The organism is Herbidospora yilanensis, assembly GCF_001570565.1.
GTDB lineage: Bacteria > Actinomycetota > Actinomycetes > Streptosporangiales > Streptosporangiaceae > Herbidospora > Herbidospora yilanensis.
In genome coordinates this window covers 56,337-103,817 of the sequence record NZ_BBXE01000040.1, presented here as the reverse complement: position 1 = coordinate 103,817, position 47,481 = coordinate 56,337, and the positions used below count along the sequence as shown (strand labels likewise).

Sequence of the window (47,481 nt, the reverse complement as noted above, 5' to 3'; positions counted from 1 at the left end):
CCCTCAGCCGGACCGCTCAACCGACCACACGGAGATCACGAAAGATCGAGGCTGGGCCACGTAGTTCAGCGTTGAACGCGACAAATCGACCGCGGCGCGATAGAACAGCATCCGAAGCTCCTGGTGGTGCGGATGGATTGTGGTGATCAACCCGTCTACCAGGGGCTTCGCTACGTCATGGGGCAAACTTCGGCATCGCGATCATGCTGTGACCAGCCCACCCGCCACAGAGGACGAAAAAGGCTCACTGCAGAGTCATTTATTGGTCTCGTTTTTACGAAGTTTTTTGAGGTGAATAGAAGTCCCCATCCACACAACACTCCCCCATTCGGCCGCAACTCATGCGGATCAACAGCATTCAACACACCACAAACGTAGCCCAGATCGCCTTCCATACAAATCTCTCGGCATCGACCACGAGCAGAGCACCAGCCCGAGGCCACCCGAAGCACCTCCACTTCCGATCGCCAGCACACGGCAGAGGGTCAGTCCAACGGAATATATCCCACACGACAAAACATTCTCATATTCAAACCGCCAGAAATTTGGAAGCAGGGCCAGCCCAATTCAAATCACGAAATAATCGTCGACCGAAGGCGGCAAGGAAACATCGAGCCGCTGATTCAGAAATATCTACCCCCACCGAGATCGACGATCGAGGAGACCAAGTCAGTGAGCGACAGGGCGTACGACCTCACCAACCCTCATGAGGACAGGCCCGCCTTTCCCTACACAGAGAGGCACCACGGCTTCGCAAACACACTCACACGGGTCGCAGTCGCTATGCGATCACCCCTCACAACCTGCAGGTTTGACACTTGTAAGCGTTGTCAAATCAGAGTGAACAGCATGACTCCCGATGAGTCCGTATGTCTCCATACTCTGAGCCACACGAGACAGTCAGATCGCGGGGTGAGCCGCGACGACTGTCAAGAGGTGGCCGCCGAGGCCTCGGTCGACGACCGCCGCTCAGCCCACTTGAGTCGGAGTATCTTTTCGCACACATATTGACTCGGCAAGCATTCACTCCGTCCAGCCAAGCCCTGTACCCCTCCCGCCCGCCCGAACTTACAAATAGCCGAGAAGGCTTGCTAATCGCGCATACGTGTGGCTATCGTCTTATCTGCTACACGAGCCGGAGCCCGACCTGCGGGTTCGCCCCGGTCTCGCTCTCCCATCACGCAGAGGCAACACGCCTCTTTGTCATGCACATTTTCGGCTCAACGCATCGGAAAGGCAAACCTCACAACAGGCAATCGGACTAGAATAGGATTTACCCTTATGCACTGCAGACATTCCAGAGGCCTCGCCAAGCGTCGTACCCGTCATTCCCTCAGGAGGTTTCGCAATGGAAAGAAATATCGTTCACGAAATGACCGCGTACCTTGACCACGCGGGAAGGCACATCACCGGCGAGTTCAAATACGACACCCTTAGCCCGCTCTTCGTGACGGTCCGGTTCGGGTACAACGAGTTCGCGGTCCCCCGGGATTATCTCGCCGACGCCCTCATGGAGGGGGCGTGCCCGCTCGACGACTGCCGGTGCGACCGCATCCTCTGCCTGGGAGCCACGGGCGGGATCTGGCTCGACGGCAACCTGAAGCTGTACACCGACGGCCCGCTGCCGATCTCGATGGAGCGTCTGGCGATGTGGAAGTTTCTCAAGGAGACCTTCGCCCGCATTCCTCGCGGCCGGGAGTTCGAAGACTACGACTGGGACTCCGCGCACCAGAGGATGCTGCGGGACGGGGGCGAGCCCGAGGGCGTCTAAAAACCCAACCCCACGAAGACGAGGCAGTTGCTCGAACCTCAGACGACCCTGCAGGCCAGCAGGTACTTGTATGTCTCCGCAGCGATCGCCTTCGCCATTCCCACAGGTACGGCGTTTCCGATCTGTCGCGCGATGTCCACCTTGGAGCCACACCAGAGGAAGTCCTCAGGAAACCCCTGAAGCAGAGCCGCCTCCAGGTGGGTGATGGGGCGATCCTCCACAGGGTGGAGGTATCTTCCCTTCTCCGGTTTGAAAAACTCCGTGCGTATCGTCACGGACGGCTGGTTCCAGCGAAGTCGTCCCATAACGTCCCCCGACCCCGTGTTGTGGGTCATCCAACTCTCCGTCGAGAGATCAGGGGGAAGGTCATGTCGGTTGCCACCGGGAGGAATGGCCGCGTAACGAGCCAATGAGAGCTCGGTCGGGGCGCGGCCAACGTGCAGTTCGGTGGTGCGGAACGTGCCGGACACCGTCGTACCCAGAAGATCGATTTTGCGTCCTTCGGGTAGCTGCGTGCTCTCCGTCTTCGCCGGTGTGCGGGTGAAGACGGAGCCGGCGGGCACCCATTCGTCCATCACCTCGAAGAGTCTGAGATCGGCGGTGCCGTCGCCGGCGGCCTCGTAGCGATGAGTGGGAGCAGGGTGGCCCAGTCGGCGCCCCTCGGGGTGGGCGACGACAAGGTCTCGGTGAGTGGCGATCACGATCACCCGACGCCGCGTCTGTGGAACGCCGTAGTCGGCCGCGTTGAGGATCGTCGTCTCGATGACGTATTCGCTCAGGTCGCCACCGGGGGCAGTGGATTCGAGCAGTAGCTCGTACTCTACGGATCGAAGAAAGCGATCCACGTTCTCCACGATGAACAGGCCCGGTCGAAGGGCCCTGACCACTCGAACGTATTCGCGCCACAATCTGTTGCGAGGGTCGTTCGGATCACCTTTGCCCAGACCGGAGAATCCCTGGCAGGGAGGTCCACCGAGAATCACGTCGACGTCGACCGACACCATGTCGGGAGTCCAGCCCACGATGTCGCCGGGATAGACGATCCCCGCATCGCCCATTGACGCGGCGAAGTTGGCCGCGAAGGTGGAGGCTGCGGCGAGGTTGAACTCGACCGCGCCGACTGTTCGATAGGGGGACGTAACGCAGCCGTCGGGGACGAACTCGTGGAAGCCCTGGGTGAAACCGCCACAGCCGGCGAACAGGTCCACCACGTTGATCCGTCGCGACGGGCCGCGCGTCATCCGCCACCATCCACATGCTGACGCCGGACGGCAGGAGATAGGCGATATGCCATCATGTGCACCCTCCCCGTCCATCGAAACCACCACAATAGATGATCTATTGACTACGGGTTCGGCTTCTCAGACATCCGCTTGCACCGCCAGGGCCATAGCCAGTTGTTCTCCCACGGCTGTCGCCACCGGCGGAGGCACGGCCTGCGCGACCTGGCGATATGAGGCCGTCTTTCCTCCACTCACAGCCCATTCCTCGGGAAGGCCCTGCAGCAGCTTGACCTGGCCGACGGTCAACTTGGGCATCTCCTGTCGCGAGTCTCCCAATGTGTCGTCGGGCCCGGGCACCTCATTGCCCAGACTGCTCGCGTTCACCCCGAGCTCCAGCCAGGCCTTCTTGGTGCGGGTCGGCCCGAGGTCGGGTCCCCCGTGCTTACGCGAGCCTCCGACGATCGTGGGAGCGGGTCGGTCGGCCTTGACCGCCCACTCGTCGACCCAGGCCCACCCCCGACCGCCCATGGACTCGCGCAACACCTGCCCCACGGTGAGGGCCTCGCCCTCTCCCACCGGCCAGGCAAAGACCGCCGACACATCCTGCCTGAACGCCACGACAAACGCGCTGCGTCGATTCTGGGGAACGCCGAAGTCACGCGCGTCCAGAATAGCGTGATCCCACCTGTAGCCCATACGTTCGAATTCCACTGCCAGCCACTTTTGGGTTTCAGCGAATTTGACGCTGGTGAACAGATTCGGCGTGGTCTCGATGAGGATCGCGCGGGGGGTCATTCGTTCAGTCAGCGCCACCACCGTGCCGAGGAGGTCTCGGTCGTCGGCCGTGCCGTACTGCCTGCCGGCGGCGGCGAACGGCGCGGCCGGAATCCCAGACGCCATGAGGTCAACGCCGACGACCTCCGGGTGTTCGGTCACGTCGAAGGCCCTAAGGTCGGCCTGCACCACCCGCCATGCCGGTCGGTTGGTCCGCAACGTCGCGCACGAGTGGGGATCGTTGTCCACCAGGAGCAGCGGGTCGAAACCCGCTCGTTCCAACCCCAAGGCCAGGCCGCCCACGCCGGCACACAGTTCCACACTCGCCAACCGCCGCACGATGAAGTCCTCTCCACAACCGGAATTCCCGACCCCATAAAAGTGGAAGGTCGCGAACAGCGCCATTCAAACGAGATTTCGAATACCAGCTCATATTCCGACGAGCAGGTACGGGACGCCCAACTCGATATGATCGGGACGCGAAACGATCGCGCAATAAAGGGTTCCGCGAGACGGAGGCCGGCGTGCAAAGTGGCACGGTACTTGCCGACAGATATCGGCTGGAGGAGAAGCTCGGCATCGGGGGCATGGGAGAGGTATGGCGGGCTGTCGACGGCAAGCTGGATCGTCAGGTCGCCATCAAAATCCTCTTTGGAGGCGGTTCGGACGACCCGGCGATGATGACGAGATTCAACGCCGAGGTTCGCATCGCCGCCCGAGTGCGGCACGACCGCATTGTCGTTCTGTTCGACGCCGGCGAGCACGAGGGCAGGATGTTCCTCGTCATGGAGTATCTCGACGGCGATGACCTGGCCCGGGTGCTGTTGAACCGGCGCGGCGGTCTGCCCATCGAAGAGGCCGTTCTGATCACCGAACGGGTGGCCGACGCCCTGGACGCGGCGCACCGGCACAACGTCGTGCATCGTGACGTCAAGCCCGGCAACATCGTTCTCCTCCGGGACGGCTTCGGCGTTCCTAAGCTGTGTGACTTCGGAATCGCGCGAATCATCGAAAGATCGGGCCTCGTGGTGACCCGTGGGGTCGGGACCGCCTACTACATGGCGCCCGAACAGTTTTCGGGTCGCGTCGACGCACGCTCGGATCTCTACTCCCTCGGCTGCGTGCTCTACGAGATGGTCACCGGCCAGCGTCCGTTCCTCGGCGACGCGGCTTTCCTGATGGCCCAGCACCTGAACGCGACCCCCGAGCGTCCGAGTGAGATCCGGCCCGACATACCTCTCGCCGTCGAGGAATTGATCCTGCACCTGATGGCCAAGGATCCTGGGGATCGCCCACAGACCGCCGAGCAGGTCGCCGAGCGGCTCAGGAACTTCCGCCGCGGCGTCCGCGCCGAGGAAAGACGGCCGACCACGACCGATTCCAATACTTGGCAACAGGAAACCGAGCCGCCGCCGGCCTCCCCCGTCGAGTCCAAGTTCATCGACATCCTGGGCCTTCACGACGCCCTGGACGAGTCGGGCGACCGACGGCTTCCGCTAGGGGTCGACGACGGCGGAGTGCCGGTCTTCCTCGACCTGACCCGCTCGACCCACTTGCTCATTGGGGGATCCCATGGGGATCCAAGGACCGACCCCGTTCGAGGCATCGTGACCGGCGCCCTTCTGTACACCAGACCGTCGCGGCTGCGACTCGCCTTCGTCGATTCTCGAGCCGGTCGGCTGGCGGATTTCGCCGAGGCGCCCCACGTCCTGCCGATGCGCGACAACGATGTACTGCCATGGGTCGTCGAAGAGGTGGGGCGGCGTTTCGCCGAGCTGAGGGCGACCAAGTGCCGTACCATCGACGACTTCAATGAACGGGCTGTGACCGGGCAGATTTCGTGGTCAGGGAAGAATTCCCTGAGCGACGAACTCCCATATCCTGACGTGCTGACAGTGATCGACGAGTTCGCCGAGCCCATGAGCGCATCCGGTGGTGAGATCGGATCTCGGATCGCGAAGATCGCGCAAGTTAGCCGGGCAGTAGGGGTTCATCTGGTGGTCAGAACCACCCGTCCGTCCGCGAAGGTCCTCACGTCGTCGGTCTCCGCCTACTTTCCCGGACGCCTCTGCCTCCCCGTCTCGTCGGTTGAACGCAGTCGCTGTGTCTTGGACGAGGACGGCGCCGAGACGCTCATGGCGGGTCGGGCTCTGTTCCGCCCCACGGGTGGGGCGGCGATGATTCCGCTCCGGCCGATGTCCGTCTCCGACGACCTCGTCCAGGACTTGGTGCACGACTGGCCTCGGTAGCGCCGGTCACTTCAGGAACACACTGGGGCCACCGTGCCAGGAAACCGCCAATCGTTCACGCGCCCGCGTGGTGGCGACGAAAAGCAGGCAGCGCTCTCGCCGCAGATCGTTCCGGTGCGTCGCTGCGTCGTCCTCCAGTGGCGTAACGGCGCTGGAGAGCGGCAGGGAATCCGCACCCACCCCGACCACGGCGACGCAGCGAAACTCCAAGCCCTTCATCCGGTGCATGGTCATCGTCTGCACACACTCCCCGTCAGCCGGTTGATCTCTGGTGACCTGCTCCGCGGCCACGCCAGCGGCGGTCAACGCCTCGGCGGCCTGCCTCGCGTACGTACCGGAACGTGCCGCGACGCCGATCGCTCCTGGGGACACCCCGAGGTCGAGCCATTCCTCGACCTTGTTCACCAGCTCCGCCAGTTCGGATTCCCGGGTCGGTGCGCCGAACACGTCCGGCTCCTGACCGTGCATCTCGGAGCGGCAGCCGGTCAGCGTCGCCTCCTCGCCGGACAGGCCGTCGACGGACTCGCCCGAGAGCATCGCGCAGCTCCACTTAAGGATCTCCGCCGTTGTCCGGTAGTTGACCGTCAACCGGCTGGACCGACCCGCCACCCGTATCCCGAGAGAGGACAGGGAGACCGAGCCCTCGTAAATGCGCTGATGAGTGTCTCCCGCGATGAACAGATCGTCCGGGCCCTCTGCCACAGCGCCTCGGAGAACCCGCCACCGTACAGGATGCAGATCCTGCGCCTCGTCAACGACGACGTGGTCATAGGGCTTGTCGGTCTCGGCGCAGAGCAGTTCCGCCGCCTTGACGCACACCGTCTCGTGTGTGTGCCGTCCCCTGCGCACCATCTCGTCCTGGAACTCGCTGATCGCCCGCCAGATCTGGGCCCGCTGGACGGAGCCCAGGCTGCGCCCGCGGCCGGAGCGGCGGGCCGCGAGATACTCATCGGCTGAGGTCAGGTTCTGCGCCAGCACGACTTGGCGCCATTCCTCGGCCAGAAACCTGTCGGGCCACGCCGAGTTCCGGCGTCGGGCAATGCGTTGCCAGAGGTCGGTCTCCTCGTCTCTGGGCAGGAGGACGATCCGGCCGACCCGCCCCTCGACGACCCTTCGGGCCACCTGGTCGACAGTGCGGACGTGGATTCGGGCCCGCACGTCGTCGTCAGGTTCCAGAAGACGTAACGAATCCTCCAGAGATCGGGCGAGCGTGGAGGTGAAGGTCGTCAGCAGCACACGGCCGCCACGCGCGGCCAGATATCGGGCGCGGTGCAGCGCGACCACGGTCTTTCCCGTTCCGGGCCCCCCGACGACCTGTGCCGATCCACTGTACGAACGAAATGCGATCTCGCGCTGCAAGGGATGCAGGTAGACGCGCCAGCGCGCGAAGGGGCGGTCGAGGAGGTCCATGAGTTCGTCTGGACCGTCGACGAGGGCGATCCGATCGGTGGACCGACGCACCGCCGCCGACAGATCGTCGGGATCGAACGAATCAACGCCGGTTACCTGTCCGACGACCTCGTCCCATACCTCCTCCACGGACAGCCCGGAGGCAAGTCCGATCAACACGTCGTACTGCACCCGGGGCAGGGTCTCCGACAACGACTCGAGGACGGCGACGTCCATCACGATCCGGGCGAATCCCAATATCTGGTCGTCGATCCCGAGCCGTTTGAGGTCGGCGTCCGAGACGTGGCCGAAGAGCGACGAGCGCGGACCGGCGCCGCTGAGAGTGGCAACGGTCGCCTCAATGATCTTGTCGTCACGAATCTCGATGTGGCCTGTCGCCACGTTCACCGAGAGCCGCCGGTTCCTCGCCCACTCGTAGGCCTCGTCGTGGGTGTCCACCCGCAGCAGCGTGTACTCCTCGCCGGTTTCAGGCGCGAGGACAATGCCGCGGTACTTCAGGTCGATCCGGATGCTCTTCAGCCGGGGGTCACGGGCGTTGATTTTCTCCAGATGAGCCCCGGCGACGGCGGTGTGTCCGAATCTCGTGATCGTGTCGACCACCTTCGACTGCACCGAGCGTTCCAAACGGGTGAAGTCCCTGAGGAAGTCCTGGTGGATGCCGAGTTTCGGCACGGGCGCCACCTCCTGGTCGGGTGTCAGCGATCGAATCGGAAGAAGGCCGTGTCGGGATCGTCGGGATGGCCGACGAGCATCGCGCGGTCAAGGAAGACGTTGTTCGTCTCACAGCTGGTTTCCGGGAGCAGGACGCATGCGTAGCAGGCCGCCAGGTTCAGACTGTCGACGCCGCTCGCCTCCGATTCCATGCACGGCGGATCCTGCGAGCACCACGATGCGCGTTCGACCGCCGAGACGAGGGAGTCACGCAACGGCGCGTATTCGCCCTTGGCGACCACTCCGCCGAGGCTGCCGGCCGAATCGCTGGTGGCCGTGTAGATCAAGATTCCCGCCATGTCGTCGGCCGCGTACAGACGCTCTCGCAGGGCCGAGGCGGGGTAGCCGCAGTCCAGGCTCCATTCGTTGATCAGCACGTGCGCCAATGTGTGGAGCAACACGTAACGGGGGGTCACCGGCGAGCGCAGTTCCTCCGTCGGCCGCTTTGGAAACCGGTTGGCGAGAACACTCTCGTGGTGCTCCCTGATGAGAGCGGCTCGGCGGACGGGGCCGGGCCGCCGCTCCCAATTCTGGAGCAGCTTTTCGTTGAGGGTGATGAACACTCCCTCCCCGCTGACCTCGATGGCGGGCAGCCAGTCGACCTCGCCGGTGGACAGGGCCGCCATGCGATCGCTCAGGCCACTGGCCGGATCGGGCATCTCCACGCGGGTGAACGACTGAAGCGCGCGCACCTCACGTAGCCGCTTCACCAGCATGACCTGCTGAAATTCGGCGGGCATGAGGGACTCCGCGCTCCGCCGGGGTGGCACGCACTCGAAGTTGTCGCCTCGGTCGGCGGTGGCCGTGCCCTCGAAAAGCTTCTCGTATTCTTCCCGTCGTAGTCTGTTGGCCGGCTCGAATCCCGCGTCGGCGTCCGAGTCGGGGCGGGCGCTGGCCTCCAGCGCCCGCCGCTCGTTGACCGCGTCAAGGACGTCCTCGGCGGTGTAGCGGCTCTCTCTGAGGATGCCGCTCTTCTTGATCATTTCCAGCAGGACGGCCTCAGGGGTTCCGAGATCCAGAGCCGTCTTCCACTGGGCGTAGTACCCGTTCTCGTTCAGCCGTACGTGGAGCGAGTCCGACCACGGAGGGATGGAGAGCGCGGAGCGGCTGATCGGGAACCATGCGGCCGACGAACCTCGCTGGAGTGTGCGCGGCGTCGCCGGACACCCGCCTTGTTCGGTGCCGAAGCCCAGCCACGGACGCCCCCCGTTACAGGCGATCCCCAGATCCGACAGGGCGTTGCGGCCAAACGACCCCTGGAGCGAGGCCTCCTTGCCGCACGAGCACGAGATCACCACCGAACGGAGCGACGCCGTCCGGCCGGTGCTCTTGAGACGCAGGACGTGCTCGGTCCCGAAGGCCTCCGGAGCGGTCTTCTTGTGCACCCAGGCGAAGTACGGAAAGTCTGCCAAATGTCCCATTTCGCAGGCTATGACGAACCTCGAGGGCGCGATGGGCTTGTCACATGCCGCACAGACGCTTTTGCCGGTGGGCGAACCGAACCTCCGAAACGGCTGGAGGCGTTCGCACTTGGCGCACGAGTACATGTCCGGGAACATCCGGGCTCGGACTCCGTCCCCGGACGACGGCTCGTCGGCGGGTGGCAGCTGAAAGTGGGTGACCCCTAGCCAGTGCTGCAGTCGGGGCTCGTTCACCGAACCCCACTTCGAGTTGTCCTTCCACGTGTCCAGACCGCTGACGACGTAGGACCGGTCGTCAATGGCGATCATCGCGCCAACACCGTAGGTCGTGATCATCTGAGCTCGACGGACCGCCCCGATCGGGCTCCTCTTCGCCTCACGAGGCTCTCGACCGGCGGTTCCCGTGCGCCTGTTCCGTAGGACCATCTCAGCGCTCCTGGTAGAGATCGGATTCGACGTCGACGTCGCGCATACTCCACAAAGTGGGTATCGCATCGCGGAGGTCCTCATCGGCATAAGTGCAGAGCAGGGCCGTGTCGTCGGCCCTCGGTTCGCTCCGCTTGAAGTTCGCCTTCGCCTCGTAGACCAGGTCGGGGTTGTTGTCCGCCATCTTTCGCCATTTGGCGATGATGTCGTCGAGATCGGCCTCCGTACCGGCCGCCTCCTCCGGATCCACGGCACGGACCCGGGCAAGGATGATGTCCTTCAACTCCTCGAACCGTTCGCCGAAGCGGCGAGCGTTTCCCGCAGCGCTGTTCGGCCGCATCTCCGGGAACACAAGCCGGCCGAGACCGACGAACACGGCGTGCAGGGCCCGGTCACGTGCCCGTGAGGAGAACGGGGTGACGCTCGTTGACTCGACCTGCCGGTAGAGCGCGGAGTGATAGGACACGAACCTCTCGTAATGAGACCGGTCGCGGGAGCGGCTCGCGTTGTAGAGCATGACGACAAGGCCCGGATCCCGTCGACCCACTCGGCTGCTGGCCTGAATGTACTCAGCCGTCGTCTGAGGCTGGCCCATGATCGCCATGAGCCCGAGGCGGTCGACGTCCACACCCACCGAGATCATGTTCGTGGCAAGCACAGTGTCGAAAACGTCGTCGCTGGGCCTACCGATCTCCAGATCCTTGAGCCGCTTCGGGATGTCGCTGGACTTCACCCGGCTCGTCAGCTCTGCGAGCCCCTCGACCTCACGCGCGGGCTGCCCCTCACCGGCGAGCAGTTTGAGACGGTCCTGAACGTCGTCGAGAACCTGCAGCTCGGCGGCCGCGAGCAAACGAAGGCTGTTGAAGTACCCGATCAGCGTCCAGTAGGCGTCACGGACCGACTCGTCCGCCTCGATCCTCGACGCGTGGTGGAGCAGCGCCGCGTACGCGCGCACCAACAGACTCGCCTGACTGGTTCCCGGGCTGAGCAGACCGACATAGAGACGAGATGACTTCGACTCCGCAGGTGTCTCCACCGCGAACCAGGAATCCCGGGCGTCCAACCCGGCGGGGGGAAACTGCCGGACCTCCCGATCGAACAGCCGGCGCCCCTGGTCGCGGGCACGACGGATGGTCGCGGTGGACGCGATCACCTTGGGCTCGTCGGCGGCGGCGTCGATGGCCGTTTCGTAGAGACCGGTCAGGGTTCCGAGAGCGCCCGAGATCAGATGCAGCTCGTCTTGCACGATCAATTCCGGAGGCGGTGTCTTAGGGAGGTCGCGGTTGAACAGGGACGCGACCTCGGCGCGCCAGGCGATCTGGGCGAACTTGTCGACGGTCGCGATGAGGAGGGTCGGTCGGACCCGGTAGATCACCTCGTCGACGACGTGTACGGGAAGTCCGTGGTGGAAGTCGCACTGCTCGTTGGGACAGTGAATGTGCATGTGCCCCGTCGAGGCGTCGGCTTCGTAGTGCCAGGCGTCCATGGGTGTGCCGCACCAGGGGCAACCCCGTAGCTGGACCGCGTTCTCGGTCTGAAGCTCCCCGCCGTCCCGCAGCTTCTTGATGCCGATCTGGGCGTCGTGGACCTTGTTCGGCGTCGCCGCCCTACCCACCCACATGCCGATCGAGATCGTCTCGTGCCCGAATGAGTCCGGACGTTCCCGGCGCATCGTCTCCATGGCGCAGATGAGCGTCGCCGCCCGTTCGAACTGCTGGAGAGTGAGTAGGCGAAGCGTGTATCGCATCAGGGCGGTTACCCCGTAGCCGTCGTCGCCGCGCCGCATCCGTCGGCGGAAGACGGTGAAGGCGATGAGCCCGAGGTATGCCTCGGTCTTGCCACCACCGGTCGGGAACCACAGGAGGTCGGCTGTCCGGCGATCCGGATGCTGTTCGTCGACGATGCCGTTGAGGCAGAGAAGCATGAATGCGATCTGGAACGGACGCCACACACCCCCGGCCTTCACCTCCCCGGCTCGACTGGACTTGATCCAGACGGTGTGTCCTCGTTGTAGGGCCATCGCGCGGTTGGCGCTGCGGAAGGCCGCCATCGACAGGGGGTCGTCGCGTAAGGTCTCGATGCCCGCGACGATCCGGTTGCAGGCCTCCTCGCACTGATCCACCTGGAGTTTCGCCGCCTCGGCGTGCGGGGTGTCGGCGAGGAGTAGCGCCTCCTCTGCGCGTTCGGAGATCCACGCCCGGTAACCGGCCGCGAGGCGGCGCAGGGCGGCGAGCACGTCCTGGTCGGTGGCCTCGGCGAGGTAGAGCATGCCCAGATCGGAGTCGTCGATGTCTGGATTGGAGTCGGTGAGCAGCATCTCCCTCTCGGGCACGAAGGTCGTCCAGGCGGTGCGCACCCTCGCGGGCTCCCCCTTGAGCAGCTCCTCCGCACGTGGCGGCGGGGGCACCCAGTCCCAGTCGACGGCGCATCCGTGACCGACCGCGAAGGTCGGTGCATGCCGGTAGAGCAGGCCGTTGGTGCGGACCTCCCCGTCGTCGGCGCCGACGGGCACCGGACGTTCCACGAGAATTCGTCCGTCGTCGACTCCCGAAACCAGGATCTCCGGCTGGAAGAAGCTGACCGGGTCCCTGAGATCGAAGGCCTCCACGCTGTGTGTGTTGACCAGGGTGATCGTCACCGCCGCAGCACCGGTCTCGGGGTGAGGACGCCGCACGGTGACGCGAAGCTGGAGTCCGTCGGCCAAATACTCCCGACGCTCCCCAGGATCCGTCACCGAGACGTCCACAGGATCGGCACCCACCACTCGTCGGCGCCACTGGAGTTTGACGTCGTCGGTGGTCCGCCGAGCGGCCCGTTTGGCGGGCGTCGGGTTTCCGTACTCGTCGATCGGGTCGTAAACGGCCGCCGAGGCGTGGATCCTGAGCGTGTTCGCCGTCCGGGTGTCGACGGCCACGGTCAGGCCCATCGACGAGGGGGTCTGGGTGTTCGCGAGCGACACCCCGGTGTCCGGCAGCTCGTCAACCGTAAGGATCGCCGGCGCCTGGCCCTCGTCGACCTGGGCGTCCCGTTCCTCGTCGACCTCGGTGTCCGTCAGTCTCGGGAACAGAATGCCGGTGGTGTACGCGTCGAGGGGGGCGTCCTTGAGAATCTCCTCGTCTCCGCCGACCGGCCCGAGCAGATCACCGCGGAGCCGGTCGACCAACTCGCTCCGGAACCGATAGTGGTCAGTTCGCTGTGTCATCCGACTCCTCCTTCTCCCAGGTGAACCGTCCCAGGCCCACCAGGCGGGGCGCCAACCACACTCCGTGCGGACCCAGCCCGGCCGCGCTCCCGGCGGCCTCACTTCCAGCGACCGTCTCCAACGTCTCCACCCGGAGGCTGGAGATCGTCTTCGGCCACGCACGCGGGACCCAGTTCTTGGCGGTCTTCAGATGTAGATGGAGACTGCGGCCGAATGCCTCGGATGTCGTTCCGATGGGACGATCTTCGTGAACAACCAGATAAGGGGGGCTTTCCTCCAGCCCGACAGGATCCGTGCCGATCCGCTCCAGGGTCACCTCGGCCCCCGGAGGCACTCCGCCGACCAGATGGCGCTGCAGTTCCACCGGATCGGCCTGAAAGTGCCGCGTCCCCGCCGGCTGGTCGGTCAGGACGTCACCACCGAGCACCTCCAGCCCTCCGCGATACCAGTACTGGAAGTGGGTCCGTCCCCACCGTCCACTGTTCCGATCGACCCGAATGAAACGGGTGTCCACCGCGTTCAGCCAGTAGAGGTCGTCTCTCGCGCGCGTCATCGCCACATAGAGAAGGCGGGCCTCCTCCTCGGGATCGACGGGCTGGCGCGTCGTCTCAAGAGGTCCGGGATCGACCACGACCACACGGTCGAACTCAAGTCCTTTGGCCCGATGGAACGAGGAGACCACAAGGCGTGCGGGCGCCTGCCCGACGAGCTCGTCCGGCAGCCGTTCGGACGCGATGGCCGCGCGGACCCTGGTCAGATCAAGACGCCGATCCGAGCCTTGAGGGGAGCCGGTGCGCCGCAGCAACATCCACCGCTCGTCGGCGTCGGGCAATTCCAGTGCGTCAAAGGCGTCGCGGGTGAGCGTCCACCCGTCTCCGGAGAACAGTCTCGTCAGCCAGGCGGGGACCACACGGTCGCGGGCGGACCGTCGAAGCTGGTGGAAGACCCCGAACTCGTGCAGCGACTCCGAGACGACGAGGGCCTGTCCGTTCGTGCGGCACAACACCGCGGTCGTGCCCTCGTGACCCGTAAGCGCCTCGGCGGCGAACGGGTCGAGATCGCCCAGATTCAGGCTTGACTTCAGCGCGGCCCGAAGATCGCCGTACATCGGTCGGCCGGTGCCGTGCTCGGCCGCGTCCCGCAGTGTCGCGCCGAACCCAAGGGCGGTACGGGCCTCGTCGCTTCGGGCCCGGAAGTTCTGCGTCAGGGACAGCTCGACCAGGTCCTCTCCGAAAGTCACCCGCAGCCACACGAAGAAGCGGTTGGTCTCACCGAGACGCTCGCGAGGATCGCTCACGGTGAAGCCGTAGATCGACTGCGCCGGATCCCCCACGACGGTGAAGCCGCAGTCGAAACGCTCCAACAGGGTCTCGACCAGATCCCTACGTGCCCCCACGAGGTCCTGTACCTCGTCGACGATCACGTGCCTCAGATCCTCAAAAAGCTCGTCGGCCAGTCCGTCCTCGACGGCCTGACGGGCACCCTCGATCCGGGCGTCGAAGGACCGGGTCAACCAGTCTCCGGTCGCGTCGACACGCATGAGAACGTCTAGAGCCCACGAGTCAAACGTCTTGACACGCAGGTAGCGGGCTTCGTCGCCGTGTCGCGCGAGTCGATCACGCAGCTCTCGGGCCGCGGCCCGAGAGAAGGTGAGCACCAGGATCTCTCCAGCGGTCAGTTCCTCTTTGGACACCAGATGATCGAGCCGGCGGACAAGGGTGTGCGTCTTGCCCGCCCCCGCGCCGGCCGTCACGAGGGTGAGGGCGTCGGCCGGCTGGGTGACGACGGCGAGCTGTTCGTCGGTGAGTGGAGGTGGTGCGAGGGTCATTCCCGGTTCCACAGGTAGTCGAATTCGGTGAAGGCGAGCTTCTTGTCGAAGTTGACGATGTTGTCGGCCACGTCGAGGATCAAACAGGTCTCCTTACCGCCGTTCAACGGACCGCGCAGGCCTCGACCGATCATCTGCTGATAGACGTTGGGGCTGTAGGTCGGTCGCGCCACGATCACGACCTCCGTCGCGGGCGCGTCGAAGCCCTGAGCCAACACCCCGTAGTTGGTCAGGACTCGGAGCCGGCGCGTACGGAACTCCTCGATGCGCGCGCGACGCTCCGCGTCAGGGGTGGCGGAGTCGATCGCGGCCGCCCGGATCCCCCTGCCTCGGAGCAGTCCGGCCATCAACTTCGCGTGGTTGACCGACGCCGCGAACAGCAGGACCGGACTGTTCTCGGGCAGCGCCTGGATCTCACGAAGCAGCATGCCGTTGCGGTCGGCGTCCTGGCCGAGTGACGCCTCCACCGAGGAGGGAAGCCAGCGGGGCCCGCCACCGCCCACGCTCTTCAGCTGCTCGTCGCTGAGCTCGATCGTCGCACCCTGCAGTTCGCGGTGCTCCACCTTGGCAAGCACACCGAGTTCCTGCAACTCGGCGTACGGGTCGGACGTGAAGATGCCCTCGTCGAGCCGGGTCCTGCCGTACCGCTGGGCTAGACGAGCGGACTCCTCCTCATTGAAGCCCCGGTAAGGCGTGGCGGTGAGCCCCAGCAGCGGCCGGGCGGCCTCGCGGTGCGTGATGCCCAGCAGTTTGAGGAGCTCGGTGTATCGAGGGGTGATCGAGAAGTGGGCCTCATCGATGATCACAAGCGCGGGATCGCGGAGCCAGGCGTACTCGGGCTTGCTCAGGCACACCTCGAGTTTTGCGTCGGTCGCAACGACCAGGTGCGCGGTCTCCCGGTTGGGGGCCGCCTCCCGGTTGTTCCACAGTCGGTTGACGACGAGCCGGCTCTCCGGTCCCACCTTCGACCAGACGAAGGACCAACTCTGGACCGCCTGCTCACACAGTTCCTCACTCTGCGCGATCCACAGGATGGGACGGCCGCCGAGACCGCGCTCCTTGACCACCCGGATGACGGCCTCCGCGGCAACGCGCGTCTTACCGGCACCGGTCGGAAGGCACAACATCGCGCGAGGGGCATCCCATCGGGTCAGGAGGTCGAACGTCTTCTGAGCCAGGCGCTCCTGGTAGTCGTGGAGTCGCGGGAAGGCCGTCGGACCGTCGACCCGCACAACAGGAGGAAGCGTTTCGCTGCGGGCGCCGGCGTAGTCGTCGGGAAGACCAAGGTCGTTCACCACCCGAACGGAGGCGTTGTCACCTCGGAAACTGGCGGCGGCCTCCGGTAGGACGGCCTCGATGTCCTTGCGAAGCACGCGTAGAACGTCGGATCCGTGGGCGTCGCTGAAGAGCTGGGCGACACGCTTGTCGTCCGCCGGCTTCCCCTTCTCGGCCTCGTCGTATTCGAGAAGGCCCTGAGGCAGTCCCTTCTTCAGCGCCTCGACCTCGACCAGGTGCAACAGTTTGTCGGACACCTCCTTCGCCTCGCGGGCCTTCTTTATCCGCTCGTTGTTGCGCTGCTGCTCACGGCGGTCCAGGATCGCCCTGCAACCGGAGGGGCCCAGTCCAAGGCGCATGGCCTTGTCGACCTCCACGAGCAGCGACAGGTCGTCCTTCGGACGTACGACGAGCACCTTGCGCTCCTCGTTGTGGACGGCGACGGAGATCGGTTGAGTCCTCATGCCCTTGGGGGTACGGATGACCTCCTCGAGTTCATCGCAGCGCACGACCGTCCATCCCTCAACCCGGGTCCTGTGGCCCACCTTGAGATGGGGGAACTCTTCCGTCAGGATCACCGGCTCCGCCTGCTCCACCCAGCGGAGTTCCTTCTGAATCGCAGTCGAGGCCTCAAGCATGTGCCAGTGTTCTCGGAAGAGATCCGTGGCCTCCTGCGAGGGCGCCAGCAGCGCCGGGACCTGCTCGCGCACCAGGGCCTGGTAGGTCGTTACGTCGGCGGTCACCACGATCTCGTCGTCCGGGATGTCGGTATGCCACTCAGAGCCGACGCGGCAACGGGTCAGGCCGTCTTTGGGCCAGGGAACGTTCGCCTCGAAGACCAGGGCGTAAACCCGACCCGGAAAGGCGTCGTCGGTCGACTCCGCCGCCTCCGCGACCAGTTCGCTCCAGATGGCGGACGGCACCTTGCCGAGCTGGTGCGGAAGACCCAGTGCGGTCCCCGTCGCCAGTGGCACCTTCGCCACCGGAAGCAGCGATGAGTAGGACATCAATTCCGGCCCCACGCATCGCGCCACAATGCGAAGACCACGTGAGGTCTCCAGATAGCCGTGTTTGCGCGCCATCCAACGAAGTGGCGAGACCACCGACCTCCGAGTCGCGACACTCTTCCCCACCTGCATCGTCCACGAGGTCACGAGCCCACTGGACGGCATCTCCGCTAGGAATGCCGCGCGCCCCTCCCTCGACAGCACGGTCAGAAAGCCCAGGGGGCCCGCGGGCTTGCTGCCGTCGAAGGCCATCGTGCTGTGCATCGGGCGGTGATCCGACGGGGAGAGCTTGGCGCAGTACTGCTCCCAAAGCGCTCGGGTGTAGTCCTCGAACCACGGCTCTTGGCGGGGATCCACCGTGGGCTGTGGACCGTCGATGGCGCCCAGGTCTCGGAAGATGGCTCGGTCTTCCGCGTGAAAGGCGATGTCGATGGCCACCCGGTTGTCTCTGGAGCCGTCGGCCGGCACGATCCTGCCGGGGAGCAGACATTCGCGGATGGCCTTGAAGGGCCCGGCGATCGTCTTGACCTTCAGTTCCCGCGCGGTCTCCACCTGGTGGTTGCGCAGTGCGGCCAGCGTGCCGGCGGGGCCCGCCAGGCGGGAAAGACGCCAGAAGGCCGCCCAGTCGGAATCCCCGTAGCTGAGGAATCCCTGCTCGACGACGGAGGCGAACCTACCCTCGTAGTCGGCCTCGTAGACGCCTAGGTCCTCAAGGTCCTGTACAAGAGTGGCATCGCCCGCGTAGACCCGTTCGTCAACGTAGACCGTGTTGTCGGCCAGACCGTCACTCGATGAACGGCGGAACACCCGGTTGGACGGGACAACGAACCCCATGGACTCGGTCAGGACGATGCGGGCCCTCATCGCCTCCTCGGTGCGAGGGTGCTTCTCCCGTCGCATCGCGGCGGCGATCTTGACGGCTCGGGCCGACGCTTCCGGACTCCCATCGGAGACCAGCGCCTCCAGCCACTCCTTCGCGTCCGCCGGGCTCACGCCCGCGACGTCCTGGATGTAGCCGACCTTGTCTCGGCGGTATTGGCCGGCGTCAACAGAGTGATGGCACCAGCCTTGAGGCCGGCCCTCGTATCCGGCCCAGAGGGCAAGCCACTCCGGCCTCATCTTGTCGGGGTGCAGCCGGACCGCCGATACAGGTCCGAATTCTCCCGCCTGGTCTGGGAGGATGGGCCGTTTCGCCGCAGCGGCCCAAATGTGGTGGACCAACTCCGTCGCGGCCCACTGCGGCTCCTCGCGACCTCGGGCAGGTAAGGCGTCCAGGTGGACACACGGGTCGGAGTCGAGCGAGAGCGAGGGAGCAGACTCCACTATCAGCTCGGCCATCACTCGGATCAGTTCGTGGTTGAACTTATTGTTGTTGTAGAGGTTCTGCCGGTCTTCACTTGTCTTCCAGGGCGCGTTGACGATGCCGCGAATCGTCGACTCGTAGTTGGTGGGGAAGAACGCCCAGAACCTGCCTCGAACGCGCCCTTTCCCGCCCGGAACCGCCCAGGCGATGTCGACCTCCGGACGGTCGTGAAGCTCTCCCGCCTCCTCCAACGCTTCGGCCGAGGGGGCGTGCCGGCGGCTGAAGACCCGCCATTGCTGGTGTATCGAATCGCCCTTGGGGCCGTCGATCTGCAGCAACCGTTGATCGTCTGCCACGCTGTGGAAGATCTGCCGCACGACCGGCCTGGAGGTCCGACGGTCCTCCAGAGTGATGGTCCCGACGTGCGGGGAGAACAGCGCAAACTCGGCGGGGAACTCTGCGATGTCCCTCGCCATGCGGTTCACCGCCGACGGCTTCAGCGGAAGCCGGACCACGGTCGTCGCCCACTTGAGCAGTTCGGCGAGAACCGGGTCGGCGGCAACGGCGCGGTCGCGGTCGAGCGGCCGGGCCATCCGCAGCACCGGGGTCTCGGCCACGGCCGGCTGCACCCCTCTGATCATCTCGGCGGCCCAGTCGCGGTCGAAGCCGAAGCTCCGGTCGTCGTCCCGACTGAAGAACTCCGGCATATCGGTAACACTCAAAACCGATTTAACGCCGACCCCGAATCTCCCGATCTGCCCTCCACGTTTACGGGACACTCCCATGCGAAGAATGGTGTCGGCGCCTTCGGGCGTCAGCGGCGCACCCTGGTTCGCGCAGTAAAGGTGCGAGGTCGTCAAAACAACCGCGATCTCGCCGCCTGGATCGTTCCGCAGTTCGTCGGCGCCGTTCTGGACCAGCTCGTAGATCTGGCGGTCGCCGTAGCCCCCCTCCTTGATGCGACGCTCACCGTTCGCATGCTCCTGGATGAGGCCGGGATCGATCCGGTAGGTCTCCAGGACACGTTTCGACTGGCCAAGGACGACTTCCAGGACTGTTGGCTCAACGCTGCTCATGGGGGGTGTCATCTCCTCGCGGCGGCACGGTGTCTATGAGTCGAGGCGGACTCGGGGCACACTCCGGCCCGCGCCTCGATCTCATGGAGGCCGAACCTGCGCATGCTTCGCACGGCCCCAAAAAGGCCATCAGGTCATACGAGGACGAAAGTTGACTTTCATCCAAATACCAATCCATAGAGCAGAGGATTCGACTTCTGCCCGTTGCGCCAATCGAGGGAAGCACAGTTCATTTCAGTTCGCAAGGGCCCCAGAAGGGGCCCGCCATTCGCGACCTATCATCACAACCCTCACACGCCATAGTAGGGCATGCCCGAAGCGGATGTTAAGCGCTCTTTGACAGGCTAGGCTGGTCGTCAAATGAGCGGCACTGAGGGGAGCGACTCGATGACGCAGGACCCACACCCGCAGATGGAGGACTTCGGTCCGTGGCTGGGCCGGCAGCTTCGCCGCAAGGGGATGAGCCAGTCCGAGCTCGCGGCCGCACTTGACGTCACCCGGGCGGCGGTGTCGGCGTGGATCACCGGTCGGGCAACCCCCCGCATTGACAAGATCCAGGCGATCGACGAGCTCCTGGGGCTGGCGTCGGGCTCGTCCATGACACGTGAGGAGACCCCCGACTCGGCGGGTTCGATCGACTGGCACCTCCGTCCGGCTCACGAGGACGGCGGTCGAGAGCTCGGAAACGCCGCCGCCTTCGCATTCGACTCCAACCTCGCCGTGCTGGCCAGGGAGGCCACCCAGAACTCCCTCGACGAACGTTTCGACGAAACCCGGGCTGTACGCGTCCGCTTCATCCTGAATGAGTTGACCGGTGAACGGCTACGCGGCTTTCAGGAGGCGATCCGGTGGGACACCATCGCCCCCCACATCAAGGCCGCCGCCGACCCGGCGCAGAAGGTCGGCCGGGTGCTCGCCGACGGTCTGCGGGAACTGCATGAGGGCGGCAGCCTGTTGTTGCTTCGAGTCGACGACTACAACGCGAACGGCCTCACCGACTCCGAATACGACGACGGGCGGTTCGCCGCGGTCATCCGCAGGCAGATGGACAGCCATAAGGGCGACCAGGCGGGTGGATCCTACGGACTGGGCAAGGCCACGCTCTGGGCCACCAGCAGATTCGGCCTGGTCATCGTGAACAGCACACTTTCCGCCCCCTATGAGGGCCGTCGAGACCGACGCGTCATCGGCCGCATCGATCTTCCCTGGCACAAGAGGGACGACAAGGGCTACGCCGGCCCGGCCTGGTTGGGCGAGCGCGATCCGCGACGCAACGGCGCGGCCCGCTCATGGTGGGCCGGGGAACGGACGGTCGAGGAGCTGCGCCTGAGCAGGTCCAACGCCGATCCCGGCACCAGCTTCCTCATCGTCGGGGCATACGACCCCTCAGGCGAGGCGACCACGTTGCAGGAGATGCACGCGGCATTGGTCAAGTCCCTCGCCGATGGTTTCTGGGCCTCCATGGTCAGCGGTCGTGGCAAGGAGCCCGTTCTCGAGGCGTCCGTCGAGGCGCGGCGCAACGACAAGGAGATCGTGGTCCCGGAGGAGCGCGTCGATCCTCATCGTTATCAGCGGGCGCGGTCCCGCGCCGTGCGGGCCTACAAGAACGGGGAAACCGTCGATTCCCTCACCTCTGCCGACGACGTCGTTGCCGCCCGAGTGCCCCTGCTGGTGCCGCCGCGGAAGACCACAGGACAGACTCAACCGGTCGAGCACTCGGCCGTGCTTCTCGTCACCCCGGCCGGAGACGACGAGGAGCGACCCAATCGGGTCGCGGGCATGCGCGGCACCTTGATGACCGTCTCCGACCGGGCGGTGGGCGACCTACCGCTGGGTGCCCCTCGGTTCCAGGCGGTTCTGTTGGCCGGCCACGCCACCGGCATCAACGATCCCGACGGGGAGCCCAAGCTCGACGCGACACTCGCAGAGGAGTTCCTGCGGGCCGCGGAACCTCCGGAACACAATGACTGGAAGCCGACCGAAGACCTGACCGCCACGTTCGCGCGAGGGGCGGTAAGCCGCCTCAAGGAGTTCCGCAGCGCGGTTCTCGCCGCCGTCAGAGACACCGTTCGGCCGGCCGACGGCGGCCCGGCCGACCGAGAGGTCCCGGAGGCGTTGCAGGGTCTGGTCAAGCTCGATCCACCCAAGCCGGTGAAGAGCCCTGGATATCCCACCGTGCGGAGCGCCTCGGGAGAGGTCGACGACGAGGGCGCCTGGCGGATTCGGGTCGAGGTCAGGCTTCCGCAGCGGGAGGACCCCTGGGTGATTCGACCACTGCTCCGTTTCTCCACCAGGTCGGGCCCTCGACCCGAGGTCCCGTGGGCCCGTTTGGAGCCCTTGGAGGAGTGCGAGGTCGTGGACGGGAGCGATCTGCGGTGCCGATCCGGCGCCCGCAGAGTGGTCTTCATCGGGGTGAGCGACATAACCGGCCATCCGGTGAACGCGAGGATGAGCACGGTCGAGGTCGACCTGATGCGGGTTCGGGGTGGCGCGTGAGAAGGATCCTGCCCTATCCGGTGGTCGTCGGTGCCCTGGCGCTGGAAGTCGAGGCCGTTCGGCTGGACGACGTGTCGCTGCCCTACGAGATGATCTCCTCGTCGAACCGAACGGTGGCGCTGCACCATCTTCGGCACGCCGACTGGTGTACGGCACGAATGAACGTGACCGTGCGCGGTCCGGCGGCGGAACTCAACGCCGGGCCGTGGCGGAGCATGTCGTGCGTGGTGTCGCTGACCGAACGGCGCACCAACACCCACACAACCACCCGGTTGCCCATGACCTCCGAGCTCGGCGCGTGGAGCGGACAGATCGAGTTGCACCGCGACGACCACGTTGGTAAGGCGGAACTGACCGCGACCCTGGTGGCGACCGTCGACGGGGTCGCCGGACGGGAGATCGCGGGTACGGACGACCACTGGACGATCGACCTCCATGCACACATTCCGGTCAAGCGGGACGACCTGGTGACCCGCTGGGTTGACTTCAACGACGAGGCCCATCCCTGGCTACGGGTCTATCGAACCGACCCTTGGGTCGTGGACACCTCTGGCGACACACCGACGCTCTACCTGAACAGCGGCTTCGAGGGTCTTCGTCTGCTTCTGGAAAGCCGTGCCCCGGCCGACCGCCCCGCGAAGGAGGCGCTTGCCGGCAGAATCGCCATGGACACCTGGAACGTCCTGTTCGACGCCGCCGCCCAAGGCGTACGCGACTGGCCGGGCGGATGGAGGGAGACCGTGCTCCGGCGCATGCTTCCCGACATGTACACCGACCGGTCCCCCGACGACGCCCTTCGCGAACTCTCCACCACCGACGCCGGTGAACTGCGCAGCCGTGTACTGCACGCGGCGGCCAAGCAGGCCAGGATGTCGGCCGCCCTCGGTGCCTACATCCGCGCGATCCGCGGCAGGCCGCAGGAGGAGAAGTGATCGACGTCCCGGACCGGCTGGCACTGTTGCCCGTCGAGGTCGCGGCCAAGATGCTCACGCCCGCCGTGTTGGAGGGCAGGGAAGGCATGCCGTTCGCGGCGATCGACAAGGTGTCGACTCCAACCGGTCGGAGATCTGCCCCCATCCGGTCGCTGATCGACGAGACGATTCGCCGTTTCGCCGAGAACCGAACCGACTCGGACGCGTGGCTCGCTCCACGTCTTCACGCGACACTGCGACTCACCAGGGCGGAGGCCTCCGACCCGGCCCTGTGGAACCACCTGGCCATGCGGATCGCCCCCGACTACGTCGCCTGGCGCTTCCCAGGCCGCGGACACGGCGAGGGGCGTCTCCAAAAGATCAATCGCAATCGGTTCGTAGGCCCCTTCGACGCGCAGGGCTTCACTCGTCTCTGGTGGGCGGCCGAGTTGTTTCGGGACGGGTGCGACTACACGCCCGTCCTCACCGCATGCGGCCACCAGGACGTGCTGAACACCATTCTCGGCCTGCGGATCACGCTCCACCGCCCGACGGCCCAGGCGCTGCTGCGGATGGTGGCGGGCGGGGTCGCCGTGACGAGCAAGGAGGTCAACGTGCTCGCCCAAGCGGTCAACGCCGCCGCGACGACCCTGGTCTACGAGGCGCTCGCGCCCGACTCACCTCGAGACCACGACGCGAGTCGAGACTGGATGGACGACTCCAACGGCGTGTTCGTGCCATTCGACTCCCTACCCGAGGGACCGGACGACGGCGAAGCGCCCGCGACTTCGGTGCGGGACCTGGTCGAGCTCTTCATGGACATCTACAGGGACGCCCCCACCCGCGTCAGCGCCTCCCGCTGAACGCGACTCGGTGTACGAACCGGGCCAGCGCGGTACCGAGCATTGGCGGCACGGCGTTGCCGATCTGTCGAGCGATCGAGAGTTTGTTTCCCTCGAAGAAGAACGAATCCGGGAAGCTCTGCAACCGTGCCGCCTCCCGGTGGGTGATCGGGCGATGTTCCTCGGGGTGCAGGTAACGCCCCTTCTCCGGCTTGAAGAACTCGGTGCGGATCGTCACGCTCGGCTGGTCCCAGTGGAGTCGACCCATGACGTCGCTGGTTCCCGTGGGCTTTTTGGCCCAACAAGGGGGTTCCAGGTCCGGTCGATTGCGTCGCAGGTCGAACCGGTTGCCACCCGGCGGAATGGCCTCGTACCGATCGAGGGACATCTGCGTGACGTTGCGCCGGAAGTGCAGGTCCTGGCGGTCACCCAGGTAGTCGGGTTCCAGATGTAACGGATTGCGGGGCAGATCACCGATGGCGTCTCTGACCGTCCGGTGGCGTCTGCGACTTTCGGACAGCGGTCCGTGCGTCGGAGGTGGCGGCCAAGGGATTTCTTCGGCCCCCTCGACAGCGATGAAGATGCCCCGTCTGCGGGCCTGGGGTACGCCATAGTCGGCGGCGTTCAACACCCCGTAACGAGATCGGTAGCCGCGAAGAACCGGGTCCTCCTCCATTCGCCGGAGCAGCTCGGCGAACTGGGGGGATCGGTGGAACTGCGGCACGTTCTCGATCACGAACGCCTTCGGGCGGACTGCGATGACAGCGTCGACGTAGTCGCGCCACAGTTCGTTGATCAGCGCCCGGCTCTCATCACTGCGATCACGCCCGAGGGCGCTGAACCCCTGGCAGGGTGGACCACCAATGATCACATCAGCGTCTGGATAGTTGGATACCGTCGAAATGGGCCCCATGTGCACATCGCACTGGAAATGATTCTTGAAGGTCACCGCCGCGTCGCGATCGATTTCGACCGCGAAGACGGTTTCGAACCCCAACCCGGCCGCCTCAAAGCCGAGTGCCAGCCCTCCCGCACCCGCGAACAGGTCGAGTGTGCGGATTGGCCTAACCATGGGGTCCTCCTTGCGATACTTCGACCAGAATGATCAGGTCGATACTGAACACCAACTCCGCAATGAAACTCAAGGCGTGAAGTGAGCGAGAAGAAGGTGGCCGCAACGGCCTCTTGGGCGTCGAGCCCGGGAGTGCGGGCCAGCATGCGCAGCAACAAGGGCCGGGACACCAAGCCCGAGCTGGCCCTCCGGCGCGCGGTCTTCGCCCAGGGCCTGCGATATCGCGTGTCATACCGACCCCTGAAGGCCGTTCGCCGAACCGCGGACATCGTGTTCACCAGAGCCAAGGTAGCGGTCTTCATGGACGGCTGCTTCTGGCACGGCTGCCCCGATCACCACACTGTCGCGGTAACGAACGGGGGGTTCTGGGCCGCCAAGGTCGACGGAACCCGCCGACGGGACAGGGAAACCGACCAACTGCTGAACGAGGCGGGATGGACGGTCATTCGGGTCTGGGAGCACGAGGACCCGTTGGAGGCAGCCAACCGCATCGCCGCGGTCGTGAAACGAGGTTCTCCGCCGACGACCTGACTCAGTGCCGCTAAATAATTGCACGTTCGTATGAAACCCGCCGCCACACGAAGGCGGCGGGCGTTCAATCTACGACTAGCGCGGCATCATTCCGAGCAGCGCCGCGTGCGTCTCCCGGTCCGCCGCCACCAGCAGCCCCTCCCCCGTCTCGAACGGCCCCCCGTTGAGATCGGTCACCACGCACCCGGCCGCCCGGCACACCGCCAGCGCCGCCGCGAAGTGCACGCTGTCCCGCTTGTCGCCGTCGCTCAGATAGGCCGCCCGCCGGCCCGCCGCCACCCAGAAACAGGCCAACGACGTCGACAACACCCGAGGGCTGAACCTCTCGGCGAATCCAGGGGCCTTGATCACCGACAGCAGGTCCCCGTAGGGCGGGTCGAGGTTGAAGTCGACCAGCTTCGAAGCGGGCGACGGGGTCAAAAGCTCGTCGCCCACCTGGGCGCGGACGCCGTCGGTCCAGAAGACCTCCCCGCTGATCGGGTCGGCCGCCGCGGCGGCCACGTCCCGGCCCCCGGCCCGCAGGGCCACGTTGACGGCGATCAAGGGGGTCTGGGCGGCGAAGTTCAGGGTGCCGCACAGAGGGTCGACCATCCACGTCCGGTCGGACGAGCCGGTCAGGCCGGTCTCCTCGCCGAGGAAGGCGTCGCCGGGGCGGTGTTCCCTGATCACGTCCAGGATGGCCTGTTCGGCCTCCAGGTCGGCGGCGGTGGCGAAGTCGACGGACGTCTTGTCGTATCGGGGCACCGGCTTGCCGTAAAGGGAGCGGACCACGGCGGCGCCCGCTTCGGCAGCAGCGATCGCGAGTTCTGTATCAGAAAGACTCATATGTCCATCCTGACCCTGGAATCCGGCAGGCGTACTGTGAAGTTCATGGCCGACTATCGAGACGTGTACCGGCGCAGCCTGGCCGATCCGGAGACGTTCTGACTGGAGGCCGCCCGTGCGGTCGACTGGGTCGTGCCGCCTACCCGGGCGCTCGACGACTCGGCCGCGCCGCTCTACCGCTGGTTTCCGGACGGGGAGCTGAACACCGCGTACAACTGCCTCGACCGGCACGTCGCCGGCGGCCGGGGTGAGCAGACCGCGCTCATCTGGGACAGCGCGATGACCGGGCAGGTCAAACGTCTCACCTACGAGCAGCTCACAGACCAGGTCGCCCGGTTCGCCGGTGGGCTCAGGTCGCTCGGGGTCGGCGTGGGCGACCGGGTCGTGATCTACATGCCGATGGTGCCCGAGGCCGTGATCGCGATGCTGGCCTGCGCGCGGATCGGGGCGATCCACTCGGTCGTGTTCGGCGGGTTCGCGCCGCGTGAGCTGGCCGCCCGCATCGACGACGCCGCCCCCAAGGCCATCGTGGCGGCCTCGTGCGGGCTTGAGCCGAACCGTACCGTCGAATATCGGCCGATCATCGACCAGGCCCTCCAACTGTCCCGGCACCGGCCCGACGTCATCGTCATGCTCCAGCGCGACCAGGGGGTCGCCCGCATGGACGAGCGCGACGTCGACTGGTTCGAGCTGATCTCGACCGCGTCACCGGCCGATCCGGTGCCGATGAAGGCGACCGACCCGCTCTACGTCCTCTACACGTCGGGCACGACCGGCCGCCCGAAGGGCATCGTCCGCGACACCGGCGGCCACGCGGTCGCGCTGGCCTGGTCGATGCTGAACGTCTACGACATCGCGCCGGGCGAGGTCTGGTGGACGGCCTCCGATGTGGGGTGGGTGGTCGGGCACAGCTACATCGTGTACGCCCCTCTCCTGATCGGCGCCACGACCGTCCTGTACGAGGGCAAGCCCGTCGGCACCCCCGACGCCGGGGCGTTCTGGCGGGTCGTCGCCGAACACGGCGTGGTCACCCTGTTCACCGCGCCCACCGCCCTGCGGGCGATCAAACGCGTCGACCCCGACGGCGCCATGATCGGCGACCTGAAGACCTTCCGCGCCCTCTACCTGGCCGGGGAACGCCTCGACCCCGACACCTACCACTGGGCCGGCGAGCGCCTGGGCGTGCCGGTCGTCGACCACTGGTGGCAGACCGAGACGGGCTGGCCCATCGCCGCCAACCCCCGCGGCCTGGAGTCCCTGCCGACCAAGCCGGGTTCGGCGACGGTCCCGCTGCCCGGTTGGGACGTCCGCGTCCAGGACGACGGCGCGATCACCCTCAAACTCCCCCTGCCGCCGGGGTCGCTGCCGACGTTGTGGCACGACGACGAGCGCTACATCCGCGAATACCTGACCCGCTACCCGGGCCACTACCTGACGGGCGACGGCGGTTTCCTCGACGACGACGGCTACCTGTACGTCATGGGCCGCACCGACGACGTGATCAACGTCGCCGGCCACCGGTTGTCGACCGGGACGATGGAGACGGTCCTCGCCGCCCACCCGGCCGTGGCCGAATGCGCGGTCATCGGCGTGGCCGACCGGGTCAAGGGGCAGGTCCCGCTCGGGCTGGTGGTGCTCAAGGCGGGCGCCGACATCTCGCCTGCCCGGCTCGTCGACGACCTCGTTCACGCGGTCCGGCGCGAGATCGGCCCGGTGGCGGCCTTCCGCGACGTGGCGATCGTCCCGGCCCTGCCGAAGACCCGCTCGGGTAAGATCCTGCGCCGCTCCATGCGCGCCATCGCCGACGGCCGCCAGGAACCGGTGCCCTCGACGATCGAGGACCCGTCGGTTCTGGAGAACCTGCGGGCGGTGCTGCGCCCGGACGCCTCCTGAGCTCAGCCGCGCAGCCGCAGCAGGCCGTAGGCCGCCACAGATGACGCGTCGGTAACGTCGCCGCGCAGGATCATCTGCTCGAATTGCGCGCGTGACACCCACTTCTGGCGCATGTCCTGTTCCGTCGCCTCACGCGCGGTCTCGCCAGGGGTGAGACCCGTTGCCACGAAGACATGCATCGACTGGTCGCTCAAGCCGTGGGAGTTGTCGAGTCGCCCGAGGAACCGCATGTCGTCGGCCCGGAGCCCCGTTTCCTCCGCCAACTCGGTCCGCGCCTCGTCCTGGCGGGTCGGTGCCTCCGCCGAGCCCTGCGGGAAGCTCCAAGAGCGTCGCCGGATGGGGTAGCGATATTCCTCGACGAGATGGAAACCGTCGTTCTCTTCAGGGATGACCAGCACGAAGTCGGCCCGCTGGATGTAGCCGTAGACGCCCGGCGTGCCGTCAGGGTGCTCGATCTCGTCTTCACGGACGCTCATCCAGGGGTTCCGGTAGACCTCTCGGGTCGAGATCGTGGTGATCACCGGCCCGGAGAAGCGCTCCGCGAGGACCTCCTCGACCCGCTCAGAGAGGGAGTCATCGCCCGACTCGCCGACGCCGATCATCGACAGACGACGTTGCTGCTGGTCATCCATGGTCGCCCACCCTAATCGTGATGGAAGGTTCCAGGGTCTCGGACGTCCTTTAAACCCATCAGTACGGGCAGTTTCGCCCAGGGAACATATATGACATATCACCGTAACGGGTGATCTATAGCGTCCCCCGCATTACCGGGTTCCTCAAGGAGCACGTGGTGCGCAAAGTCCTGATCTCCCTCACTACTCTCTCCCTCACCCTCGTCACACTCCACGCACAACCGGCAGCCGCCAAGGTCGAGCTCGACCTCGAAACGCTGACCGGCGCCGAGGCCATCTCCCTCATGGCCGCCGGCAAGCTCACCTCGGTCGAGCTGACCAAGGCGTACATCGACCGGATCACCGCGCTCAACAAGCGCGGCCCCGGGCTCAACGCGGTCACCGACCTCAACCCCAACGCCTTGAAGGAAGCGGAGGCGTACGACCGCCTGCGCAAGAAGGGCAAGTCGCTCGGCCCGGCCATGGGGCTGCCGATCCTGCTGAAGGACCTCATCGACGTCGAGGGCATGGCCACGACGGCGAACAACTGGTCGCTCCGGCAGTCGTTCCCGGCCACCGACGCCGGCATCACCAAGAAGCTGAAGGAACACGGTGTCGTGATCCTCGGCAAGGTGGGGCTGTCGGAGTACGCCAACAGCTTCGGCAACCAGCCCTCCGGCTTCGGCAACTACGGCGGCCAGGTCATCAACGGCATCGACGCCGACCAGAACCCCTCCGGGTCGTCGTCGGGCACCGGCGCGGCGATGGCCGCGGCCCTGTCGACGCTGGGCATCGGGACCGAGACCTCCGGCTCGATCATCTCGCCGTCGAACGCGCAGTCGCTCGTGGGCCTGCGGCCGACCGTGGGTCTCGTGCCCGGGTACGGCATCGCGCCCATCTCGGCCTCGCAGGACATCGCCGGGCCGATGGTGCGGACCGTCTCCGACGCCGCGCTCACGCTGGCCTCGATCGCCGGGCCCGACCCGGTGGCCGACGCCGGCTACAAGGCCATGTTCGGCGACGACTACATCGAGAAGGGCATCATCCCGGCGCTGCCCGCCACGCTGCCCGACTACATGAAGGCCCTCGACCTGAACTTCGTGGCCGGCAAGAAGATCGGTTACAACGGCAACCTCACCGAGGGCAGCCCGCTCAAGATCGCGTACGACGCCCTCGTGGCCGCCGGCGCCGTCATGGTGCCCCGCCCGACGGCGACCATCCCATCGCTGCCCGCGCTGCCCACCGGGTACGAGCAGCACAAGAGCATCGACTCCTACTACGAGCGGCTGGGCCCGCAGGCGCCGATCAAGTCGCTCCTCCAGGAGATCCAGGTCAACCAGGCCGAGGCGCACCAGGCGCTGAAGTTCGGCAACAACTCCCACCTGAACGCGTCGCAGTCGGACGTGACCCCGGGCGGGGCCAACGAGCAGCTCTACCGGACGAATCTGGCGATCCGTAAGGCCGCCTGGCACAAGGCCATCGACGACATGATGACCTACACCAACTCGGACCCGGCGCAGCCCGCCGACCCGGTGATCGCCATCCTGGGCAGCACGCCGAGCGCCCCGCAGGCCGGCTACCCGACGATCACGATCCCGATGGGCTACACCGCGACCCAGCGGCGCGCCCAGAACGTGCAGGTCCACGGCGCCGCCTACGACGAGTTCGACCTCCTCGGCGTCGCCTACGTCATCGAGCAGGCCACCAAGTTGCGCCAGCCGGCCAGCCTCGTGAACCCGAGCATGTACCGCTGCGCGAAGACGACCCCGGCCCCGCCGTTCGCCGAGCGCGGTGGCTGCAACCCCGACTACGACGCGGTTCTCAAGGTCACCGGCTACGACTCCCGCCCGCTCGGCTTCTCGCTGGAGACCGAGACGGCCACCAGCCTGCTGGCCAGGCTGAACGCCGACGAGGTGTCGGCCGAGGAGCTCACCCGCGCCTACCTAGACCGGATCGCGCTGACCAACGCCGAGGGCCCGGCGATCCAGGCCGTGCGCGAGATCAACGCCGACGCGATCAAGCAGGCCCGCAAGCTCGACCAGGAGCGGCACAAGTACCGCACCGGCGCGCCCACCAGCGCCTATGACAAGCGCCCGCCGCGGCCCGCCCTCTGGGGCCTGCCGGTGCTGGTCAACGACACGATCGACGCCGCGTCGCTGGCGACCACGGGCGGCTCGATCGCCCTCCAGGGCACCAAGCCGGCCGACGACTCCGCCATCGTGGCGAAGCTGAAGGCCGCGGGCGCGATCGTGCTCGGCAAGACCAACGTCACCGAGCTGAACGGCGTCTTCGACGCCAACCTGCCCAAGGGCTACTCCTCGCTCGGCGGCCAGGTCCTGCTCCCGAACGACACCGACAAGACCCCGGCGGGTTCGTCGGCCGGCGCCGCGGCGGCCACCGCCTCGGGTCTGGCCGCGATCACGATCGGCATGGAGACCTCGCCCGACTCGGCGCAGCTCCTCGCCCCGGCCGACGCGGCCGGCGTGGTGGGCCTCAAGCCGACCGTCGGCCTGGTCAGCACCGACGGCGTGCTGCCGGTGGCCAAGTCGCAGGACGCCCCCGGCCCGATCGCCCGCAGCGTCGGCGACGCCGCGACGATCCTGAACGTGATCGCCGACCCGGCCGCCCCGGTCGACTACACGAAGGACCTGAAGGCAGACGCCCTCGCGGGCAAGAAGATCGCCGTGGTGTCGAGCACGAGCGCCCCCTACCAGGAGGCGATCGCCAAGCTCCAGGGCCTCGGCGCGACCGTCACCCAGGTCTCGATCGCCACCCCGGCCGCGACCGACTCGGTCGTCGCGACGGAGTTCAAGCGGGACCTCAACGCCTACCTGGCCGAGACCAGGCCCGGCACAACGCTGCAGAGCATCATCGACTACAACGTCGCCAACCCGGTCGAGGGCCTGAAGTACCAGCAGGGTCAGCTCCTTGCCGCCCAGGCGGTCGACCTGTCCGACCCCGCGACCAACACCAAGTACACGGCCGACCTGGCGAACGGCAAGGCCGCCAACCAGGCGGTCCTGGACTCGGTCCTGAGCTCGTACGACCTGATTCTGGTCCCGAGCGGCAGCAACGTGATCGGCTACGCCGACCGCGCCGGCTACCCCGCGCTCACCATCCCGGCCGGGTATGGCGTGCAGGCCAGCTCGGCGGGCCGCAACCCCATCGGGGTGACCCTCATCGGCGGCGCCTTCTCCGAGGCGAAGCTGCTGGCGGGCGGCTACGCGCTGGAGCAGGCGATCGACGACCGCCTCGCGCCCAGCTACACCAACCCCAGCATGTGGCGCTGCGTGCCGGAGAGCACCTTCTTCACCGGGGAGTTCTGCTTGCCGGGTGACCGCCAGGCACCCCGCTACAAGGGCTAGCCACAGATAGCCGAAAAGGGCCCGCGTTCCCCGCGCGGGCCCTTTTCCATTGCGGGTGTACGACCTGAGCGGCCCGTCTACTGCCCGGCTCGGCCCGGGGGCGGCCTGGTCTCAGGGTCGGCGGAGCCGTTAAGAACCGGTGTTGACTTATATAAGGAACGCCTGACATAGTCGCCACGTGAACGCCTTCGACGTGTTGGGCGATCCCGTCCGCCGCCGCATCATCGAGTTGCTCAGCGAAGGCGAGCAGACCTCGGGTGCGATCACCGCGACCGTGCGGGCGGAGTTCGGGATCTCGCATTCGGCCGTGGCGCAGCACCTGCGGGTGCTGCGCGAGAGCGGCTTCGCGACCGTGCGCGCCGAGGGCACCCGACGCCTCTACGTCGTCGACTCCACCCCGCTCGGGGAGGTCGACGTGTGGCTCGAACCATTCCGCCGCTTCTGGTCCCAGCGCCTCGACGCCCTGGAGACCGAGCTGGCCCGCACGAGGAGGAAGAAATGATCGACATCGGCTGGACCTCCCGCGAGGTCACCCGCGACGACGAGACCGTGGCCGTCGTGCTGCGCCGCGACTTCCCCTCCCCCGTCGACGACGTGTGGGACGCCCTGACCGACCCCGAACGCCTCAAGCGCTGGTTCTTCCCGGTCAGCGGCGACCTGCGGCCCGGCGGCACGTTCGCCACCGAGGGCGGGGCCGGGGGCACGATCCTGACCTGCGAGAAGCCGTCGCTGAAAGTGACCTACGGCGACGAGACCAGCATCGTGACGGTCACCCTGACCGCGAAGGACGACGCGACCACCCTCGAACTGACCCATTCGGTGCCGGTCGCGATGGCCCAGAGCGGCGCGGGCGCGCTCTGGGTGGGCCCCGGCTGGGACGAGGCGTTCCTGGCGCTGGAGCTCTTCCTCACCGGCAAGGAGGTGCGGGGCCCGGCCACCCCCGAATACGGGCAGGCCACGGTGGCGGCGTGGGTCGCCGCGATCGAGGCGTCGGGAACGGCGACGGCCGAGGAGATCGAGGCGGGCCGTCAGGTGGCGGTGCGGCAGTACGCCTCCTGAACGTCCCGCCGCCTAGAGCTCCTCGGGATCACGCCCGAGCACCGATCGCCCGCCGTCGACCGGGACGACGGCCCCGCTGACGAACGAGGCGGCGTCGGAGAGCAGGTAGGCGACGGCGCCGGCCACCTCCTCCGGACGGCCGACCCGCCCGAGTGGGTGGAGACGGCGCATCTCCTCCTCCGCCCGAGCGTTCTCCCGCGTGTACGCGGCATATCGCTCGGTCCAGATCGATCCCAGCGCGACCGCGTTGACCCTGACGCCGTGCGGCCCGTAGTCGACGGCCAGCGCCTTCGTCAGGCCCTCGACGGCGGCTTTCGCCGTCGAATAGGCCGTGGCCCCCCTGACCGGCCGCTGCGCCTGGTGGGAGGAGACGTTGACGATCGCCCCCCGGTTCCTCGGCAGGAACCTCCTGATCGCCGCCGCGCACCCGACGACGACGGGATTCAGGTTGAGCCCGATGACGTCGAGGACCTCGCGGGGCGGATCGGCGTGGAGCGACACGTCACGGAAGATCGCCGCGTTGTTGACCCAGCCGACGAGATCGCCGTGCTCCTCGGCGAGGTCGGCGGCCCTCTCGGCGACGGCCGGATCGGCCACGTCGCCCCGCACGGGGATGCCGACCGGCCCCGGATCGAGACCGACCACCACCACCCGGCCGTCGCGGGACAGCCGCTCGGCGACGGCCCGGCCGATTCCCCGGCCTCCTCCGGTGACCACATAAGTACGTCGCATGTCTAGCATGATGCGCGTGACGAGGCTGGACGAGCGAGAGTGGCGGGCCCGCCAGGAGGCCCACCACGCACGGGTGGACGCGTGGATCGAGCCCCACCTCGAACGCCGCAGGCGATCCCAGACCCACCCGGTCGAGGACTTCCTGTTCAGCTACTACGGCTACCGCCCCAGCCGGTTGCGGCGCTGGCACCCCGGCGCGTTCACCGTGCTGGCAGGCGCGGCCGACTTCGGCACCGGATACGTCGCCGTCCCCGGCGGCCAGACCCTCGACGTCGCCGACCTGGTCGCCCGCCGCCTCGACTCGATCACCTGGATCGCCGACCTAATGCGGCGCACCGCCTCCCGGGCCGGCCAGTTCGGCTGCTTCGGCATGCACGAATGGGCCATGGTCTACCGGACCGACGAGATCCGGCACTCCTCCCAGCCCCTCCGCCTGTCTCCGCAGCGGGTCGCCGCGGCCGTCGAGGAACGGCCGCTGAAGTGCACCCACTTCGACGCCTACCGCTTCTTCACCGAACCCGCCCGGCCCCTGAACACCCTGCCGCTCTCCCGCGAACTCCAGCCCGCGACGGAACAGCCCGGCTGCCTGCACGCCAACATGGACCTCTACAAGTGGGCGGTCAAACTCTCCCCCCTGGTCCCCGGCGAACTGGTGGCCGACTGCTTCGAGCTGGCGTGGGACATCCGGGCGGTCGACATGCGCGCCAGCCCCTACGACCTGCGGCACCTCGGCTACGAGCCGATCCCGATCGAGACGGCCGAAGGCCGCACGACATACGCGGCGACGCAGCGGGAGTTCGCGGGCCGGGCGGCCCCGCTGCGCGCCGAACTGATCGCCTGGTGCGACCGGCTCAGCTCTGGACGATGACGACGGCGTGCCCCGCCTCGGCGGCCTGGGCGAAGAACACCCGAAGCCGCTCGTAATGATCCCTGACGTAGTCGGCCTCGTGGTCGGGCAGGCCGTGGTCGAGCGACTCCCAGGGAGTGGCGGCCAGGTAGCCGGCCGAGGCCCTGACCTGCTCGGCCGTGAGCCACTCACCGTCGATGACGTCGTGGGGCGCGCCGGCCAGCAGGCGGCGAGGTCGTCACCGGCCTTGTCGATGTCGAACTCCGGCTCCGGAGGTTCGGCGCCGAACCGATCGGCCGGAACGCTGGCATACGCGGTGACGACTCTCACGCCACCGCACCCTAGAAGCTCCCCGGCCCGTACGCCGAGTGGTCCAGAACCACGTCGATCAGGCGGTCAGCCGTTCGACCACCGTCTCCGCCGGGCGGCCCAGCAGCGACTCCAGGTCGCCGGTCTGGCGTTCGAGCGCGCCCGCTCTGACCAGCCCGTTCAGCCAGGCCATCGGTCCTGGCCCCGCGTCGGGCACCTCCTCGTAGGCGACGCCGAGGGCTTCGGCGACCTCCGGGTAGGTCCACAGCGGCCCCGTCAGGTCGTAGGCGCGGCCCAGGTGGCCCTCGCCGGTCAGGGCGTTCGCCGCCGCCTGGGCGAGGTCGTCGCGGAAGGCGGTGTTCAGGCCACGGCCGCCGGTGCTGCTCCGGACGACACCGTCGCTGACCTGCGGCAGGAAGGCCTCGCCGTAGAAGGGGTTGCGCAGGATCGTGTACGCCAGCCCGCTCGCGACGATCGCCTGCTCGGTGGCGTGGTGGGCCTCGGTCATCCCGGTCGCGACGGTGTCGGCGCCGAGGAAACTCGTGTAGACGACGGCGGTCACGCCCGCCGCCACGGCGGCGTCGAGCACGTTGCGGTGCTGGGCGGTCCGGCGGGCGGCGTCGAGTTCCGGGGAGGAGATCAGCAACAGCCGGTCGACCCCGGCGAACGCCGCCCGGAGGCTGTGGGGGTCGTCGTAGTCGCCGTGCCGCGCCTCGACACCCGCTGGGAGACGGGACGCATCCCGCACGACGGCGACCACGTCACCCTTGAGCCGGTCGAGAACCAGGCGGCCGAGCTGGCCGGTGGCGGCGGTGACTGCGTACATGAAACTCCTCGGTGTGCGGAAACCCGCCGCACAGTGAATCGACCGGCCGCGGCGGGGCGCCACTGGTTTTCAACGGGTGGGACTCAGGCGAATCCACAGGTCGCGTCGGGGAGATCGACCCCCGCCGACAGACCTGTTGGGGCAGATGACAATTCACGAGTCATCGTCAACCACAGAACGAGGCGGGCCGTCTCCCTATACGCCTTTGCGGAAACGAGGAGTAGCGGTGCGCATTCGACGGGCCTTATTCGCGTCAGTCGGCTTGATGGGCCTTGTGGCGCTCTGTCCACCCGCCTACGCCGCGACCGACATCGTCGAATACGAGTGCGCCGCCGATGGCGAAACCGCTCAGATCGTGAGAATCCGCGTCGAGCTCACCATGCCCACCGGCGCTCAGCCGGGCGTTTCCTTGGCCTTCCAGCACCGCGCGACCTATGCCGACTCCAGCAGGATCCGTCCCACCACCGCGCTTCCTGCCGGAACGAAGATGTACGCCTATGTCGGCATCAGCCAGTTCCCCCGATTCACCTCGGGCACCGGAGAGGGTGTGGTCGTCGGCCCGGTGACGGCCGGTGGAGAGATCACGCTCCCTGCGGGCACCACCCGCGTGAACTCGACACCGCCGGGCGAGGGAACGGGTGTCGTCCGTCCGGCCGCGATCAACTTCGGCCTCACGGCGTCAGACCCGCTGATCGAGTGCGACGTCCACAACAAGGACGACCTCACCACCTACCGCATCGTCGTCGGCGATGGCGGGTCGACCACCACCCCGAGTCCGACACAGACGCCGACACCCACTCCAACACCGACACCGACACCGACACCGAGTGGCACTCGCACCCCGATTCCGACCATGACCGTCACCCGAACGGTCGACCCTGATCCGGTCGACGTCACCCAGACCGTGACGACCGTGCCGACGATCTATGAGACCTTCGTCGAGGAGATCGAAACCCCCCTGGGCGGTGTCGCGACCGGTGGCGGGGGTTCGGCCGGGCCCGACGGCCGAGTGATCACGCTCATCGGCGTGACGGTGCTCGCCGCCGCTCTGACCGGTTTGGCCCTTCGCCGGAGCCGCCGTTCGATGTAGTGGTGACGCAGGCCGGTCGTGGCGTTGCCGGGTGGGCGGGAGCCGTAAAGAAGACGGCCATGAGCGGGACCCGGGGGCTCCGAACGAGCGGCGGCCATGAGCGGGACCTCGGCGCGCGGAAAGAAGCCGGGCCGGTCGTCAGGACCGGCCCGGCTCTTCGTTCGGCTAGGACAGGTCGGAGCACGCCAGCGCGTCGGGGTCGTCGGCCGCCTGCGGTACCCAGCGCACGTTGGCGAACGACGCCGAGAACGCCCCTTCCGTGTAGACCAGGAAGGGCGTGTTCACGTTCTCGAAGTCGAGGCCGTTCGCGAAGCAGGACACCGGGATCTTCACCGTCGACTTGCCGTCGCCGGCCAGTTCGGTGAACAGGTTCGTCGCGACGACCTCGGCGAAGCACGGGTAGACGCAGTGGGCGCTGATCACCGTCCGGGCCGCGGGCGCCGAGTGGACGATGGTGTCGAACACCAGGGCGGCGTCGGCGTTGAGGTATCCCCGCAGGTCAGAGCCTCCGGCGGGGTTCTGGTAGTAGACCTGCCCGGGGCCGCCGCCGGTCCAGGTCACCTTGAGCGCGTCGCCCTGGACGTTCACGTCGGCGGGCGTCGTGTTGATGTTGGCGTGGGCGGCGGCGCCGTCGGGGCCGATCTCGGTGCCGCCCCAGTTCTCGGGGGAGCCGATGAAGCTCTTGTACGGCGCCACGTCGGTCCGGACGAAGACCTCCAGGTCTTCGGTGGCCGTGCCGCCGCCGCCCGTCGAGGTGCACGAGGGGAACTCGTGGGAGGTCTCGTCGAGTGTGCCGACGTCGCCGGTCTGGCCGTTCGTGAGTCCGTAGCCGGCCGGGAACAGCGGGTCGTAGCCGGGGTCGCCCGGGTTCAGCGGCGACTGGCAGGCGCTCTTGGGCCAGGAGTAGGAGAGTTTGCCGGTGAAGTCGTGCCGCCCGACCAGCACGTCGGCGACGCCGCCGCCCTCGGTGCCGGGGAGCCAGGCGGCCACGAAGGCGTCGGAGCGGTTGAGCTCCTTGTTGACGTAGAGGGGACGGCCGGTGACGTAGACGGTCACGACGGGAGCGCCCTTGCCGGCCACCTTGTCGAGGACGGCCAGGTCGCCGGGGTAGAGCTTGGCCGCTTCGAGGGTCCGCCTGGCCAGGTCGCCGACGCCCTCGGCGTAGGGGGTCTCGCCGAGGACGGCGATCACGGCGTCGAACTGCGACGGGTCGACCCCGTCGGCGCTCTCGCTGAAGGTCACGTTGGACGTGCCGAGGGCCTGGCGGAGGCCCGCGAGGATGGTCGTCCCGTTGGGGAAGTCGGCGTTGGTGTTGCCGGTGCCCTGCCAGGTCAGCGACCAGCCGCCGGTCTGGTTCTGCAGGTTGTCGGCGCTCTTGCCGACGACCAGGACCTTCGTGTCCTTGGCGAGCGGCAGCACGTTGCCGTTGTTCTTCAGCAGCACCTGCGACTTGCGCACGGCCTCGCGGGCCAGCTTCGTGGCCTGGAGGCGCGACTCGTCGCCGGCGAGCACCCGGTCGGAGGGCCTGCGGCCGTCGAAGATGCCGGCGCGGTACTTCACGCGCAGGATGCGGGTGACGGCGTCGTCGATGCGGGACATGGCGATCTCGCCCGACTCGACCTGGGCGATCGTGTTGGCGATGAACGCCTTCCAGTCGTTGGGGACCATCACGATGTCCATGCCGGCGTTGATCGCCTGGGCGCAGCTCGCGTTGGTGCAGCCGGCCACCTGGCCGATGCCGTTCCAGTCGGACACGACCAGGCCGTCGAAGCCCATCTTGCCCTTGAGGATGTCGGTGATGGCCTTCTTGCTGCCGTGCAGTTTGCCCTCGTCGATGCCGAGGTCCTGGTTGGTCCAGCTGTTGAACGACACCATGACCGACTGGGCGCCGGCCGCGAGCGCGCCGTAGTAGCCCTGGCCGTGGACGTTGATCATCTCGGCCTCGGACGCCGGGTTGACGCCCTGGTCGACGCCGTTGCGGGTGCCGCCGTCGCCGATGAAGTGCTTGGCGGTGGCGATGACGCCGCGGTTGCCCATGCGGCGCCAGTTGGAGTCTTGGAGTCCCTGGACGGCCTCGTATCCGTAGGCGCGGGCGAGGTTGGGGTCTTCGGCGTAGCCCTCGTAGGTGCGGCCCCAGCGGTCGTCGCGGACGACGGCGAGGGTGGGCGCGAAGGCCCAGTCCTGGCCGGTCACGCGGAGCTGTTCGGCCGTGGCCTCGCTGATCTTGCGGATCAGGCACGGGTCGGCGGCGGCCCCCAGGCCGATGTTGTGCGGGAAGATCGTCGCGCCGTAGACGTTGTTGTTGCCGTGGACGGCGTCGATGCCCCAGATCACGGGGATCTTCGTCCGGGTCGTCACGGAGGCGTCGTAGTAGGCGTCGGCGAGGCCGAGCCAGCTCCCGACCGCGGCGTGCTTGTTCCCGCCGGGCCACGACCCGCCGCCGTTGAGGACCGACCCGATGAAGTACTGCTTCACCTCGGCCGGGGTGATCGCGCTGATCTCGGGCTGGGTCATCTGGCCGACCTTCTCGGCCAGGGTCATGTCGGCGACGAGGCGGGCGACCTTGCGCTCGATGGCCGGGTCTTTCTCGATCTTGCTCTCGACCTTCGGCCAGTCGCTGTAGGTCGGGAGGGTCTCCTCGATCTTCGCGCACCCGTTCTCCAGGGCGGGCGGACCGGCGACCGGGGGTTCGGCGGCCGTCGCGGGCCCCGGTGAGGCGACGACGGCGCTTAACAGCAGGGACAAACCACTGAGGACGGCGAAGCGTCTCTTTCGCATGGAGGGCTGCACACGCCGAATCCTTACCGTGTTACTGGATCGAGTCAATACGTTCACAAGAGCGCTCTCTCGAAGAGAAGTCGCAGCACATCACCGTGATCGCGGAAATCCCACGGCATGAATTAAGTCATTGGGAGAGCGTTCTCCAGCAGGTCGGGCTGACGGCGGCATAAGCTTCCGCCCGGCGCGGGCGGCGCCGGGCCCTCCTCGCGGTCCCGGATGAGAGACCGCTCATCAGTGGCTCATGGACGGTTCACCGCCGGCCTCGAAGCTCTTTCCCAGGCGGGTGGATCGCCCGCTTCCGATGGGAGGGGTTCCGATGGACAAGAGGGTTCTGCTGGGCGGGGTCGTGCTGGGCGCGGTGCTCGGCGGTGTCGGGCTCGTGGCGCCGGCGGCCGCCGAGGAGCGGTCGTGCCGGAAGACGATGCGAGCCGTCACGGTCGACGACCTGCGGGTGCCCTCGGGGGCCACGTGCACGCTGGTCGGCACCCGGATCAAGGGCACGCTCAAGGTCGAGCGGGGGGCCACGCTGGTCGCCCGGGGCATCAGGGTGGAGGGCGACGTCCAGGGTGAGAACGCCAGGGCCGTCAGTGTGCTCGCGGGGTCTCACGTCAGGGGCAGCGTCCAGGTCAAGCAGGGCGGGGCGGCCACCGTCACCTCGTCGCGGATCGACTCCGACATCCAGCTCGACGCCAACCGGCGCCACCTCAAGGTGAACTCCAACCGGGTGGGCGGGTCGATCCAGGTCGTCGGGAACAGGGGCGGCGCGCAGATCACGGACAACAGGATGAAGGGCAACCTTCAGTGCAAGGAGAACTCGCCCCGGCCGACCGGGGGCGGCAACAAGGTCGGCGGCGACAGGGAAGACCAGTGCCGCCGGTTCTAGCCGGCTTCACAACAGCGTGACCACGACGGCGTCGCCGTTCTTGGCGCAGGTGGAGAAGAACTCCCAGAGCCCGGCGTAGTGGCGGCGGTAGTAGTCCTCGTCGTCGTCGCCCGGGTAGACGCCGGTCATCGCCGTCCCGTCGTAGCGCAACACGCCGGGGAGCGACTCGGCCGCGATCACGACCTGCTCCGGCGACAGGTAGCGCGGCGGGCCGTAGGGGAACTCGTGGCCCGTCTCCAGCGGCGTGCCGCCGAAGACCACGTCGACGGGCATGTCCGTGAGGAGGGCGGCCAGCCCGTCCCAGGCCTTGTCGATGTTCAGGCCGCGCTCGACGTCCTCCATGATCTCGTCGATCCGCTGGGGATGGCGCAGGAGGGGTTCGATCTCCTCCGGACGCACGTTGAGGTACTGGCACGTGATTCCCATGCGGTTCGTGCTCCCGGGCGTAGGGTCGGCGGATGGGACGTATCGAGAACGCCAAGACACTGTACGAGCAGGCCGTCTTCATCGGGACCGAGGGCGCGCTCGACATGGCCGACCTGGCCCTCGACAGTGTGGAGGCCGACCTCATGCTCGCCCGCGGCCGCGTCGCCCACGCCCGCTACCTCTCCGGTGAGGGCGACGGCGACGTCACCGCGTTCGAGCGCGCCGTGGACCTCTACGACTCCCTGGGCGACATCCGGGGCGAGGCCGAGGCGCTGTTCTGGGTCGGCATCTACCACCAGGTCGTCGCCGGAGAGGACGACGTGGCCCGGCCCTTCTTCGAGCGCGCCCGCGACCTGGCGACCGACGCCGGCGACCGGGAGACGCTGGCGTACACGCTGAGGCACCTGGCCTTCGCCTCGAAGGGCACGCCCGAGGCGCGGGAGCTGCTGGAGGAGTCGACCCGGCTGCGGCGCGAGCTGGGTTTCCTCCCCGGGGTGGCGGCGAACCTGGTCGGGCTGGCCTACCTGGCACGGGACGAAGGCCGCCCCGGCGACGCGGCCGACCTGATCGCGGAGGCCCGGGAGACGGCCGAACGGGCGGGCGCCCACCGCGTGCTCCAGTGGGCCGACGAGTTCACCACGCCGTCGGAGCCGTGACCGGCCGCTGTCCTGCCGGAAACGGGCGAGACCGTAACCGTCCCGAAAATGTAGCGCCAGGTGTGCGTCTTTTTTCATGGAACGCCACGCCCGAAAAGGCCGATCATCGGGTGTGCTCCTCAGCAATCGTGCCGTCTTCGCCAGCTCCGACCTCGACGAGGTCCGCGGCGAGGTCGCCAAGGTGTTCTGCCCCCACCGGCTGGACCTTTCCGGGCATGCGAACCTGCTGTCGGCCCGGTTCAACTCCGTCCAGCTCGGCTCGGTCCGCGTCAGCTACCTCGACTACGGGGGCGACGTGCACATCGAACCGGGTGACCTCGACACCTTCTTCCTCGTCATGATCCCGCTCGCCGGGCGGAGCCTCATCCGCGCCGGCGACCGGGAGATCGTCTCCACCCCGGCGCTGGCCGCGCTGCCGTCGCCGACCCGCCACCTCGACATGCGCTGGGCGGCCGGCTGCCCCCAGCTCGTCATCAAGTTCGAGCGCGCCTCCATCGAGCGGTCGCTGGAGCAGATGCTCGGCGAACCCATCGGCGATCCGATCGTCTTCGACCTCGGCGTGGACCTGACGACCGGCTGGAGCCGGTCGTGGCGGGACATGGCCGACCTGCTCGTCCGGGAGGGCGAACGCGACGACGGGCTGACCGGCCATCCGCTGGCCATCGCGCATCTGGAGAACGCCCTGATCAGCCTGCTGCTGACCATGCAGCCGTCCAACTACCGTGAGCGGCTGACGGCGCCCAGGCAGCCCGCGCTGCCGAAGGTGGTGCGCCGGGCGATGGAGTTCGTCGAGGGGCACGCGCACCTCCCGCTGACCACCTCCGACATCGCCGGCGCGGTCGCGGTCAGCGGCCGGTCCCTCCAGGAGGGCTTCCGCGCGCATCTCGGGCTGACCCCGATGGCCTACCTCCGGCGGGTGCGGCTGACGCGGGTGCACGACGAGCTCAAGGCTGCCGACCCCGCCCGGGTCACGGTGACCACGGTGGCGGCCCGGTGGGGGTTCCTGCACCAGGGGCGGTTCGCCGCGCAGTACCGCGAGCAGTACGGGCTGCCGCCGTCGGAGACGCTGCGGAGAGGGCCCGCGTCAGGTGGATGAGATCCGCGCTCAGTGGATGGCCGGGGTGGCGGCGCCGAACGTACCGTTCTTGTCAGGCGCCGGCAACACCTCCACTACTGACACCGAAAGGACACACCACCATGCGAGACATCCTCATCGTCGGCGCCGGGCAGGCCGGCCTCCACCTGGCCATCGGCCTGCTCCAGCAGGGCTACGACGTCACCGTGATCTCCAACCGCACCCCCGAGGACATCCGCGACGGCCGGGTCATGTCCGGCCAGTGCATGTTCGGCACCGCGCTCGCCCATGAGCGCGAACTCGGCCTCGACTGGTGGGCCGACCTCTGCCCGCCCATCGAGGGCATCGCGCTCACCGTGCCGAGCCCGGAGGGCGGCAAGTTACTCGACTGGGCCGGACGCCTCGACACCCCGGCCCGCTCGGTCGACCAGCGGCTGAAGATGCCCGCCTGGCTGGGCGAGTTCGAGCGGCTCGGCGGCAAGCTCGTCCTGCACGACGCCACCCCCGAAGACCTGGAGACCTACGCCGCCCGCTACGACCTGGTCCTCGTCGCGGCGGGCAAGGGGCAGATCGCGTCGCTGTTCGAGCGCGACCCCGGGCGCTCCCCCTACGCCGCTCCGCAGCGCGCCCTCGCGGTCACCTACGTCAACGGCCTGACCCCGCGCCCCGACCACTCGGCGGTCTGCTTCAACCTGCTCCCGGGTGTGGGCGAGTACTTCGTCTTCCCCGCCCTCACGAACACCGGCCCCTGCGAGATCATGGTGTTCGAGGGCGTGCCGGGCGGCCCCATGGACTGCTGGGGCGACGTGCGGAGCCCCGCCGAGCACCTGGCGCGCAGCCGGCAGATCCTGGAGACGTTCTTCCCGTGGGAGGCCGAGCGCTGCGACGGCATCGAGCTCACCGACGACAACGCCGTGCTGACCGGCCGCTTCGCCCCCACGGTGCGCCACCCCGTCGCCGTGTTGCCCTCCGGCGCGCCGATCTTCGGGGTCGCCGACGTCGTGGTGCTCAACGACCCGATCACCGGGCAGGGCAGCAACAACGCCGCCAAGTGCGCCGCCACCTATCTGCAGGCCATCATGGAGCGCGGCTCGCAGCCGTTCGACGCCGACTGGATGCGGGCCACCTTCGACCGCTTCTGGGCCCAGGCCCAGCACGTCACCGCCTGGACCAACGCCCTGCTGGCGCCGGCCGAACCCCACCACCTGGCGCTCCTGGGCGCGGCCGGGCAGCACCCCGAGGTCGCCCACCGGTTCGTCAACGGGTTCGACGACCCCTCCGACTACGCCGAGTGGTTCATGGACGCCGAGCGGGCCGAGGCCTACCTGAGGAGGGTCGCGGCATGAGAGCGCTCCGTGAGGCCCTGGGGCAGTTCGCGACCGGGGTGGCGGTGATCACGACCTCCACCGAGGAGGGTGACCGGGCCGGGGTGACCGTCAACTCCTTCACCTCCGTCTCGCTCGATCCGCCGCTGGTGTTGTGGTGCCTGTCGAACCGGGCGCCCAGCGCGCCGGTCTTCCTGCGGGCCGGACGGTTCGTCGTCAACGTCCTGGCCGCCGGCCAGGACCACCTGTCGAGGCGGTTCGCGACGCCCTCCCCCGACAAGTTCGCCGGGGTGGACCTGCTCGCCGCTCCCCTGCCGATCCTCGCCGGGACGCTGGCCACCTTCGTCTGCCGGACGGAGCGCGTCCACGACGGCGGCGACCACCACATCTTCGTCGGGGCGGTGGAGAGCTACCAGCGGGCCGAGGGGGAGCCGCTCGTCTTCCACTCCGGCCGCTACCGGGAGTTCTGGCCCGAGATGGCCATGGACGGCGCCGCCTAGGTCGCCGCGATGGCGGCCACCAGGCCGCCGTCGACGATCAGGTCCTGCCCGTTGACGTACGACGCGGCGTCGGAGGCGAGGAAGGCGACCGCGTCGGCGACGTCCCCCGGGGTGCCGAGACGGCCTGAGGCCACCGAGGCCAGGGCGACGGCCGCGGCTTCGGCCGAAATGTGTTCGTGGAACATCGGGGTCTCGATGTAGCCGGGGCTCACGGAGTTGACGCGGACGCCCCTCGGGCCCAGTTCGGCCGCGAGAGTGTGGGTCAGGTTGTGGACGGCGGCCTTCGACGCGGCGTACAGGGCGGCGCCGGACAGGCCGCGGTGCAGCGCCCAGGAGGCGTTGATCACGATCGACGCCCGGTCGGCGAGCAGGGGGAGGGTCTTCTGGACGGTGAAGAAGACGCCTTTGACGTTGGTCGCCATGACGTGGTCGAAGCCGGTCTCGGTGACCTCGCCGAGCGGCTGGAAGACGGCGGTGCCCGCGTTGGCGAAGACGACGTCCAGCCGCCCGTACCGGCGTTCGATCGTGGTCGTCAGCCGGTCGAGGTCGGGCAGGTGCGCGGCGTCACCCTGAACGGCCAGCACGCGGTCGCCGCCGTCCAGGTGGCCGACGGCGGCGTCGAGCCTGGTCTGGTCACGGCCGGTGACGATCACGTGGGCGCCGCCGGCCACCAGCCTCTCGGCCGTCGCCAGGCCGATGCCGCTGGTGCCGCCGGTGATGAGGGCGATCTTGCCGTGGAACGTGTGGGTCATGGATCCAGCGTGCCGACGGGCGGCGGAGGCGAACAGTGCGCAGTGATCCGGGGTCTGGCACCACCACCCTCACCGGGGGTTGTAGAGCTCCAGGTACCACGACGGGTGGTCGACCACCACCAGAGTCGTCATGTCGAAGAACAGGTCTCCGGCCTCGGGATGCCGGATCGCCTTGATCGCCTGGACCGGCGGGCCCACGTCGTGGCGGATCCAGAGTTCGGCGAACTCCGGGCTCACCGCGCTCAGGTCGGCGACCACGCGGGCGAACTCGGGGTCGTCGGGGGCGTGCGCGGCGTCGGCGCGGTAGGCGGCCACGACGGCCGGCGCGACCGACTCCCACTCCACGTGCATGGCCCGGTAGCGGGCGTTGGTGAAGAACGCGATCAGGCAGTTGTGGTCGGTGTCGCCGTAGCGGAACAGGCGCTGCGCCGCGTCGTTGGTCGCGACCAGGTTCCAGTAGCGGTCGCGCAGCATCGCGGGCGGCGTCCAGGTGTCGAGCAGGCGGCGCAGTTCCGGGGTGATCTCCGCGTCGCGGGTGGCCCCCGCCCGGGGCGGGTTGAGACCGGCCAGCAGGTAGACGTGCGCGCGTTCGGGCTCGGTCAGGCGCAGCGCGCAGCCGATCGCGTCGAGCACCTCGGCCGAGACGTTGATGTCACGGCCCTGCTCCAGCCAGGTGTACCAGGACACCCCGACCCCGGCCAGCACGGCGACCTCCTCGCGCCGCAGGCCCGGGGTGCGGCGTCGGCCCGCCACCGCCATGCCGACGTCGCCGGGGGTGAGCCGGGCCCGGCGGGTGCGCAGGAAGTCGCTGAGCTGCTCGCGGCGACGCCGCGTCACCGCGGCGGATTCGCTGGCCATACGTCATGGTAGGCACGCGCAGACGCCACGACCCACTGCGAATGAGGGGTCAGGCGAGCTGGACGGCACTCCGCTCACCGTCGGAGAGGAACGACGCGAGCCTCTCCCCCTCCTCGGCCACCGCGTCGCGGTCGGCCCGGGAGAGGTCGCGCAGCGGGGCGACGGTCACGGTGCCGTCCTTGACCGTCCAGGTGGCGGCGACCCGGCCGTCGACCAGGACGACCCGGACACCGGCGATCGACACGCCGCGATGGGCGTCGTCGACGATCCGGGTGCGGTCGTCGTAGCCGAGGAGCGCGTTGTCGAAGGCGGGCAGGAACCGCACCGGCGCGGGCGTGCCGGGGTCGGGGCGGGGCGCGTCGGGCAGGTCCAGCAGTTCGCGGCCCCGCTCGTCGCGGAAGGAGACCAGTTCCCCGCGCACGGCGGCGACCGCGGCCGGCAGGCCGGCCAGCCCGCACCAGGCGCGCAGGTCGGCCGTGGCGGCGGGGCCGTAGGCGGCCAGGTAGCGCCGCACGAGCGTCTCGCCGACCGGATCCGACCCGGTCCGCGCGGGCGGGTCGAGCTCCCGCCCGAGCCAGAGGGGGATGGGGACGTTGCGCACGCCCGCCTTGGCGCGCCACATCCCGCGCGGCGGTAGCTGCACCACCGGGACGAGGGCGGAGACCAGCATCTCGCCCAGCGGCCGGGGTTCGGGCATCGGCCACCGCTCGGCCATCGTCCGGGCCAGGTCGCCCATCGTCCGGGGTTCGCCGTCGGCCATCAGGGCCCGGCCGGCCGCCGCGAGCTCGTCGAGGTCGACTCCGGCCAGCTCGCGCCGGTAGACCCCGAGCACCCTCTGGCGCAACATGGCGTCGTGCCGGGCCCGCCAGGCCACGACGTCGTCGGCCGTGACCAGGTGGACGGTGCGGCGCATGAGGTGGGTGCGCACGACGCCGCGCCGTACCAGCAGATCGGACAGCGACGCCGGGTCGAACCCGCGCAGCCGCGACCAGAGCCCGACGAACGGCTCCTGCGGCTCCTGTGCCTGCATCCCGCACAGATGGGCGACGGCGTCGAGGACCGGCAGGTCGGCGCGGTCGAGCAGCAACTGCCGGGCGAGCGTGGCGCGGTTGAGCGCGCGGGTGTCGAGAACGGTCATCG

The 47,481-nt window shown here is 67.8% G+C and carries 35 protein-coding genes; 17 read left to right on the top strand and 18 right to left on the bottom strand.

From position 1 onward, the window contains the following. The first annotated feature begins 1,372 nt into the window (after window positions 1–1,372). Complete coding sequence (locus AW273_RS30790) at window positions 1,373–1,771, top strand: hypothetical protein (protein ID WP_062355871.1); 399 nt, start codon at window positions 1,373–1,375, stop codon at window positions 1,769–1,771. Between the two features lie 38 nt (window positions 1,772–1,809). On the opposite strand, the gene AW273_RS30785 is transcribed toward AW273_RS30790, so the two are convergent. Next, window positions 1,810–3,012 (bottom strand): DNA cytosine methyltransferase, encoded by a 1,203-nt coding sequence (locus tag AW273_RS30785; protein WP_062355860.1) that lies wholly within the window; start codon window positions 3,010–3,012, stop codon window positions 1,810–1,812. 120 nt (window positions 3,013–3,132) lie between these two features. Continuing rightward, the gene (locus tag AW273_RS30780; protein WP_232327678.1) at window positions 3,133–4,173 is read right to left on the bottom strand and encodes a DNA cytosine methyltransferase; all 1,041 of its coding nucleotides are present in this window, start codon (window positions 4,171–4,173) and stop codon (window positions 3,133–3,135) included. Between the two features lie 119 nt (window positions 4,174–4,292). Between AW273_RS30780 and AW273_RS30775 the strand changes: the two genes are divergently transcribed. Further along, window positions 4,293–6,017 carry a protein kinase domain-containing protein gene (locus AW273_RS30775; RefSeq protein WP_062355856.1) on the top strand — a complete coding sequence of 575 codons (1,725 nt, stop codon included), beginning with the start codon at window positions 4,293–4,295 and terminating at the stop codon, window positions 6,015–6,017. Between the two features lie 6 nt (window positions 6,018–6,023). Here the strand turns inward: AW273_RS30775 and AW273_RS30770 are convergent, their stop codons facing one another. Genes AW273_RS30770 through AW273_RS30750 form a run of 5 tightly spaced genes read right to left on the bottom strand, consistent with a single transcriptional unit; the run spans window position 6,024 to window position 19,676 of the window. Further along, window positions 6,024–8,099 carry a UvrD-helicase domain-containing protein gene (locus tag AW273_RS30770; RefSeq protein WP_062355853.1) on the bottom strand — a complete coding sequence of 692 codons (2,076 nt, stop codon included), beginning with the start codon at window positions 8,097–8,099 and terminating at the stop codon, window positions 6,024–6,026. Window positions 8,100–8,122: 23 nt separating this feature from the next. After that, entirely contained in the window at window positions 8,123–9,985 is a 1,863-nt protein-coding gene (gene drmB / locus AW273_RS30765; RefSeq protein ID WP_062355850.1) for a DUF1998 domain-containing protein, read from the bottom strand. Between the two features lies 1 nt (window position 9,986). After that, entirely contained in the window at window positions 9,987–13,187 is a 3,201-nt protein-coding gene (locus AW273_RS30760) for a helicase-related protein (RefSeq protein WP_062355847.1), read from the bottom strand. Beyond that, window positions 13,171–15,015 carry an ATP-dependent helicase gene (locus tag AW273_RS30755; protein ID WP_062355844.1) on the bottom strand — a complete coding sequence of 615 codons (1,845 nt, stop codon included), beginning with the start codon at window positions 15,013–15,015 and terminating at the stop codon, window positions 13,171–13,173. Before AW273_RS30755 ends, AW273_RS30760 begins: the two co-directional genes overlap by 17 nt. After that, window positions 15,012–19,676, bottom strand: coding sequence for a DEAD/DEAH box helicase (locus AW273_RS30750; protein ID WP_062355841.1), 4,665 nt, complete (start codon window positions 19,674–19,676; stop codon window positions 15,012–15,014). Before AW273_RS30750 ends, AW273_RS30755 begins: the two co-directional genes overlap by 4 nt. Before the next feature lie 360 nt (window positions 19,677–20,036). On the opposite strand from AW273_RS30750, the gene AW273_RS30745 reads away from it, so the two are divergent. Genes AW273_RS30745 through AW273_RS30735 form a run of 3 tightly spaced genes read left to right on the top strand, consistent with a single transcriptional unit; the run spans window position 20,037 to window position 23,946 of the window. Beyond that, window positions 20,037–22,172, top strand: coding sequence for a helix-turn-helix domain-containing protein (locus tag AW273_RS30745; protein ID WP_369409267.1), 2,136 nt, complete (start codon window positions 20,037–20,039; stop codon window positions 22,170–22,172). 20 nt (window positions 22,173–22,192) lie between these two features. Next, complete coding sequence (locus AW273_RS30740) at window positions 22,193–23,104, top strand: hypothetical protein (RefSeq protein ID WP_157556352.1); 912 nt, start codon at window positions 22,193–22,195, stop codon at window positions 23,102–23,104. Then, window positions 23,101–23,946 (top strand): DUF6339 family protein, encoded by an 846-nt coding sequence (locus AW273_RS30735; protein WP_063910162.1) that lies wholly within the window; start codon window positions 23,101–23,103, stop codon window positions 23,944–23,946. Before AW273_RS30740 ends, AW273_RS30735 begins: the two co-directional genes overlap by 4 nt. Here the strand turns inward: AW273_RS30735 and AW273_RS30730 are convergent. Next, the gene (locus AW273_RS30730) at window positions 23,930–24,997 is read right to left on the bottom strand and encodes a DNA cytosine methyltransferase (RefSeq protein WP_062355835.1); all 1,068 of its coding nucleotides are present in this window, start codon (window positions 24,995–24,997) and stop codon (window positions 23,930–23,932) included. The two genes, AW273_RS30735 and AW273_RS30730, sit on opposite strands and share 17 nt — an antisense overlap. Before the next feature lie 144 nt (window positions 24,998–25,141). Between AW273_RS30730 and AW273_RS30725 the strand changes: the two genes are divergently transcribed. Then, window positions 25,142–25,528 carry a very short patch repair endonuclease gene (locus AW273_RS30725; RefSeq protein WP_062355832.1) on the top strand — a complete coding sequence of 129 codons (387 nt, stop codon included), beginning with the start codon at window positions 25,142–25,144 and terminating at the stop codon, window positions 25,526–25,528. A 75-nt stretch (window positions 25,529–25,603) separates the two neighbouring features. On the opposite strand, the gene AW273_RS30720 is transcribed toward AW273_RS30725, so the two are convergent. Next, the gene (locus AW273_RS30720) at window positions 25,604–26,353 is read right to left on the bottom strand and encodes an inositol monophosphatase family protein (protein ID WP_062355829.1); all 750 of its coding nucleotides are present in this window, start codon (window positions 26,351–26,353) and stop codon (window positions 25,604–25,606) included. A gap of 102 nt (window positions 26,354–26,455) precedes the next feature. Here AW273_RS30720 and AW273_RS30715 point away from each other — a divergent pair, with 102 nt between their 5' ends. After that, a complete protein-coding gene (locus AW273_RS30715; RefSeq protein WP_232327680.1) occupies window positions 26,456–28,246 on the top strand; it encodes an AMP-binding protein in 1,791 nt (596 codons plus the stop codon). 2 nt (window positions 28,247–28,248) lie between these two features. Here the strand turns inward: AW273_RS30715 and AW273_RS30710 are convergent, their stop codons facing one another. Next, window positions 28,249–28,878: an NUDIX domain-containing protein gene (locus tag AW273_RS30710; RefSeq protein ID WP_232327677.1), complete on the bottom strand. Its 630-nt coding sequence runs from the start codon at window positions 28,876–28,878 to the stop codon at window positions 28,249–28,251. A gap of 158 nt (window positions 28,879–29,036) precedes the next feature. On the opposite strand from AW273_RS30710, the gene AW273_RS30705 reads away from it, so the two are divergent. The 3 genes from AW273_RS30705 to AW273_RS30695 all read left to right on the top strand — a co-directional run bounded on the left by AW273_RS30705 (window position 29,037) and on the right by AW273_RS30695 (window position 33,281). Then, window positions 29,037–32,222, top strand: coding sequence for an amidase family protein (locus tag AW273_RS30705; protein WP_157556350.1), 3,186 nt, complete (start codon window positions 29,037–29,039; stop codon window positions 32,220–32,222). Between the two features lie 178 nt (window positions 32,223–32,400). Further along, window positions 32,401–32,724, top strand: coding sequence for an ArsR/SmtB family transcription factor (locus AW273_RS30700; RefSeq protein ID WP_062355822.1), 324 nt, complete (start codon window positions 32,401–32,403; stop codon window positions 32,722–32,724). Further along, complete coding sequence (locus AW273_RS30695) at window positions 32,721–33,281, top strand: SRPBCC family protein (protein ID WP_062355819.1); 561 nt, start codon at window positions 32,721–32,723, stop codon at window positions 33,279–33,281. Before AW273_RS30700 ends, AW273_RS30695 begins: the two co-directional genes overlap by 4 nt. Before the next feature lie 12 nt (window positions 33,282–33,293). On the opposite strand, the gene AW273_RS30690 is transcribed toward AW273_RS30695, so the two are convergent. Beyond that, window positions 33,294–34,013 carry an SDR family NAD(P)-dependent oxidoreductase gene (locus tag AW273_RS30690; RefSeq protein ID WP_062355816.1) on the bottom strand — a complete coding sequence of 240 codons (720 nt, stop codon included), beginning with the start codon at window positions 34,011–34,013 and terminating at the stop codon, window positions 33,294–33,296. A gap of 10 nt (window positions 34,014–34,023) precedes the next feature. Between AW273_RS30690 and AW273_RS30685 the strand changes: the two genes are divergently transcribed. Further along, window positions 34,024–34,881, top strand: a complete 858-nt coding sequence (locus AW273_RS30685; protein ID WP_198168446.1) for a 3-methyladenine DNA glycosylase — start codon at window positions 34,024–34,026, stop codon at window positions 34,879–34,881. Here AW273_RS30685 and AW273_RS39430 read toward each other — a convergent pair. Then, a complete protein-coding gene (locus AW273_RS39430; protein WP_369409268.1) occupies window positions 34,865–34,972 on the bottom strand; it encodes a DUF1877 family protein in 108 nt (35 codons plus the stop codon). The two genes, AW273_RS30685 and AW273_RS39430, sit on opposite strands and share 17 nt — an antisense overlap. A 276-nt stretch (window positions 34,973–35,248) precedes the next feature. Then, window positions 35,249–35,995, bottom strand: coding sequence for an NAD(P)H-binding protein (locus tag AW273_RS30680; RefSeq protein ID WP_062355810.1), 747 nt, complete (start codon window positions 35,993–35,995; stop codon window positions 35,249–35,251). Window positions 35,996–36,221: 226 nt separating this feature from the next. On the opposite strand from AW273_RS30680, the gene AW273_RS37595 reads away from it, so the two are divergent. After that, entirely contained in the window at window positions 36,222–37,085 is an 864-nt protein-coding gene (locus AW273_RS37595; protein ID WP_157556348.1) for a hypothetical protein, read from the top strand. Window positions 37,086–37,250: 165 nt separating this feature from the next. Here the strand turns inward: AW273_RS37595 and AW273_RS30670 are convergent, their stop codons facing one another. Further along, window positions 37,251–39,830 (bottom strand): glycoside hydrolase family 3 protein, encoded by a 2,580-nt coding sequence (locus tag AW273_RS30670; protein ID WP_062355806.1) that lies wholly within the window; start codon window positions 39,828–39,830, stop codon window positions 37,251–37,253. Between the two features lie 352 nt (window positions 39,831–40,182). Here AW273_RS30670 and AW273_RS30665 point away from each other — a divergent pair, with 352 nt between their 5' ends. Continuing rightward, window positions 40,183–40,749, top strand: a complete 567-nt coding sequence (locus tag AW273_RS30665; RefSeq protein WP_062355803.1) for a hypothetical protein — start codon at window positions 40,183–40,185, stop codon at window positions 40,747–40,749. Between the two features lie 6 nt (window positions 40,750–40,755). Here AW273_RS30665 and AW273_RS30660 read toward each other — a convergent pair whose 3' ends face one another. Beyond that, window positions 40,756–41,175 carry a DUF1877 family protein gene (locus tag AW273_RS30660; protein ID WP_062355800.1) on the bottom strand — a complete coding sequence of 140 codons (420 nt, stop codon included), beginning with the start codon at window positions 41,173–41,175 and terminating at the stop codon, window positions 40,756–40,758. Window positions 41,176–41,207: 32 nt separating this feature from the next. Between AW273_RS30660 and AW273_RS30655 the strand changes: the two genes are divergently transcribed. The 4 genes from AW273_RS30655 to AW273_RS37590 all read left to right on the top strand — a co-directional run bounded on the left by AW273_RS30655 (window position 41,208) and on the right by AW273_RS37590 (window position 44,731). Further along, entirely contained in the window at window positions 41,208–41,831 is a 624-nt protein-coding gene (locus AW273_RS30655; protein WP_062355797.1) for a hypothetical protein, read from the top strand. Between the two features lie 112 nt (window positions 41,832–41,943). Further along, window positions 41,944–42,927, top strand: coding sequence for an AraC family transcriptional regulator (locus AW273_RS30650; protein WP_232327676.1), 984 nt, complete (start codon window positions 41,944–41,946; stop codon window positions 42,925–42,927). 101 nt (window positions 42,928–43,028) lie between these two features. Then, on the top strand, window positions 43,029–44,252 hold the full coding sequence (locus tag AW273_RS30645; RefSeq protein WP_062355791.1) for a styrene monooxygenase/indole monooxygenase family protein: 1,224 nt from the start codon (window positions 43,029–43,031) through the stop codon (window positions 44,250–44,252). Then, on the top strand, window positions 44,249–44,731 hold the full coding sequence (locus AW273_RS37590; RefSeq protein WP_062355789.1) for a flavin reductase family protein: 483 nt from the start codon (window positions 44,249–44,251) through the stop codon (window positions 44,729–44,731). The genes AW273_RS30645 and AW273_RS37590 overlap by 4 nt, the downstream gene beginning before the upstream one ends. Here AW273_RS37590 and AW273_RS30635 read toward each other — a convergent pair. The 3 genes from AW273_RS30635 to AW273_RS30625 all read right to left on the bottom strand — a co-directional run bounded on the left by AW273_RS30635 (window position 44,728) and on the right by AW273_RS30625 (window position 47,479). Next, a complete protein-coding gene (locus AW273_RS30635) occupies window positions 44,728–45,483 on the bottom strand; it encodes a glucose 1-dehydrogenase (protein ID WP_062355787.1) in 756 nt (251 codons plus the stop codon). The two genes, AW273_RS37590 and AW273_RS30635, sit on opposite strands and share 4 nt — an antisense overlap. A 69-nt stretch (window positions 45,484–45,552) precedes the next feature. Beyond that, entirely contained in the window at window positions 45,553–46,341 is a 789-nt protein-coding gene (locus AW273_RS30630; protein ID WP_062355784.1) for a helix-turn-helix transcriptional regulator, read from the bottom strand. A gap of 49 nt (window positions 46,342–46,390) precedes the next feature. Then, window positions 46,391–47,479, bottom strand: a complete 1,089-nt coding sequence (locus tag AW273_RS30625; RefSeq protein ID WP_062355879.1) for a winged helix DNA-binding domain-containing protein — start codon at window positions 47,477–47,479, stop codon at window positions 46,391–46,393. Window positions 47,480–47,481 lie beyond the last annotated feature (2 nt).

Excerpts from the sequence above, each read along its gene's own strand:
- AW273_RS30790 (WP_062355871.1), top strand. The coding sequence starts at position 1,373 with ATGACCGCGTACCTTGACCACGCGGGAAGGCACATCACCGGCGAGTTC.
- AW273_RS30785 (WP_062355860.1), bottom strand. The coding sequence starts at position 3,012 with ATGACGCGCGGCCCGTCGCGACGGATCAACGTGGTGGACCTGTTCGCC.
- AW273_RS30755 (WP_062355844.1), bottom strand. The coding sequence starts at position 15,015 with ATGACCCTCGCACCACCTCCACTCACCGACGAACAGCTCGCCGTCGTC.
- drmB (WP_062355850.1), bottom strand. The coding sequence starts at position 9,985 with ATGGTCCTACGGAACAGGCGCACGGGAACCGCCGGTCGAGAGCCTCGT.
- AW273_RS30760 (WP_062355847.1), bottom strand. The coding sequence starts at position 13,187 with ATGACACAGCGAACTGACCACTATCGGTTCCGGAGCGAGTTGGTCGAC.
- AW273_RS30690 (WP_062355816.1), bottom strand. The coding sequence starts at position 34,013 with ATGCGACGTACTTATGTGGTCACCGGAGGAGGCCGGGGAATCGGCCGG.
- AW273_RS30680 (WP_062355810.1), bottom strand. The coding sequence starts at position 35,995 with ATGTACGCAGTCACCGCCGCCACCGGCCAGCTCGGCCGCCTGGTTCTC.
- AW273_RS30660 (WP_062355800.1), bottom strand. The coding sequence starts at position 41,175 with ATGGGAATCACGTGCCAGTACCTCAACGTGCGTCCGGAGGAGATCGAA.
- AW273_RS30750 (WP_062355841.1), bottom strand. The coding sequence starts at position 19,676 with ATGAGCAGCGTTGAGCCAACAGTCCTGGAAGTCGTCCTTGGCCAGTCG.
- AW273_RS30780 (WP_232327678.1), bottom strand. The coding sequence starts at position 4,173 with ATGGCGCTGTTCGCGACCTTCCACTTTTATGGGGTCGGGAATTCCGGT.
- AW273_RS30725 (WP_062355832.1), top strand. The coding sequence starts at position 25,142 with ATGCGCAGCAACAAGGGCCGGGACACCAAGCCCGAGCTGGCCCTCCGG.
- AW273_RS30625 (WP_062355879.1), bottom strand. The coding sequence starts at position 47,479 with ATGACCGTTCTCGACACCCGCGCGCTCAACCGCGCCACGCTCGCCCGG.
- AW273_RS30730 (WP_062355835.1), bottom strand. The coding sequence starts at position 24,997 with ATGGTTAGGCCAATCCGCACACTCGACCTGTTCGCGGGTGCGGGAGGG.
- AW273_RS30695 (WP_062355819.1), top strand. The coding sequence starts at position 32,721 with ATGATCGACATCGGCTGGACCTCCCGCGAGGTCACCCGCGACGACGAG.
- AW273_RS30645 (WP_062355791.1), top strand. The coding sequence starts at position 43,029 with ATGCGAGACATCCTCATCGTCGGCGCCGGGCAGGCCGGCCTCCACCTG.
- AW273_RS30720 (WP_062355829.1), bottom strand. The coding sequence starts at position 26,353 with ATGAGTCTTTCTGATACAGAACTCGCGATCGCTGCTGCCGAAGCGGGC.
- AW273_RS30710 (WP_232327677.1), bottom strand. The coding sequence starts at position 28,878 with ATGGATGACCAGCAGCAACGTCGTCTGTCGATGATCGGCGTCGGCGAG.
- AW273_RS30655 (WP_062355797.1), top strand. The coding sequence starts at position 41,208 with ATGGGACGTATCGAGAACGCCAAGACACTGTACGAGCAGGCCGTCTTC.
- AW273_RS37590 (WP_062355789.1), top strand. The coding sequence starts at position 44,249 with ATGAGAGCGCTCCGTGAGGCCCTGGGGCAGTTCGCGACCGGGGTGGCG.
- AW273_RS30745 (WP_369409267.1), top strand. The coding sequence starts at position 20,037 with ATGAGCGGCACTGAGGGGAGCGACTCGATGACGCAGGACCCACACCCG.
- AW273_RS30685 (WP_198168446.1), top strand. The coding sequence starts at position 34,024 with ATGCGCGTGACGAGGCTGGACGAGCGAGAGTGGCGGGCCCGCCAGGAG.
- AW273_RS30665 (WP_062355803.1), top strand. The coding sequence starts at position 40,183 with ATGGACAAGAGGGTTCTGCTGGGCGGGGTCGTGCTGGGCGCGGTGCTC.
- AW273_RS30630 (WP_062355784.1), bottom strand. The coding sequence starts at position 46,341 with ATGGCCAGCGAATCCGCCGCGGTGACGCGGCGTCGCCGCGAGCAGCTC.
- AW273_RS30635 (WP_062355787.1), bottom strand. The coding sequence starts at position 45,483 with ATGACCCACACGTTCCACGGCAAGATCGCCCTCATCACCGGCGGCACC.